Here is a 57,671-nt window from a genome sequence, read left to right as displayed (position 1 = left end):
TTCAGGACGCTGATGGATTAAATCAAGGTATGAAAGGCTGTCATTAAGTGTTGCATCAACCCTTTTTGAAGTAATAAGGTCAATGGACTGATTGAAGCCATCCACTACTGTGTTTGTTGCTCCGTGCTGTTCAGCAATTTTGCGGTAGTTGCTGTCTAGTGACTGTGCAACTTTCTTGCCTTTCAAATCATCAGGTTTTTTAATGTCTTTGTTGTTCTTATTTACAATAAGGACAGCTTTAGAAACGATGTAAGGATCTGACATGTCATATTTCTTTAAACGGTCATCACGCACAGCAACTTCATTGGCTACCATGTCATAGCGTTTAGAATCAAGTCCGGCAATCATGCCGTCCCATTTTGTTTCAATGAACTTTGGCTTGATATTCATGCGTTTGAAAACTTCCTGGGCAATTTCGATGTCAAATCCAGTTAACTTGCCTGATTTGTCATGAAAGGTAAAGGGTGCATAAGTTCCTTCTGTACCAATTGTTACTTCGCCTTTTTTCTTTACTTGATCGTAAAGACTGTTTGATGCTGAGTTGTTTTTATCCTTGCTTGTGCCGCAGGCTGATAAAGCCACGACAAGAATCAATGCAAGAAAAGACCATGCTGCTTTCTTCATATCTTAACCCCCACTATTTTTATCGGTATTATTTAAAACTTAATCAGAATACTTGAAAAAAATTTGCTTGTCAACGAATTAAGCACTCCTTATTATCTCTCTTTAACCCAAATATTATTTTTAAAATACAGATACCCTAACAAAAGAAAGTAAAAACGGATTTAATAAAGGTTTTATAAATCGGTCCGGTTGAAAAAATATCAATGGAGCTTTAACAGACCCCTCAATCAAGAGGATGGGAAAATGAGATTGACAAACCCTGATTTTTTACATATAGTAACAAAGAAAAAATACATATTCCGTGAAGCGGGAGAGGTTCATAGCGGCAACCCTCTATAAAAAACTATGGCTTGATCCTATACCAATCAACCATATCACTTTAGCGATATGGTTTTTCTTTTTTTAGGCGCACATTGGTGGTTTCTGCACATTGCGGATTGAAGCGGATTGCGGGAATGCTGGCGGATTAATATAAAAGCGAATCCTGGCAGACGCATGAATAACCGCCAATAAGTTCTGGCGTACTGAACAAAATTCCGCATTTGTTTAACAGTACCTTTTTTTATATGCTTCCGGTTAGAGTACACTCTTTAGTGAAACGGGATATTAGGAGGAAATAACATGTCTGGCAGAAAGACAGAAGAACTAACGGATATTACACTGCTTGGGAATCAGGGAACAAAATATTTATTTGATTATTCACCGGAGATTCTGGAAAGCTTTGATAATAAGCATCCAAACCGCGACTATTTTGTGAAGTTTAATTGTCCGGAATTTACCAGCCTTTGCCCGATAACGGGACAGCCGGATTTTGCCACTATCTATATCAGCTATATACCTGGAGAAAAAATGGTCGAAAGCAAATCCTTGAAGCTTTATCTGTTCAGCTTCCGTAATCACGGCGACTTTCATGAAGATTGCATGAATATTATCATGAATGATCTTATTGAATTAATGGATCCAAGGTATATAGAGGTATGGGGCAAATTTACGCCAAGAGGCGGTATTTCCATTGATCCATATACGAACTACGGAAAGCCTGGAACTAAATTTGAAGAAATGGCGAATTACAGGTTAATGAACCACGACTTGTATCCGGAAAAAGTCGACAACCGCTAATGAAATAATGACAGAAGCTTTTTGGGGGCACTGAAAAAGTCTTGTATGGCTGTCGTTACTTTGCCCGGTTGATTGGAACGTAGGGGTGATTCGCTTTCCGCGGGGCGTGCGGTGAGCTTCCTCGACGCTATGCGTCTGCGGGGTCTCACCTATCCCGCTGATCCCGCAGGAGTCTCGCACCTTCCGTTCCAATCAACCTAGTGCTCTTAAATATGTATTAACAACACCACGAGCCCAAGTCCTTGATTTTTTAAAGGATTGGGCTTTTTTGTTTTACAATAAAGGTCATCTATTCAAAAACAATGATTATATGGATGCAGATACAATAAACGGGTTGATGGAGCCGCATTTTCGTGGTCTAATTGGCATGTGAATGCAAGGGCAAGGCAATATAAATAAAACTTGAATAGGAAAAATAATATCAAAAAAACTCTACTTATTCTAATAGGGAATAAGTAGAGTTTTTGTATAGAGATTCAGAAAATTTTACATAGTCACAAAATTATTCCCTAAGATATTCCTGTCTGAATTAATTGTATATTGCGATAATTAATAAAACTATAAACATTTATCCGGAAATGGCCGTTATATAGTATGAATTCAAAATAATAAGCAGGGATGGATTTTGTTATGAAAAAAATTCTGATGTTGTCAATCATACTGGTCTTGCTGGCTAGTGCAGCAGGTTGTTCTAATCAAGATAAAACAGCAAGTGCCTCTAAGCATAGAGTTAAAATCGGCATCATGCTGTCGGATGCAGGCCTTGGAGATCAATCCTTTTCGGATGCAGGCTTTGAAGGTCTTGAAAAAGCGAGGGACACTCTTGGAGTGAAGTTTGATTACAGGGAAATCGGTGAAACGAAAACCTACGAAAAAGGGCTGGAGCAATTGGTGAAAGGAGGAAATGATTTAGTTATAGGACTTGGATTTTCCATGCAGGAAGCCATGGACAAAGTAGCTAAAAAATATCCTCATACGGATTTTCTGATTGTGGATTCTGAATCAAAGCTTCCTAATGTCTACTCCGTAACTTTTAAAGAAGAAGAAGGGTCTTATTTAATCGGTGCCATTGCTGGCATGAAGACGAAGACCAATACCTTAGGCTTTGTAGGAGGGGTGGATGTTCCCTTGATCCGAAAATTTGAAAAAGGATTCATTGAAGGGGCAAGATCCGTTAATCCAAAAGCAAAAGTTATTTCCCGGTTTGCGGGCAGCTTTGGTGATGACAAGGCAGGGGCTAAGATAGCTGAAGATTTGATAAAAAAGAAAGCGGATTATCTGTATCAGGCAGCAGGATTTACAGGAGTGGGCGTAATCCTAGAGGCACAAAAGGCCGGTGTTTATTCATTTGGAGTAGACAGCGATCAATATTTTGTAGCAGAAAAGTCAGTCGTGTCATCGATGCTTAAGCGAGTGGATGTAGCAGTCTATAACGCGGTGAAGGAATATGCGGAACACGGAAAAATCAAACAAAAAAACAGCAGTTTAGGAATCAAAGAAAACGGCGTTGGAATCGCGCCAATTACGGTTATTAAGCTTTCACCAGCGGAAGATGAAACATTGGATCGCCTGCGCAGCAATATTTCCGGCGGATCCATAAGTATACTACCTTAAGAATTGAATGGAGTAATCACATATGAAGCTTAAACAAAAAATATTAATAATGTCACTTTTACCTTTGTTTTTGTCTGCCATTATCATAGGATACAATATTTTGGGACTTAAAGCCCTAAAGTCCTCGACTGAAAGTACGGTAGCATTATTAATGAATGTCGAAGAGCTGAATAGCTCTGCAAAAAGCATGGGAAAATCATTGAGTGCTTATTCTCTTAATATTTCTGACAGCAATGCAAATGATATTTCAAAGGATATCATGGCATCAAAGGCGGCGTTTAAAACCTTAAAGGGAAAAATTAATGACAAGGAGGAGAAGGTTTCTGTCAACAGGATCTCCTTAAAGCTAGATGAAATCAGCGAAACCTCGCTTAAATCTCTCTCTGCAAAAAATCAGGCGGAAATTAAGCGGCAGTCATTAAGAACCAAGGGAATGATGAATGATATTTATGAACTGAAATACTCGATTAATCAGCAGTATGAGCAAATGCAGCAGAATCTGAAAAATCAAATTCAGGGGATTGTGACCTTTTCTTTAATTGCCTTAGGTATCCTTTTGGCAGGAAGTGTGGTTTCATCCATTATCTTTACCCGGAGGATTACCGGGCCAATTAATAAAATTGCCCAAAATGCAAGAGAAATTGCGGAAGGCAATCTGAATGTGCAGACGATAAAAGTTCGGACGAAGGATGAAGTAGCCCAACTAAATAAAGCATTTAGTCAAATGACAGAAAACCTGAGAAGGGTCATTGAAAGGGTCGGCAATAGTTCTGGCCAGCTGGCTGCATCAGCGGAAGAGCTGATGGCAAGTGCTGATGAAACAATGAAAGGAACAGAACAAATTACTTCATCCATTCAGCAGGTATCTGCGGGAGCAGAACAGCAGACGAAAATGAGTGTGGAGTCAGTACAATCTGTTGAACAAACAACAAATGCAGTAAAACAGATATCAGACAATGCTGCCGCTGTCCTGCAGCTTACCATTTCAGCCAATGATAAGACAAAGCAGGGATCCGGGTATGTTAACGAAACCGTTTCTCAAATGAAGTCTATCCATGAATCTGTAGAGCAGACAGATACTGCATTAAATGAGCTGCATACCCGTTCTGATGAAATAAGCACAATATTAAATCTGATTACGGCCATAGCAGATCAAACGAACCTTCTTGCGCTTAATGCAGCAATCGAAGCTGCACGGGCGGGTGAAGCAGGAAAAGGATTTGCTGTAGTGGCAGATGAAGTAAGGAAACTTGCAGAACAGACAAGCCAATCAGTTTCACAAATATCCGGCATCACTCAGGATATTCAAAAGGAAACAGTTAAAACGGTACAATCAGTTGGATTTGTAAAAGAAAAGGTTCAAACCGGGCTGGATATCGCCAATCGAACAGAAATGATTTTCAGCGATATCCTTGCTGCCATTCTGGAGATGGGCATACAAATTAAAGGAATTACTGAGGTTTCCCAGGGAATTAATCAGGAAGTCGGCCAGATATACGGCCATGTGCATGAAATGCTGAATGTTGCTTCCAATACATCAGGAAGTGCCGTTGATGTAGCTTCAGCATCAGAGGAACAGCTTGCTTCCATGGAGGAAGTAAATGCTGCAGCTGTATCTTTGTCCAGCTTGGCTGAAGAGCTTCAGAGCTCCATATCCTCTTTTAAATTATAAAGTTCTATTCGGATTTCAAATTGCTAGTCCATGCCAATTCTTCTGGTCCGCCAGAGAGTGCTGTCAGCTGCAGAGAAATCATCAGATACAAGTCCAATTTATAAGACAAAGCCCGCACATGCCATGCTGCGGGCTTTGTTATACTATTTGGCTCTTTTCTTAAAGATTGTTGTTTTTTAAAATTGTTATGTGAGGCGTGCCCATTGTCAAGTCAGGTTGATTGGAGTGTAAGGTGCAAGACTTCTGCTTAGATTAGCAGAACAAGAGAGACCTAAGCAGGCGCAGCCGAGGAATCTCATCGCCTGAAAGCGAGCATCCTGGAGCGGAAAGCAGCCACCTTGTTTCATAGCAACAAAGTTTATGAAGACAGCTTGCTATTTTAATTTTTCGTTCTCTCTGCATAAACATTTGTATGTATGAGGAAGAATTTTCTTGAATTTTTTTTGTATTAGAGTGATAATGAAAATTAAAATTCACAGACTATTACGAAAATAGGAGTTGTGTCAATGAAGGTTGTAAAGTTTGGAGGTTCATCCCTTTCTACATCTGAACAAATCAAGAAGGTTTATAACATTGTAGTTTCCGATCCCGAGAGAAAAGCAGTAGTGGTATCGGCACCGGGCAAGAGATTTGAAGAAGATGTGAAAGTCACAGATTTATTAATAGAGTGCGGGGAGCGTACGTTAAACAACAGGGAATATGATGAAATTGCTGCCGCAGTCATTTTAAGGTACCAACAAATAGCGGAAGAGCTTCAGCTTCCCAGCAGCGTTGGGGAAGAAATCAGCCAAAACATACTTGGCCTTTTAAAGGGAAAAAGAAACAATCCCCGCAAATACCTGGATCGCATTAAAGCAAGCGGAGAGGATAACCATGCCAGGCTTATTGCGGCCTATTTTCAGTCACAGGGGCAAAATGCCAGCTATATGAACCCAAGGACCGCTGGCCTGATTGTCAGCAATGAACCAGGAAACGCACAGGTTCTGCCGCAATCCTACGAACGTCTTTCAAAGCTCCGTGAGCATGAGGGCATTATTATTTTCCCTGGTTTTTTTGGCTATAACACAGAAGGAGAAGTAATGACGTTTTCAAGAAGCGGATCGGATATTACCGGTGCTATCCTTGCAAATGGCATGGGTGCCGATATATATGAAAATTTTACAGATGTTGATGCTGTTTATGCTGTGAATCCCAGTATAATCACTCATCCCAAGGAAATCAGGGAGCTGACATACAGGGAAATGAGGGAGCTGTCATATGCCGGATTTTCAGTATTCCACGATGAAGCATTAGTTCCGGCGTTCCGTGCAGCCATACCAGTCCATATCAGGAATACGAATAATCCTGAAGCTGAGGGAACACTTGTGGTAAGTTCGCGTGATAATAAAAATGGCCCAGTAACCGGGATTGCCAGCGACAATGGTTTTTGCAGGATTTATATCAGTAAATACCTAATGAACAGGGAAATCGGATTTGGCAGAAAGCTCCTGCAAATACTTGAGAAACATGGAGTTTCTTACGAACATATACCCTCAGGCATTGATGATGTGACGCTTATTCTGAGGCAGGAACAAATTGGCAGAAACGAAGAAGATATGATTATCAGTGAAATCAAAAAAGAACTAAGGGCAGATGAAGTGGTGATTGAACGTGATCTTGCTTTGGTCATGATTGTCGGGGAAGGAATGAGGCAGAATGTTGGTACAGCTGCAAGGGCATCTCAAGCTTTAGCTGATGCTTCCGTAAATATTGAGATGATAAACCAGGGCTCTTCTGAAGTGAGCATGATGTTCGGGGTGCATGAAAATGATGAAAAAAAGGCGGTTGGCGCCCTTTATCGGGCATTTTTTTGAATGGGAGGTTTTTATTATGCTGATATACCTTTGCAGAGGTTATTGGCATTTTTTTTAAACCTATATGTGCATTTGATCTAAACCTATGATGACAATCACAGCAACTAAATGAACCGCTGCGATTATGGCAAAATGATATCCTTCTATCCCGTCAATCATCTGAAAAACTATGGGAAACAAAATAGTTATCGAACCAAACAGCATGACAACTGCCCCTATGCGCCCAGCTAGTTTCTTTTCATTATTAGGAACGAAAACTTCATTGTTACCTGCAATAAATGATGTTTTTCCCCTCTTGCGCAGTGAATATCCTGTTATAAATATCAAAATACCTGCAGCCATTATAGCCAGGGAAGCTATGAGCATCAGTTCCCCCTCCTCACTTTATTAAAAGGCTGTTGTCGTAAATCTTGCTGATATGGAACGAGGAGGCTGATTTCGGCTTCAGGATATCAGCCTCCTCTGGGTCAATTCCGCAGGAGTCTCGCACCCCGCACTTCAATCAAACCCGTCTAACAATGCAATGGCCTCACGGAACTCATTAAAAACATCAATCTATAAAAAAGAGATTAATTTGTGATTTTCAGATAATCTTTTACATTAAGTTTTTATCCTCTTATATGAAAATGCAGAAAAATTTTCCTTTATTTTTCTTTTGCAATTCGTCATCATTAAGATAAAAGATTGGAGGACATAACTTTGTTGCTGCATCTTCGGGTAGTCATGTTTATTTTGTTTTGCTGGTTTTATTATGATAATACTCCCCCGGGCCATTTCTGGTCAAAGGTGTTTGTGGTGCTGGTGCTCTTTGGTCTGGTAATCAGCCATTTCTCTATGTTCTGGACTAACGGCAGGAAAACTCGGCTGGCCAATATATATTTGGACAGCGGGTTATGCTTTGCCCTTGGATTTGTTTACCTGAATTCATCAGCATACCTTATTCTTCTAGGCATAATTGCAATGACCCTGTTCATGTCTATTTCTGACGTCAGGATTTTAAAAACTTACAGCATCCTATTTCTTCTATTTCTGCTGGCTGAATTTCTGGCGCGTTTCATTGTTTATGGATCATTTGATTTTTTAGGCGGTTTATTAAATGTTTCGTTTGTTGCTTTCGGAGCAATCGGCGGTAACCTTGTCAGGAAATTGTATGATGCAAGCGACACGCTGAATGAGCAGTATAAAAAACTGGATGAATCACACCGTGCTCTATCAGAAGCCCACTTTCAGCTGAAACAATATTCTGATCAGGTGGAAGAGCTCAGTACGGCAAGGGAGAGGAATAGGGTTGCAAGGGAAATCCATGATACTGTCGGGCATAAAATGACAGCGCTGCTTGTTCAGCTGGAGCTTGCACGTGAGTTTCTTGCACGTGATGTGAAAAAGTCAGAAGATATTCTTGCTATTTGCGATCAGCTTGCCAGGACATCGCTTGAGGAGGTCCGCTATTCTGTCAAAACATTAAGAAGTGATGATAAAGGAGAACAGAACCTGATTATGGCAGTCCGCACCATGCTTGAAGATTTCCATCAAGCCGCGGGCGTGAAAAGCGAGCTTAAGCTGAAAGGAGATCCTTCGACAATCCCTGATTCAATGAGGCCTACAATCATCAGGGTCATACAGGAGTCACTGACGAATGCTAAACGCCACGGTGCTGCTTCAAAAAGCCATGTACTTATTGAGTGCAGGGAAAGTGAAGTGAAATTAATGATTTGTGACAACGGAATTGGTACTGCTAAGATAATGCCGGGGTTCGGTCTTGTAAATATGAAGGAGCGAATTGAAGAGCATGCTGGCACAATCTTTTTTGAAAGCCTGGCTGGCGGAGGCTTCCAGACGGAAGTGACATTTCCGCTTTTGCAAAAAAAATGGATGATAGGTGGAAGCGCATGATAAAAGTAATGGTTGTGGATGATCAGCCTCTGATCAGGGACGGTTTGGCCACTCTCTTGGATTTGCGGCCAGAGCTCCAAGTAGCGGGGACAGCGGGGAATGGGCAGGAAGCTTACGAAAAAGCATTGGAGCTCAAGCCGGATATCGTGCTGATGGATATAAGAATGCCTGTCAAAAATGGTGTTGAAGGAACAAAGATGATTACTTCGAATATTCCCTCTGTTAAAACACTGATGCTGACAACCTTCAGTGACAGCGAACTGATATTCGAGGCGCTTTCTGAAGGAGCTAGCGGCTATTTATTAAAGGATATGCCAACAGATACAATTGTGCAGGCTATCATTACTGTGCATTCAGGCGGCATTGTACTTCCTCCGGATGTAACCGGGCAGATGGTTCAGGAATTAAAGAAATCAAGAGGGACTGAAGATTCCGGCAGGACTTCAGAAGCTCCTGAAAGCTTGCATGACTTAACGGAACGTGAGCATGATGTTCTCCGGCAGCTGGGATATGGACACAGCAATAAAGAAATAGCCGGAATTCTTTTTATCACTGAAGGCACAGTGAAGAACCATGTATCTAATATTATCAGCAAGCTTTCACTAAGGGACCGCACACAGGCTGCAATCTTTGCAGTAAGATACGGCATAGCCACTTTCCCCGAATCCTGAGCATGGATTGTGCATATGACTTTTGGCATATAGAAAAGCATGGAGACCTGTAAAAGGGTCTTTTTTTTATGACTGTAAATCTATCCCTGGAGAGATGGTAAAAAGTCATTTACGCAATAAGATGTTAGTAAGAAGACTATAGAAAACCAAAAGGAGCGGATGAACCGATGCTGGTCGTTCAGGATATAAAAAAATCATTTTCTCATAAAGAGGTAGTCAAAGGCGTTTCATTTACAGTGGCAAAAGGAGAAGCTTTTGGTCTGTTAGGGCCAAATGGTGCAGGCAAGTCAACCACCATCAGCATGATTTGCGGCTTGCTTCCATATGACTCAGGCGAAGTGACGGTAGGAAATGCATCTGTTAAAAAAAAACCTATGCAGGTGAAAAAGACAATTGGCATCGTTCCGCAGGAAATTGCTCTGTATCCCACTATGTCGGCAAAAGAAAACCTGCTGTTCTGGGGGAGAATGTATGGATTAACAGGAAGAATGGCAAAAAAAAGGGCAGCTGAAGTATTGGAATATGTGGGTCTAAGCGATAGGGCTAAAGATAAAATTGAAACATTTTCCGGGGGAATGAAGCGGAGAATTAATATCGGGGCTGCGCTGATGCATGAACCCGAGCTGCTTATCATGGATGAACCTACTGTAGGGATAGACCCCCAATCAAGGAATCATATTTTGGAAACAGTGAAAATGCTGAATAAATCCGGAATGACAATTATATACACATCCCATTACATGGAGGAAGTAGAGTATTTATGCCAAAGAATCGGAATTGTTGATCAAGGAAAGATGATTGCGATAGGTGATAAAAACGATTTATGCAGCCGCCTTGCAGGCGGAACGGTCATTACCGTGTCTGTCAGTTCTTTTCAGAATGAATTGATTGAAAAAATAAATAGCCTTCCTGATACAGAAAAGGTCACTGCGGATCACGATACTTATTCACTGGATATTATTGTGAAGGATCACAAACGGGCAGCTGCTGGGATTTTGTCATGCTGTATGGAGTCAGGCGCAGAGGTATTATCATTCGAAAGAAAAGATCCTAATTTAGAAAGCTTGTTTCTTCAATTAACGGGCCGCTCATTGCGCGATTAAGGGAGGTTTTATTCATGAAAATTATTGCCATAGCATGGAAGGACTTCAAGATACGGATTACGGACCGCAGAGGGTTTCTGATGATGCTGATTATGCCGCTGGTTTTGACTGCCATTCTTGGCACAGCACTAAAGACCGTCATGGCAGGAGATGACGGAATCCAGGATACAACAATTGGCTTTTACGCAGCTGACGGTGATCCGCTTTCAAAGTCATTTAAAGATGAGGTGCTGAAGAAACTTGATTTTATAAACATTAAATCAGCAGATAGTGAAAGCAGTCTGGAAAGCCTGCTGAAATCAAAAAAAATCGATGCAGGCATAGCCATTCCTGCCAATTGGAGTTCAGGTTTAAATGAAGGAGAACTGAAAAAGGTGAAAATATTCAGCGATCCTGATAAAAAAATCCGGTCTCAAGTAGCAGAGTCCTTGCTTACATCATTCAGCGAGCGTGTTAAAACAACCTCTCTTGCGACTAAGGCTGTTATGGGGGACTTAGCGGCCGTGAAACAGGTTTCTTCCAATCAGCCCGATTTAAAGAGTGCTGCCAAAGATGTAAGAAGTGAAATAATGAAGGCCGGAGAACAGGAGCCGCAAATAGCCGAGATATCCATCGGCAAAAAAATGGTGGATTCAAAACAATATTATGCCGCTGCTATGTGTGCCATGTTTCTGCTTTATAATATTACAATAGGAGCTAAGTCTTTATTGAACGAAAAAACGACCGAAACTCTTTCAAGGCTGCTGATATCGCCAACTAGAGGGATGTCAGTCCTTATAGGTAAATTTCTTGGCACATGGCTATTTTCATTTATCCAGTTTACACTATTTTTCATGGTGACTTCCCTTTTCTTACATGTGAATTGGGGCGGCAATAATCTGCAGGTAATATCTATTGGACTATTTTACTCGTTTGCTGTATCTGGTTTATCTATGATTATAGCGGCCTTCATATCTGATATAAAGACAGCAGATTTAATCGGAAGTGTCGGACTTCAGATTATGGCGATATTGGGAGGCTCCATGCTGCCGATTTATGCCTTTCCTGATGCTCTTCAGGCTATATCAGCATTTACCCCTAATCATTGGGCAATTACAGGCTTTTTGGATGTGATGTCTGGAACAGACTGGAACGGCTTATATGCTGGATTTGGAGTATTGGCAGGAATTGGAGTATTATCGCTGTTTGCAGGAACCTGGAAGCTTGGAAGAAAGATTGGATAGGGGGATTGGGCATGAGAAAAGCCTGGAATATATGCAGTGCTGAAATCGGATTAATACTAAAAAAACGAAGAAGCTATTTGACGATGTTTGCCATGCCATTATTATTCACGCTTCTTTTTGGAAACATCCTTGGCGGGGACGGAGGAAGCCAAAAGCTGAAAATACTGCTGGTGGATCAGGACGGAACATTTCTTTCTAAGGAGTTAGGCAGGGAGATGAGGAAAGACAATCCATATTTCACACTGGAGAAGTCAACTTCAGCGCAAGCGGAGAAAATGCTTGAAAACAAAAAAGCGGAGGGCATGATTAAAATACCAAAGGATTTTGAAGAAAAGCTGAAGGCAGAACAAGACCCTGCCATCTCTTTCCAGAAAATCCCTGAATTCACATCCAGTGGAACGGTGACTGGAAGCTTATCCGCCTCTTTAACAAAAATGAAAATGAATCTTGCTGCGTCAAATGCCTGGAGCAGGTACAGCGGCGGGGATGTAAGGGAAATGTATGGGAAGCTGGCAAATGAAACAAAGGATCCCTCACAAAAAATAGAAAGGATTACGGTTTACGATCATCAAAATGACAATCAGGCTTCAAAAATATCTGCCAGTGCTTCAGGGATGTCCATCATGTTTGTCATGATTGTCATGATGAGTGTGACAGGAACTATTTTAGAAGCCCGTAATAATGGTGTCTGGCATCGCTTGCTCATTGCGCCTGCTAAAAGGGCTTCCATAGCCAGTGGGTATTTGCTTTCCTTCTTTATCTTAGGGTGGATTCAGTTCGGGACACTTATGGTGCTCACACATTATCTGTTTGATGTGAATTGGGGCAATCCTCTTGTTCTTTTCATTCACGTATCGGCAATGCTTTTGGCCATTGTCGGCCTGGGATTGATTATAGCGGGAACAGCAAGGACGGCTGAACAGCAATCAGCGTTTGGCAATCTTCTCGTCATTTCAACCTGCATGATCAGCGGAGTTTACTGGCCCCTTGAAATCGAACCTCCCTTTATGCAGAAAATTGCAGAATTCCTGCCGCAAACATGGGCGATGCGGGGCTTTAATGAAATTTCCCTGAATGCATCAATCTTGGATAACATGCATAACGTAGAGGTCCTGCTTTTATTTGCTGCAGTCTTTCTGGTGATTGGCATAAGGAAAATCAGAATATAATTTGAAGACAGCTGGCCTGACAGCTGTCTTCTCTATTTTTTTTGCCGATTGAATCATTTGGGAGCCTTCATCATTCAGGAGGCTTTTTCGTTCAGGGCAGTATAGTCAGTAGCTCTTCAAGCGGTTTTCTTTCACGGGGGGAAGGGATTTTTTCGGGATACCCGATATGCAGGGATCCAACAATTCGTTCGCCGGGAGCAACACCGGCTGCATTCCGGAATTCATGGCTGTGAATCATTCCATAAGTTTCCCAGATCATGCCAATGCCCTGTTCCCAGGCAAGCAAGCTGAAATTATGAATGAGGCAGCTTGTAGCCGCGTAATCTTCTTCTCTCATACTAATATTTGGATCTTCCTTCATCACTACGATTAAAAACATAGGAACATTTTTTAATTTATCGTATGCCCGCTGTCCCGCTTCGTTTTTCTTCTCAGGATCTCGTTCTTTAGCTGCATTGAAGGTTCTGCTTGCTTCTGCAAGCTTTTTTTTGCTTTCTCCCTGTACCAATATAAATCTCCATGGCTGGGTCATTTTATGATTAGGCACCCATACGGCAGTCCGGAGTAGTTCTTGGATCAAATCGGCTGAAACAGGCTGTTCTTTAAATACTTTAATACTCCGGCGATCTTTTATGATTTCTTTAAGCTCCATGTTCATTTCTCCTTTATAAATGCAGGCAAATGATATAAATATGAAGATTTGCAGCCTCGCATCTTTCGTTAATCAGCAAACTAATTGAAAATCATTATCATTTAATTATTCCCATGTTCATTTACCAATGTCAAGTCTATGTTTTAAAAACATGATCAGTGAAAAAATAAATTCTGATTATTTAAAATCCTGATCAAACATTGTATGATATGGAGAAGGAAACGCGGAGAATTCAAGATATTAGTTTGACTAAATAATAATAAAGTATTTTAAAAAGGCTTTTTTTCGCAGACTTTATTGATTTCCGCTCCAGATGCTCGCTTTCAGCGGGGCAGCAGGTGAGCATCCTCAGCTGCGGAGGCGGGGTCTCACTTGTTTCATCTAAGCAGGAGTCTTCCGCCTTACGCTCCAATCAACCTTAACAATGAAATTACCGTACAGAACACATTAAAAAACAACTATCTATAAGAAAAGAGCCTTTTAAAATAATGACATAAGATGAAAGGATCCCTATTGGCCTCTGGGGAGAATGGTGACAGACATGAAAAAGGTTTTTTCGTTTTTAAGGCCATATCGCATCCCGATGGGCTTTGCGGTCATATTAATGCTTGTTGAGCTGGGCGTTGAACTGCTTCAGCCTCTGTTAATGGCAAAGATTATTGATGAGGGGATTTTGAAGAAGGATTTATCGGTGGTCATGCTCTGGGGAATGGTGATAGTAGGGGTATCTTTGTTTGCATTTGCGGGTGGAATCATCAATTCCTTCACTGCCTCACATGTCTCACAAAGCTTTGGTTATGACATTAGAAAGCAATTATTCGAGAAGGTTCAATCATTTTCGTTTACCAACTTAACAAAATTTCCTACGTCATCCTTGATTACAAGGATGACGAATGATGTGACCGTCCTTCAGAACACGGTTTTTATGAGCTTGCGGATCATGATGCGGGCGCCCTTGATTGTCATAGGAGGAGCCATTATGGCACTGACTGTGAATATGAAATTAGCGTTCGTATTGGTAATTTCCATCCCTATCCTTGTTTTGTTTATTTCTCAAGTGATGAAACATGCTGGAAGGCTATTCCGAACTGTTCAGGGAAAGCTGGACAGCGTCAATAGTGTGATGCGTGAAAATCTGACTGGGATGAGATTGATTAAGGCTTTTCTCCGCAATGATTATGAAGAAGACCGTTTTGATAAGGCGAACGATACTTTAAGAGAAAAAACGTCCTCATCACTTCGTCTTATAGAAACCACAATGCCATTTTTGCTGATGGTGATGAATATTTCTGTTCTCGTCATTCTATGGATTGGATCTAAGCATATCCAAACTGGTGACATAAAAGTCGGGGAAGTAGTGGCGATTGTGAATTACGCTACCAGAATAACAGCATCATTTTCTGTTTTTTCCTGGCTGATCATGTCATTATCAAGAGCCAAGGCTTCTGTTGAGCGGGTGAATGAAGTATTTGACACAGAAGTTGATTTGCTGGACACAGCAGAAAGCAGGGCAGGCAATGATGTGAATACGGGAAAAGTCGAATTTAAATCTGTTTTCTTTTCGTATCCTGGGAGCGAAGAATCTGTTTTAAAGAATATTAGCTTCACGGCAGAAGCAGGGGAGACTGTGGCCATCCTAGGTGCCACTGGTTCTGGAAAAACCTCGCTGTTCCAGCTTATTCCCCGTCTTTTTGATGTGAATCAGGGAACCATTATGCTGGATAACCTTGATATAAAGTCATTTAAGCTTGATCATCTCCGTAAGCAGATCGGGTATGTGCCACAGGAATCCCTTCTTTTTTCGGGATCGATCAGGGAGAATATTGCATGGGGAAAGGAAGGGGCATCTTCTGAAGAAATATTGGAAGCAGCCAAAAATGCTCAAATTCACGAGTCAATCATGAAGCTACCTAACCAGTATGATACATTGCTGGGCCAAAAAGGCGTTAATCTATCTGGAGGGCAAAAACAGAGGCTTTCCATTGCAAGAGCACTAGTGCGGCGCCCGAAAATCCTGCTCTTGGATGACAGTACGAGCGCACTGGATTTGAAAACAGAAGCAAAGCTTTTAACAGCACTCAATCAATATACGTCAACCACATTGATCATTACCCAAAAAGTCAGCACAGCAATGGCAGCAGATTCCATACTTCTTATGCAGGACGGGGAAATGATTGCAAAAGGAACGCATGAAACCTTGTTAAGCGAGAATGAACTGTATCAGCAGATTGCCGCATCACAGTTTGGAAAGGAGGGCATGCACATTGAGAAGAATAGCTCATCCTTCTAATGGAGGGAAAAATAAAAATTCCAAACCAAAAAACTCCATGAGAACGATTCGATTGATCTGGAGATACCTGGCCGTAAAAAAAGGGATGTTAGCACTTGTCATGCTTATGGTCGTAGCAAGTTCAGCCTTCGGGTTGCTTGGTCCATACCTTGTCGGAAGGGCAATCGATCATAATATTGTGGGAAAAAACAGCAGCGGGCTTATTGGCCTGCTTTGTGGTTTGCTTCTCGTTTATATCCTGTATTCCCTTACTACCTGGCTGCAGAATTATTGGATGATCGGGATTGCCCAGGAAACGGTGTATACGATGCGGAATCAGCTGTTCAGGCATCTTCACATGCTTCCGATTCCGTTTTTTGATAAGCGGCAGCATGGTGAACTGATGAGCAGGGTTACCAATGATATTGAAAACGTAAGTTCTACGTTAAACAGCTCAGTCATTCAGCTATTCTCAAGCCTTCTTACTCTGTTGGGGACGATTAGTGTAATGCTATGGCTTAGCCCAATGCTCACCCTGCTCACTTTATTGATCGTGCCGCTGATGTTCTTCGGCATGAAGTGGATTACTGCAAGAACAAGCAGGCTGTTTCAGCAGCAGCAGCGCAACATCGGCGAGCTGAACGGATTCATTGAAGAAACAATGTCAGGGCAGAGGATTATTAAGGCTTTTTCACAAGAAGAAAAGGTGACTGCTGACTTTATTGCCAAAAGTGAAAAACTAAAAAAATCCGGTTATCTTGCCCAGGCTTATTCGGGTTTCATCCCCAAACTGATGAATACACTGAATAATCTCAGCTTTGCGATCATTGCGGGAGTAGGAGGGTTCCTTGCGGTAAAAGGGATGATCTCAATTGGGGTCATTGTTATTTTTACCGAGTATTCCAGGCAATTCACACGCCCTTTGAACGACTTGGCTAACCAGTTTAATACCCTGCTTTCGGCAATTGCAGGAGCAGAGCGTGTATTTGAAATATTAGATGAAGAAGTTGAGGAGAAGGACGAAAAGAAACCCCTCGTTTTTGAAAAAATAGAGGGCGAAGTAAATTTCGAACATGTATCATTTTCTTATGAAAAAGGAAGCAGCACTATTGAAGATGTTTCCTTCCATGTGTCACAGGGAGAAACCGTGGCGCTTGTGGGACCGACGGGAGCGGGTAAGACCACGATCATTAATTTGCTGTCAAGATTTTACGAGCCTGATTCAGGCAGCATTTTCGTCGACGGTTATGAAATTACCGAGGCCAAACGGGCCAGTCTGCGCCGTCATATGGGTTTTGTTCTGCAGGATTCGTTCCTTTTCCAGGGAACAATCATGGAAAATATCCGGTATGGAAGGTTGAATGCAACGGATGAAGAAGTCAGGGAAGCCGCAGAAATGGCAAATGCCCATTCTTTTATCGCCAAACTTCCCAATTCCTATAATACCGTTCTTAAACAGGATGGAGGAGGAATTTCACAGGGGCAAAGGCAGCTCCTATCCATCGCACGCGCACTATTGGCAGATCCATCAATTCTGATCCTGGATGAAGCAACAAGCAGCATTGACACAATAACAGAGTTGAAGATCCAGGAAGCACTAAAGCGCCTGATGAAAGGAAGAACAAGTTTTGTGATTGCCCACAGGCTGAACACCATTCAGCAGGCAGATCAAATCCTTGTCCTGCAGGAGGGGCGGATTATTGAAAGAGGCTCACACGAAGAGCTTTTAAATAAAAAAGGATTTTATTTTGGGCTTTACAGCAGTCAGCTGGATAAATCGATATCATAAATTTATTTAGCGGGCGGACACCGGAAAAAGGGAACATTTTGTTTCCTTTTTTCATTTTCCGGCTGTGTACGCCATTCGCTTTTTCTGATATGTCTTTTCTGGGAGAGGATTATAGTTCTATCATGATTGATTTGTGCTAATAAAAGGATTAATATATCGCTTGACGATATATAACAGTTCGAAGCAACGCTAGGGGGCTTAATGATGAGAAAGAAAGCTGAAAATTTCTTGCCGCTTACACATTCCACTTTTTATATTTTGCTTGTTTTGGGAGAGCCGCTGCATGGATATGGCATTATGCAGAGAGTAGAGGAAATGAGCAATGGAGAAGTAAAACTCGGTCCTGGTACGCTGTACGGCGCACTCAGCAAGCTTGAAAAAGAAGGACTTATTGTAAAAATAGATGGACAGGAGAACGAGCAGGAACGAAGAAAAAGCTATATCCTTACCGATCTTGGGAAAGTTGTCGTTACCCTGGAATATAAGAGGCTTCAATCCCTGGTTGAAAAATGTGAGGCTATTATTGATATCTTGGGAATGTAGTATGATCTTTCGGGGATTGAAGAGATATTTACATTTGATGAAAATGTTAAAGTTATTCATACTTTGATGGAGTCTGAGAAACTGTTTGCCGTTCTAAAAGTCTGTTCAACACATGCTCAGTGCCCGAAATGTAAGCGGTTATCACACCGCCGTCATAGTCGTTATGCCTGGAGCGTAGATGATCTTCCAGTTTCAGGGCATTCGGTTCACCTGACTGTTCTTCTGCAAAAATGGTATTGTGCTAACCCTGAATGTAAAACTAAAATTTTCACAGAACGCTTGAATTGGTTAAGTGCGTCAAGCAGAAAAACGAATAAACTGGAAAAAGCTGATTCGCCAAATTGGATATTCAAACAATTGTTTAACAAAGAAGGTCTGCATGGACATGCATATTCCGATAAAAATGATGTACGGACGTGCAGGGATAAAGGTATTATTAAATCGTTTGCGTTTCAGCTTGTAAAAGAATATGAACATAATTTTTTTCGCCAGAAGATGACACGATAGCTTAGGGTTAATGTTAATAATATCCACCAAAAATCCGTAAGAACCAACGTTAATGTTGATATTTCATCAAAATGAGTTCTTCTTGTAGGCTTATTCTTCAACTAACACCCGTTAGCTAAATAAGATTAGTTCCGTTTACAATAGGTTTGCTCTTTCAAAAGTTTTTTGTTCTTCAACATAAAGGTCTTCTGAAATCATCCAATTATTTTCCCGTATATCACGAGCCTCTTCTCTGTCTCTTTCAATACCTCGTGAAAGCCTTATTTCTCGTGGACATTCAACCCATATTGTATAGTCGTACTTATTTGATAATTCAATGCAAATGGAATAAACACCTTCTATTATGACAATTCCACCGATTGGAACAGTATGCCATTCTGCTAAATCATCCGTCTCCCAGTCATATCGCTGATAACAGCCCTCTTTGTTTTGACTAATAGGTTCTAGAACATGTTTTAGTACTCGTTTCAAGTCAAAATCCGCACCAATGATTTTTTTCTCTGGATAGGTTTTTATTTGTTGAGAGGATGGTAAATAAAAATCATCCATATGTACAACAGTGACATTAGAACATTCAACCTTCAATTTATTTGCGAATGTGCTTTTTCCTGAATCCCCACAACCATCTATTCCAATTAACAAAGTTGATTGTTTTCTTGAAATGGAATTAATTAAACTAACCAGCTGCCCAAAATTTTCAAATTCACCCTTTTTAGTTTTGAAACTCACTATATCACCACCTTAATGTTAGTAAATATTTAGTTCTTCAAACATTCCATCTAAACCTGCTAATTGAGGTAAACTAACCTTTAGTTGAAGAAGAAAATCAACAACATACATTAACAAAGCCAAAAAAATAAAGCCATATCAGAGGAGGGATTCTGAGGTCCTTCCAGGCCAGGATACATTGATATATAACGATTAATAGAGGCGGCCGGCCAGATGGCCGCTGTAACCATGGCTGAACTTTCGGCTGGCTGCAATGAGAGAGGCTTAAAACAGGTAATGGCACTCGATAATGTCAGCCGCTGGAAGGAATTGAAAAAATCATTCTATGGTCTTCATCAGGAAAAGCCTGTCAATCGGATGTAAACATCATTTAAATGGCAAAGATGCCAAGTAACCCTTCGTTCGGATTTGTACGGAGGGTTATTTTTTTTAAAACAAATGGAAAATATTTTGTTTTTCACCAAGTTTTCACCATTCCCTTTTAAACTACTAATTATTAAAGAGCGAAAGGAGGAAAAAGCATAAATAAGAAAAAGGTGGTTTTTTTGGGTATTATCCTCACTTCAGCCATTTTCGTGTTCCGTTTACTTTACATGCCAGGCGGCCACCGCGTCTTTGCTGGTGAACATGGCCATGGGCGAGGGGGACAAGCAGGCGGGTATGGGCCACAAGGAGGATTTGGAGGACATCGCCAGTTTATGGACTCTCCTCCCCATGAGGGAGGTTCCTTTTGGCTGGGGCTCCTAATGGGACTAGCTGTTCTTGTTCTTCTAGTTTTTCTAGTAAGATGTTTTAGAAAAAAAACAAAAGTTTCATCTATGAACGAGTTTATTGACACAGCTTTGCAAAGCTCTCATTCACCGGCTGTGTCACAGAATGCAAGAGTCTTAGATCAGTGGGAAAAAAATATTGATAGTAAAAAGGAGAATGAATAAGATGGGTATTTTTAAAAGATTAAAAACGATAACAATGGCTGAAATCAATGAAGGATTAGACAGGATTGAAGACCCGATTGCGATGCTCAATGAATACTCAAGGGAAATGGAGAATGAAATTGCAAAAGGGCAAAAGGCATTAGCCGCACAAGTTTTTACAGAAAAAAAGCAAGAGGCTCTTATTTCTGAAACAAAGGCATTAGTGGAAAAGCGGACACGCCAGACAAAGCTTGCTATTAAACAGGAAGAGGAGGCGATGGCTAAGCTTGCTATTCAAGAAAAACTCACCAGTGAAAAGCAGCTGAGTCTTTATCAGGAACAGTTGGAATCCATTAAAGAACAAACACAAATCCTTTTGGAAAAACTGGAGCAGTTAAAGGAAACCTATCAATATATGCAGCAAAAGAAAATACTTTTGGCTTCAAGGGCCAATGTGGCGAGGTCGATTAAACAAATACAAAAATCAACGGTTTCTTTTCAAACAGATTCAATTGCTAGGGGGATAGCCCGAGCAGAAGATCGAATCTTACTGATGGAGGCAGAAGTACAGACCGGCCAACAATTCTATGCTCCTTTAGCTCAGTATCATCCTCTGGATGAGCATTCTATCAGTGACGAAGCAGTGAATTCGGAATATGTAAAGCTTAAAAATGAAAAAGAGGGTATTTTGTCATAACTCCAGCAGCCACTAAAGGAAGCGCCCAAGGGGTTGGGTGCTTCCTTCTCTCTTTGATTATGAATATAGCAGGTTTAACCGGAACCCGTATTAGCCGTTTTTAAGGTTTAATATAATATAGACAAAATCAGCCGGGCACGCGGCTTTTTCATGCAGATATAGGCATTTATCCCATTCATCTTTCTGCTGCTATGAAAATACACTCCTTGGTATGGCAAACATGCAATCTTATTTTCGATTCGGAGGAATTCATTTGAAAAAGAATTATACAAAAATTGTATTGGATTTATTGATGGCAATTACTTTTGTGCTGCTTATGAATCCTAGAGTATTAAACGGTTTGCCGTTTCATGAAATTGCAGGACTGGTAATAGGAGCGGCCATTCTTATACACATTGGTTTGAACTACCGCTGGGTAATCAAAACAGTCCAAAAAATTGGTGACTCTAAACTCCCGAACAAAACACGATTTAGTTTTTTGTTAAATCTCCTGCTATTAACATCGATGGCAATGGTCATTATAACAGGAATATTGATTTCAAGGGTGGCAGTTCCAAGTCTCGCCATTCAAGGGAGCCCCTCGATTCGCGGCATCCACAGTTTCTCTGCTGATGCAACACTTGCATTGGTGGGTCTTCATATTGGGGTACATTGGCAATGGATGATGAGTATCTGTAAAAGGGCGTTTAAGTCGAAGGAAGGAAGTTTCAGGAAGGGTGTTATTGCAGGAGCTGTCCTATCAATCGCCATTTTGGCAGGAGGAATTCAATTTTTTTCAACTCAAGCTGCTTTAACCAATGGTGATTTCAATCCTCAACAAATGCAGCAGGGCAGGCAGACATTTAATTCAGGTGATACAGCGAATTCACGTCCTGGGCCGCCAAATGGAAAATTTCATGGAAAAGAACAACATGGCGGCGGCAGCAGCCCATTTCTTGTAGTTCTTAACTACTTTGCGATTTGGGCAGCAATCATCATTCCTACTTTTTATTTGGAAAAGCGGATATTAAGGAAAAAACTGCAGTCAAGAGATGTGAGTACCCTCAGTTAGTGTTTAATCCTTTCGCCAACTCCATTCCATCAGGGAGGGCGAGAAACAGCTTCATATGCCCAAAATCAGCTGTTTGCCGGACAATGAAACGATTTCTCATGGGCATTTAACCAGTATTTCGAATCATTGCCGATAGCTTTCTTTTTATAATAACTACCAAAAAGAAATTAGGAAGATGGTATCTAGATTGATTTGGCGCTGGCAATTTAATTGCGTAATTTAACACAGTAAGAAGTATGGCCGAAGCAATCAGTCGTCAATTTAAAGGAATCAATCAATAGTGGCTTCCTCTTGAAATGGAATTGAGAGGGGAATAGCGTGATAGGCTAGTACAGCAATTGGGAAATATCCGCTGCTGTTTTTTTTGATTGAAACACATATTTTACTAAAAGGACTGTTCCTTAAGATGGTTGATATAAGTTTTTGGATTTTTAAATGAAATGATATGTTGAAACTGCAGATAGATATTAGAGAGGGAAAAAGCCGTTTTAAAAAGCTTTTGGGGGTCAGTTTTTTTCACTTGATCCCAATATTTTATTGTAGTTGCCTGTTTTCACCTTATTTTCACCATTGCCGCTTATAGTACATATATACACAGCTTGTTGATCATCGCAGATATTCAGAATCAGGGAGGCGGTTGAAATACAAGAAAAATAAAATCTTCCAATTATGCCCTTTCACCAAACTTTCACCAAGTGATAGTAAAGTAATATTTGTGCCACAGCAAAACAGATTTTTTAGAGCTATACAGAGTCAACTCTTAAAAGAAAAATTAATTGAAATTTCAAAGGAGGAAAAATGGAAATGAAGAAAAATAAGATCGTTGGATTCGTAATGACTGGAGCTTTAACTTTAGGAATGATTGGTGGAGGAGTGGAAGCATTTGCTGCATCAAATACAGCTTCTACATCGACTGTATCTGTAGAAAAGGCAGCGAATGTACAGGCTTCTTCAGATAATGTGACCAAACAAAAGGTCCGGGCCATCATGAAAGATCTTACAGGGAAACTAACCAAACTAGGTGTACGGCTGCCAGTAAAAGGCGGACATCACGGGTTTGGGGACCAGCTGGCAAACCTTGATTCCGCTACAAAAGCTAAAGCCCAAAAGATCATGGACCAAGAAAGAAAAGGCAGCATCACGCATGACCAGGCCGAAACAAAGCTGAAGGCGCTTGGAGTGACCCTTCCTGAGGGGCGTCATGGAGATGTGCTGGCAAACCTTGATTCCGCTACAAAAGCTAAAGCCCAAAAGATCATGGACCAAGAAAGAAAAGGCAGCATCACGCATGACCAGGCCGAAACAAAGCTGAAGGCGCTTGGAGTGACCCTTCCTGAGGGGCGTCATGGAGATGTGCTGGCAAACCTTGATTCCGCTACAAAAGCTAAAGCCCAAAAGATCATGGACCAAGAAAGAAAAGGCAGCATCACGCATGACCAGGCCGAAACAAAGCTGAAGGCTCTTGGAGTGTCCCTTCCTGAGGGGCGTCATAGAGATGTGCTGGCGAACCTTGAGTCTGCGACAAAAGCTAAAGCCCAAAAGATCATGGGTCAAGAAAGAAAAGGCAGCATAACGCATGACCAGGCCGAAACAAAGCTGAAGGCGCTTGGAGTGACCCTTCCTGAAAAAGGAGGAAACCCGGGAAGTCATCGAGACCCGTTCGATAATTTAGATTCTGCTACAAAGGCGAAGGCCCAAGACCTTGTCAAGGATGCAAAAATTAAATTAGCGAAATTAGGGGTAGATCACCTTCCATTTGAAGAACTGCAGTGATTAATACAAATCCAAATATGTTTGCATGAGTAAGAAGGGATGGTTTCTTTCAGCCATCTCTCTTTATTTTGAAAAAGAAAGAAAAACTCTGCTAAAGACTCATATTGTTTATCTGATTTCGTTCGTTTACTTTATACTTATATTACATATATCAATAAAACATTTTGCGCGAGAAGGGGGATTGGCGTGAACATTCTTTTGGCTGAGGATGACTTGCAGCTTGGTGAATTAATTGGATTTATGCTAAAGAAAAAGGCAGGGTATAGGGTTGATTGGGTGATGGAAGGCGAAGATGCCTATGATTATGCTGTTTCATCTCATTATGATGTACTGATACTGGATTGGATGATGCCAAATGGAGACGGCGTTTCTGTGTGCAGGCGGCTTAGAAGCCAAGGATATTCCGGGGCCGTTTTAATGCTGACAGCAAAGGATGCAGTAGAAAACCGGATAGAAGGATTGGACGCAGGTGCAGATGATTATCTTATTAAGCCCTTTGAGATTGATGAGCTTCTGGCCCGCATACGTGCACTCTCACGGCGGAATTATGCTCCCATTCTTGAAGAGCAGCTTTCTGTTCATGATATGGTGTTAAACCGGACAAGCCAAACAGTTGACCAAGGAGGAAAAGAAGTTCAATTAAGTCCGCGTGAATTTCAATTGCTTGATCTATTGTTACAAAATAAAGGGCAAGTATTGACCAGAGAGGTTATATTAGACCGGATTTGGGGGTTTGATGCAGATGTGTCAACCAAAACAATCGATGCAACGGTAAAGCTTCTGCGGAAGAAGCTTTACATCATTGGAAAACCAGATTTACTTCATAGTATAAGAGGAGTGGGGTATAAATTTGAAAGCTGAAAACATCCACTTTCTGCATCCTTTTAAAAAACAAAAGAAAGATGACTTATTTAAAAGGACTCAATTACGCCTAACCCTGTTATACAGCGGTTTGCTGATGATTTTTCTGATATTGTTCATTATTGTCGTCTATGCCTTATTATATTCTACAATCTTTAAAGACCAGGAACGTGAACTGGAAACAAGGGTGAATCAAGAAGCGAAAGGCATTGAGATGTATTTAAGCAATCTGCATCAGTCTGATTTATCCGAAATACAGGCCCAACAATCTGTGGTACAGGACGTTGACCAATTTTTCTATTATATCGTCAATCGTTCTGGGCAATTGGTCTCGGGCAATGAAAGGATTCCTGATCTCCGGCCAGAGCTTCTGAGAACGGTTAAAGGGTGGCAGGCTTCACCGAATGAAATACGAAAAAAGACACTGAACGTCACCTTTTCTGGACATGGCCCAAAAGGAAAAGAAAGGAGAGAAGGAAAATCGGGAAAACCGGAGTTTGAGCCTATCAAAAGAAAAGGATCTGTTCGCCTGATGATATCTGGCCATCCGATTATCTCTAATGGAGAAAGAGTTGGAACTGTTTATATTGGAAAAGAGGTTTCATTTGCCTATCAGCTGTTTAATTGGCTTTTAATTATTTTGTCAGGTTTGGCGGTTCTTTTTTTAGGGGTGGCTCTGATTATCAGTTATTTTATGTCTAAAAAGGCAATGGTCCCGATTACTCATGCTTTTTCCAGACAAAGAGAATTTGTGGCAGATGCTTCTCATGAATTAAGGACACCATTAAGTGTCATGCTGTCATCCATTAATGCCATGGAGATGATATTGGAATCCGATGAAGAAGATTACTCCCATAAGCTGCTGTTTAATATGAAAAATGAAGTAAATAGGATGACAGGATTGGTTGGTGATTTATTGACTTTGGCTCGTTCCGATTCGGGGTCTGTCGAGCTTATAATAGAAAAATTTGATTTTCGGCTTGCAGCCCAAAAGGCGCTTGATGCGGTGGGGGCATTAGCTGAATCGAAACAAATCAAACTAACCATAACTGCCCCAGAGACCTTGTTGATTCATGGGGATTCACAAAAACTTACTCAGTTATTGTATATTTTGCTGGATAACGCTATTAAATACACCCCAAATGGAGGAGAAGCAAATCTCACCCTGTCTCTTCATGAAAAAGATCTGCTTATTACTATGAAGGATACCGGAATAGGGATTTTTCCTGAGGATCGAAGCCTGATATTTGAACGTTTTTACCGGTCAGATAAGTCAAGGTCAAGGCAAGCAGGAGGACATGGACTTGGCCTTGCCATTGCAAAGTGGATTGCGGAAAGCCACGGAGGCACCATTCAGGTTATGAGTGAAATAGGGAAGGGCAGTGAGTTTTCCGTCAGTCTTCCGTTTATAAATGGCTAATGGTTTCTAAAATCGGCTACCTGATCCGCACATTTAAGGCCGAAATATCAAGCATCATGAAGATTGTTAACCAATATTTATTTGAATTTCTTCTTCCGATTTTTGTTTGTTTTTTTAATGGCTCTGCCTAAAGGCATCCGGTTCCATGTATCCTTTTCCGTATTTCGGTACAACTATGAACGATTATAAAGTCTCATAGTTGAGAAATGACTTGTAAAACTGGGGCACTTACATAATATACGTAGTTGTCCCATTGGCCACCGGAAGCATTACTCAATGGAGTTCTGCATACAATGCATTAGGGCCTGTGAAGCTTTGTAATAAGCAGCCTGAGAGCTATCCCTCCTGGATGGCTTTTTTCTTTTGCGCAATTTTTCGTACAAGCTGGTAACGTCCGTTTCACTTAATAACAATATAACACGCCGTAGTTTGACCATTACGGCATTTCTTTTAAAAATGGGATTACTATGCCAGAGTTGATGCGACCACATGGGCCGCGAGGTTGTGGTGAGGGACTGTGATGGAAGAGAGCATCGTGGGATAATGGAAGCCTTTGACCCACCACGGGGAGTATTTATTCGTACCGGATTCAGGAGACGCTTTTTTTCTTTCATTTTTATTTTTATAGCTGCCGTTTTTTCATTCCGTAGAAGACGCATATTTTAGGAAAAAAGTTTCGTTTAAACAGTGGCATCGATTAAGTCGGATATATTTCAGCTTGTTTTTTTGTGAATTAAAAAAGCCTATTAAACGCAATTAATAGGCTTTTAATGATTCAGTTATCGATTAATAGCCGGATCCTCCAAACATGCAAGTGCATCCGATGATGATTAACAAGATAAACAATACTACGATTAGAGCAAATCCTCCACCATATCCATCTGCCATTTTATCCACCCCTTTGCGTAATTTCTTGGTGTCACTCAATTTATCCTATGTTCAAGTAATCACGGGCGGACAGGGCTTTTTAACAAGGTTTTTGTCCATTTTTGCAACTAAAAAAGCGCAGGTGTTATGCTGCGCTTTTCAAAGGAGTTAATGTCTGTATCGGAGTCGTTTTGGCTTAATACGGCTTACTTTAATTTATACTGTATTAACGAAACGGACAAGGTCATCTGCCTTATTTGCGCAAAATTAGTCGACTACCCTTTCGGAGAGTAGCCGCACATGCTTGCAAACACGAGGTAGTAAATGTTATCCCTAAATGATAAAAGGGCGCAAAGTCAAGACGGCTAACCGATCCTGGAAACCCACAGGAAAAGTCGGTTCGCTATAGTTACAAAGGGACTCTTTTGTATTGAGAGTGTTAGAACCCCTACATAAAAGAAAATCTTTAATGGGCGGACTAGTTACAAAGTTACTAATGGAAATTTTTTATTGGGGATGATTATTGGAAAACGAAAGTGTCTTATTTTTATCCGAGTTATGTAAACAGTTGGCATTTGCATGTAGTGAATGAATAAAAAAACATGTATCAAATTTTGACATTGATAATTTACAAGAATATGAATTAGAGCGGCTCTTTGGAAGGTTATATTCAGATTTGTGTAAACAAGCTAAGCACAAAAAAGGTCCTTTTTACATAGTATTTTTGGCTTAGATAGTTTATCATCAAAAATAGTGGAAGAAAGCATTTAAAATACATACCACAAGGATATATTGACGGAATATACATGCTTTTAAGTAGTGTAAAAGGGAGGGACTACGAATTTGATTATTTTCCAATGCAAATTCCTTTTTTTCTCTCGTCTAGAGACGGTAATTTTATTGAACGATTTCCTAACAAAAGAGGAAATTAATTATGGGTATAATGTTTGAGATGGAATGCCTGGCTATGTTTCCGAGATTTTAAGACAATTGAAGGACTTAAAAGCAAAGAATGAAGTAATAAATAATTTAACTCTTAATTTTAATAGATTATTAGAGAAAAATTGGTCTCAGTATAAAACCAATGATACAGATTTTATTAGACTTATTTCATTAATTACTTTTTCTCGTGAACCAATATTGATTAATGATGTAAATAAAATTATTGGACTATCAGAATGTGAATAATTCGAATATATTGAGGAAACTGGTTTTATCGAGATTAGGGAAGACAAGTTGTTTTTTTAGTGCTTATAAAAACTTCTTTCAAGAAAAATTGAAAGGATGGATAACATCAATATTGCAAGATGAGAAAAATTCAATTAAAGATTAATTCTTTGTTATATCTGCCAGAACTATATGAGGAACAAATTTTAACTGAAAACCATAGAAAAACTTATAGCATTCCATGAAGAAGGAATAGGTACCTTAAGCATGATATATGTATTTCTGGATCCTGAGGGGAAAGAATATATAACTGTAAGTGATATGGAACTTTGGACAATTTTAATATCATGTGGGGAGCATATCATTTGATAATCGTTATCATTCCGGTTATACTCTGTATATAATCTAAAAATGAGGTGATCATGTTGAGAGAAACCATACATCCTGATTATAAGAAAGTAGTGTTTATGGACACAAACAGCGGCTATTCATTCTTAGGAGGCTCTACAAAGACTTCTCAGGAAACTGTTGAATGGAAAGATGGAAATACCTATCCGCTATTGAAGGTAGAGGTCAGCTCAGACACGCATCCTTTTTATACAGGCAGGCAGAAGTTTGCCGACCAAGGCGGCAGAGCCCAAAAATTCATTGAAAAATATAATTTAAATAAAGAAAACTAATATATATGGAATAAGGGAATCGGTACAAGTGCCGATTCCCTTTTTTATGTTTAATTATACGAATATTTGGAATATTATAGAAGTGAAGTACTTCATAGAGAGGGATTAGTAATCAATGAAAAAAAGAATTTGGTTTAATCGCTGGTTTTCTGCTGCTTATCATTTTATTGAGGCAATTAAATATAATGACGATGGTGTGGCTTATCAAATCTATGGAACCCATCCGAATGAAGATACCGTTTATTTTAAGGTTTGTGATCACTCAGAAACGGAACCTGAACTTGAGGAGGAGAGGAATATGTTGATTTTTGCCTGGATTATTGCCTAAAACATAACATTAATATTTTTATTCCCTATCATCATGCTCTGGCGATTTCCGGGTCTATCAGCAGGTTCCATGCAGCGGGCATTTCTGTTTTGGTAAGTGATAATTATTCACTTATGGACATGATTTCACATAAAGGAAAACTCTATGAAAATTTCAGCCGCAATGCCTTGACAAGATTGGTGCCTGAGTATAGGGTAGTTAATACCGCAAAGGAATTTGCCGAGGCATGCCAAATGCTGAAAGCGAAGGGGAAGACAGTGTGCCTGAAGCCGGACAGCGGCAGGGGCGGTGAAGGCTTTCGCATCATTCGGGGCAGCAAGGATTCAATAAAGGATTTATTTGGCCATCTGAGCCATGAAATGGCTTACGAGGATGTGTATGAGATCCTTTTGACAGTCCCCCGATTTGATAGCCTGATAGTCATGGAGTATTTAGAAGGATATGAATACAGCATCGACTGCCTGGCATTCAATGGAAAGCTGCTGGCTGCCGTTCCAAGGAAAAAAGCGGGCGGAAGAATAAGAAGCCTGGAAAATGTGCCTGAGCTTATGCAGATTGCCCTTGAAATAAACCAAGAGCTGAATATCCCATATGTATTTAATATTCAGGTCAAGTACAGCAAAGGTGTTCCCAAATTGCTTGAGATTAATCCGCGGATGTCTGGCGGTCTGCATATTTCGTCTCTCTCGGGGATCAATTTCCCTTATCTTGCGGTAAAGCTGCTCACAACAGGTGGTGCAGATGTGCCAGTCCCTAATTTAAGGGTAACGGCCACATACATAGAGAAGTCGGTTGTATTATCCTGATTTCATTTAGTTTATGGATTTTTAGAGAAGAAAAAAATGAATCATGGGTAAAAAACTCTTCACAGCCGTCGATAATACTCTAGTAAGATGGAAGGAGAGAATGAGAATGTTAGTTGCTGGTTATTATTTTTTAAAAGAGAGAGAAAGGTTCCAAAAAGAGAGGGCCGTTTTGGACTCAATGACTGGAATGACAGAATCAGAAGTTGCTGTTATGGACGATAGAGAACTAATGGAGATCTATCAGAGCTGCAAAGAGCTCGTTACTGCTTAATTAAAATTGTTCGCTGTTACAATGCCAATTGACATACCGGGTGTGATTTTATCATCCTGGTTATATATAGTTCACCGAACAGGCCGGAAGCATTTCCGGTCTTTTTCTTTTAGATTTTATGAAAAACTGGATGAATAAATTTTTTTCGAACAAAGTAATTGATTAAAGAAAATTTTTTTCATATAATTTCAATAGCCGCTGAAAATGCTTTCAACTATTTAAGCGAGAAATAATAACGAATTTTTTACTGTACTGTAATATTATTCAATAAGTCAGTGGTAACTTTTTAAGTGAAAGGCGGAATTTGCGCATGGATACACATTTATACCATTTAATTGCTACACTGCTTTCTATCGCCATTGTTATTTTAGGTGTGTCATGGTGGAAATGGCATGCATTTATTAGTTTGACCGTTGCGAGCTTATTCCTGGCCATCGTGTCCGGACTATCATGGGATAAAATTGTAAGCGGCTTCGAGACAGGTGTGGGAGGGGTTCTCGGACATCTTGTCGGTATTTTGGCGCTTGGGACCATATTAGGAAAAATGATGTCAGAGTCCGGTGCCGGTATACAGGTTGCAGACTTTTTTGTCCGTAAATTCGGTGTCAAAAAACTGCCATGGGCCATGCTTTTGTCAGGATTTATCATTGGTATTCCTGTTTTCTTCGAGGTAGGCATTCTGATTGTGCTTCCACTGGTTATTTCCATACACAAAACAACTAAACAAAATATTTTACTGATTTCATTGCCGGTTATTGCCGGATTATCGGTTGTCCATGGGCTAGTGCCTCCGCATCCCGGAGCAATGGCTGCAATCGGAATTTACAATGCAAATGTCGGGAAAACGCTTCTTTATTCTTTAATCATTGCCATTCCTACTGCAATCATTGCAGGGCCTATATTTGCCAGCTGGATCCATAAACGGGTTGTTCCAGAAGGAGAGCCAGAATTGATCCGGGTAAATGCAACTGCCAAAAAGCTGCCTGGAACAGGTATTTCTTTCTTCATCATTCTTCTTCCAGTCATCTTAATGGTTCTTTCTGCAGTTGCTCCATATTTGCATCTCGCAGCGGGTTTTGTTAAATTTCTTGGATTTATCGGCAGTCCGCTTATCGCTCTTCTGATTGCGTGTTTTACAGCATTTTATTTCCTTGGCTTCCGCCAGGGAAGGGACAAAAACCTGCTTAAACGCTATACAGAGGAATGTTTGCTTCCTGTAGGTTCAATTTTGCTGATTATCGGAGCCGGCGGCGGATTTAAACAAATTTTGATTGATAGCGGTGTAGGTACGACGATAGCTCAAATGTCCGAAAACCTTTCGCTGTCTCCGCTTGTATTAGCGTTTCTTATTGCCGGATTGATCAGGATTGCTACAGGGTCAGCTACTGTTGCCTTAACAACTGCAGCAGGCATTGTTTCCCCTGTCATCGAGCATATGTCAGGTGTCAATCTTGAATTGCTTGTAATCGCTACCGGTGCTGGTTCACTGATGTTCTCGCATGTCAATGATGCAGGGTTCTGGATGGTCAAGGAATATCTTGGATTATCCGTGAAAGAAACATTTAAAACATGGACGGTATTAGAAACCATTCTTTCGTTTGTTGCATTTGCGGGAGTATTGATAATTAATATGTTCGTATAATAAAAAGCAGCCTTTCTGTTTTTCAGGGAAAGGCTGCTTTTTATTTTTACATATTATGTCTGAATAATTGTTTATGCAAAAGTTGCATGAATCATAAAAACAAGAATAAACACAATTGCAAGCTTAAAATGGAGTTTTCTATCGTTTCTTTTGAAACGCTTAAAGCCCATAATAGTAAGGAACCCCAATAAAATTACTCCCAGCATTCCTGTCATATAAGTAAAGTCAAGGGTAAAGCCCCTTAATATGGCCAATGTGCCATGCAGCAAAACCAGAGCCGCTGAAACCAGTGCAATGGGAGTATGCCACTTCCGCAGAACCTGCAGTACCTTGCCTGGTTTGAAACTTCCCCACTCAGCTTTTTTTAGCTTTTTCCATTTTAGCAGCAGAAAAACCGGGTAAACAGCTGCTGCTGCAAAGAAACCTATCCTCGCTATAGATCCAAGCTGTTTGAAAATACCCTTATACCAATGAGTATCACTATCCATTAAAGTGTGATAGTCAGCATAGGTAAACAATAGGCCAGCTGCCAGCAGGATACCTGCCCCTGCCAATGCCATACTTGTAAATACTCTTTCTTTTGGATTAGGAATATAAGATGAAATAAAGCCTTTAGATTTCGAAGAATTAGTTGCAGGTTTAATGGAAAATCAGCTCCTTGTGAATTCAATGCAGAATAGATAATTTTTTTCATTATAAACAATTGCTATTAAGATGGTATTAAAATTTAATTAAAATTTCTGAAAGGATAAATTGGCAAATAGGCCTTCAATAAACTTGGATGAACCACATGAAAAAGATGGGCATTTTTCTATCGGTATCACTGAAACCTAAAGGGATTATTTACTGAGCAAGGAAGTAAAATATACGCATTATTGGAATTAGGTATATATCTTTCTAATTATGCGGATATGAAAGTCATTCTGTTTATGCTAAAGTCTAAATGGAATACTAACTATAAGATACTTTATAAAGTGAGGATATAAGATGATTGCAAAGACTGAAGAGGATTTTAAAGGATTAAAAGATATTGGTAAAATTTGCGGAGAGATTCGAAATGAACTAGTTTCTCGCACCAAACCTGGAATTACTACTAAAGAACTTGATGAAATTGCAGGCGATATGTTTGAAAAAGCAGGAGCTCAGTCTGCACCAAAAGGTGAATACGATTTTCCTGGATATACGTGCATTAGCATAAACAAAGAAGTAGCGCATGGGATTCCGGGGGAACGTGCTATTCAGGAGGGGGACCTCGTGAATATTGATGTTTCAGGTTCAAAAAACGGGTATTTCGCAGATACAGGAATTTCCTTTGTGGTTGGGAAGGGAGAAATGGTTTTACAAAAAATATGCGATGTGGCAAAAGAAGCATTCGACGCTGGACTTCAGAAGGCAAAACCAGGTTCGAAAAAAAGCGCACTTGGAAAAGCTGCACACAAAGTTGCGAAACAGCATGGCTTGACAGTCATTAAAAACCTTACTGGACACGGTGTAGGGCGTTCAATTCATGAAGAACCAGAACATATTTTCAATTATTTTACACCATGGGATGACGAAATTTTAAAACAGGGTATGGTGATTGCCTTTGAACCCTTCATCTCTACATTTGAAGAAGAAGTTTTCCAATCTGAAGAAGATGGCTGGACATATCTAACCGATAATAGCTTTGTGGCACAATACGAACATACCATTATCCTTACAAAGGAAGGCCCCATTATTACTACATTGTAAGAGCACTAATCCATAATCATTTTAATTATAGGCTGTTGGTGCTATGGAACAAGGTGGTTGATTTTCACTCCAGGATGCTCGGTTTCCGCGGGGCGGGCGGTGAGTCTCCTCGGCTGTGCCTGCGGGGTCTCCCCTTCCCGCTAATCCCACAGGAGTCTCGCACCTTATGCTCCAATCAACCTGACTTGACAATGGGAACGCCTCACATAACAAATTAAAAAAACAACAATCTTTAAGAAAAGAGCCTAATTATAGAAGTGTTTTTTCAAAAAGCTGTAAATTCTTTTACTGCACCAAATATAGCGGCTCTTTTCTCAAATAAAACAATCAATTTATAGAGAGAAAAGGGCTTCTTTGGGGTGTATAATGTAATTATCATTTCATGGCAGAAATTGCTGTTTGAAGCAGAATGGTTATACATATTTTTAACAGCCAGAAATTTAGAATACATGCAAAGCAGGTGGAAATTATGAAAAAACTAGGTTGGATTTTATCCGGTTTAGGCGCCCTCGCGATACTAGGAAGCTTATTGTATCCTATGGATATTATTACTAAAAAAACGTTTTTTATTTTACTTCTTGGCGGAGCGGGAGTTATGTTCATCGGTTCAATGGTAAGAAGCTTCAGCTTGCTGAAAAAATAGAGAAGAGAATTAGTCTGATTCAGAATGTTATTGCAAATTCTGATTCTCCTGGATTCTTCGTTCAAGTCTTTAAACCTATAAACAGTTAGCGGATTTTAAAGGAGATGATACATCATTATGGAAACATATGCAGATGAAATAAAACACATTCTCCGGGAACAAAAGCTCTTTTTTGCCACAAATGAAACAAAAAGCCTGACTTTCCGGCTGGAGCAGTTAAAGAAGCTGAAAGAGGAAGTGAAGAGGCGGGAACAGGATATTATTCAGGCACTTGCGGAGGATTTGAATAAATCGGAGCTTGAATCATATTCAACAGAAATAGGGATTCTCTATGAAGAAATCAACTTTACTATGAAGCACTTAAAAAAGTGGGCAAAGCCAAAGCGGGTACGTACTGCATTAACACATACGGGCTCTAAGGGGAGTGTTATTAAGGAGCCGTACGGAACAGCTTTAATTATTGCGCCATGGAACTACCCTTTTCAGCTTGCACTGTCCCCGCTCGCGGGCGCAATTGCAGCGGGCAACACAGCTGTAGTGAAGCCGTCAGAATTGACGCCTTCAGTTTCTTTACTGATTAAAGAAATTATTCAGCACATATATCCTGCCTCTTATATTGCAGCTGTCGAGGGAGGTGTGCCGACAAGCCAGACCCTGCTGGAGCAGGAGGACTTTGACTATATTTTTTTCACTGGAAGCGTACCAGTTGGAAAAGTTGTAATGGAGGCAGCAGCGAAACATTTAACACCGGTTACACTCGAGCTTGGCGGGAAAAGTCCAGTGATTGTGCATGAAGATGCCAATATAGCTCTTGCAGCAAAAAGGATTGTCTTCGGCAAATTTACGAATGCAGGACAAACATGCATTGCACCTGACTATCTGCTGGCACACAAAAAAGTAAAACAGGATCTCCTAAGGGCTATAAAGGAAACGATTATCGAGTTTTATGGAGAAAGGCCTCTCGAAAGCCCCCGTTACTCCAAAATAGTAAATGATCGGCATTACAGCAGGATTTGTGAATATTTAAATGATGGAAAAGTTATTTTTGGGGGAGAAACATCAGATGAAACCCTTAAGATTGCACCTACTCTGTTAGAACAGCCGGATCCAGGCTCGACTGTCATGACGGAAGAAATTTTCGGACCCATTCTTCCAATAGTGGAGTACGAGAACCTGGACGAGGTGATTAATTTTGTTAACGGCCGTCCTAAGCCGCTTGCCCTGTATCTGTTTACAAAAAGCGGGAAAACAGAAAGGCAAATAATGATCCGCATTTCATTTGGAGGCGGATGCGTGAATGATACACTCATGCATATTGCGACCCCATATCTCCCGTTTGGGGGCGTAGGAGAAAGCGGCATGGGAAGCTACCATGGAAAATACAGCTTTGAAACCTTCTCACACTCAAAAAGTGTATTAAGGCAAACAACTGCTTTTGACTTTTCCTTCCGATATCCTTCTGCAAAAAATGGACTTAAGCTGATAAGGCGGTTAATGAAGTGAAAAAAACTGTAGCCAATAGGTTACAGTTTTTTTGACTTAAATGGGAGAGTAAAAAAATTTGAAATCTGTATTCCACCTTTTGCAAGACTTGAAGAATAAAAGGGAATAAGCTGCAGGGAAGCCGCGACTTTTGAATAGCTATCAAGAGAAGTCCTCTATCAAGAGGGATCACCAATTAATCAAACAAGCTTTTCTTTAAAGCGGTTTATCTGGCAAGTATTTTTTTCTCCCTTGCTTCTGCCATCCAGCGGGGAAATTCATGAAGCAGTTTCTCATATAGTTCTTCATCCGTCTCTTTTTCAATATCAGGAATATGAAAAAATCCTGCGTTGTCTGCATATCGTCCATCTAAATCATCTAGTTTTCTCAGAACGTCAAAGTTGCCGTCACCGATGCCGGCAAACTGCCAGAAAATAGGCTCCTTTGAAGAATCTATCAAAACATTTGCCACACTATCCTGATTCTTCTTCGCTTTCTTAATGCCTCCATCATTTATGAAGATTAAATAAACGGGGAGGCTGCTGTTTTCCTCCTTTATATATTTATTTAACACGTCACGCATGACAGGAGGTTCATTATTGGCAGTGAATTTAGAAACACCAGTATTTTTAAGGATTTCTCTTTCTACATAATTGGGAAAATCTCTTTCTGAAACAGAAGGCAGCCTTGAAAAGGAATTATCATAGATCCAGACATCCAGGATTCCGTCATCATCAAAACGGGTCGCAAGGGCAAGCAGCCGCCCCATTACATTTTGGACAATCCCTTCTTTATACAGCCTTCTCATCGAACCGGAGATATCTAAGACTACCCCGACTCGTGCCCGAATTTTCTGCAGCGCTTTTCTCTCAATAATAATATCTACTTTCTTCTTTAGTAAATCCAGCTTGCTGATCATTGGCCTTTCCGTTTCACATTCTTTTTCTTCTTTATACGGGGTTTCTGCGGCAGCTGCAGGATGATAAATATCCAAAAACTCCTGAAGCCCTCTGTTATAGCCCCGGCCAATGGGATTGAAACGCCATGAACCTTCTTTTCGGTAGACATTGCCCAGTTCAAACGCAGTTTCTTGTTCAAAACCGTCAATAGCAAAAGAAAGTAATTCTTCTTTACTCTCTTCATCCCAAATGGTCAGGGAAATGTTTTCAAAGTGGCTGAAATTCTGCTTCCTGATTTCTGCGTCATGAATGGTAAGAATAAAAGTGACTTTTTCAATTTCTGGAGAGACTCCTGCAAGATTTAAGAAAAGCTCCTGATTTTCAGCAGCGGGAACCACCTTTGACATAGCTAAGGAATGATCGGAAGATAATGGATTATTGTAAAAAATGAAATATCCTTCTTCAGGAATCACAGCGTCCTGATTAATCATGAAGGCTGATAAGTCTATTTCGTAAAAATTGGAGTGCTGCGGGGCTTTTAACTTCCATGAAATATCTATTTTCAGTTTGTCTATTTCCGGGTATTGCTTGCTTAGATTGATTCTTTGTCCTTTAATTAATGTAATCAATGTTCTCACTTCTTTTCCGCTTATTTTTCTCATTCTCTCTTTCTATATTCTAGCGTAACAAGGGTGCTTCGTAAAAATGAAACTGCCAATTAACGGGAATTGATATGCAACTTTTACTATGAAAATGCGGTATAATAGGACAAAGTAAGTGCTTTTAGAAAGGAGATTATTCGGTGGGGGCTTTTGGCCAATATTCGAAGATCAATCCGGTATTGATCTCTTTTAAAGAAGACGAATGGAAAAATATATTAGAAAAAAAGCGTGCCGAGAGACAGCCATTCCAGGCGGGTGATCAAGAAATTTCCATCGGTCAGCTCGCAGCCAGGTTATTAGGGATTCGCGGAGATGAGGATGAGTATTATAACGAGCTTTTTGAATTATCCCTTAAGCCCTTCATTTATGTTCTCGATGCTGCTTCCATGAATAAAGAAATTGCACCTGAACAGTTTCAGGCCATACAAAGCGTACTCTTGATCAATCAGAATGAATCTCTTTCCGTTAATAGGTTTGTCGCATTTCTGGAAGGAAAACAGCTGATACCTGTACATGAAAATTCTGCTGTCAACAGGCATATCCGCGAGTGTTTGATACATACTCTGCAGGAATTCGCAAAGCACCACCATGATGGCTTTAAGCATCCTGATTTCAGGAGGGTCATCGTGGACTTAATTAAATGGATGCGCAACCACATGGAGCCAGCATTAAGGGACATGCAGGATGACAGGATGCCGGCATTCCTCTGGTATGGTGACGGCAATAAAAGCGAAGGATATTTTTTGTACTATTTAACGCTTTTCGGCTTTGATGTTTTGATTTTCCATCCGGGAGGAAAAGACTTGTTAAAAGAGCTCGAGCTTGATCCGGAGCATAATCTTATGATTGTTCAGGAACATTCCATAAATAAGGAGCCAAGGGCATTCCCTAAAGGAAAATCGGTCAGGAAAGCTACGGTCGCCTATCAGGCATCAAGGGAAATAGAGAGAATTCTCCACACTGATGAGACGCCAATCTTTAAGCCTTGGCAATACCGTTCCTACCAGCCGCATTCCATAACCTTAAAAACGACATATGATGAATTGTTTTTGGTAAGCAGGGAAAAGGCATTTATCCGTCCTAACTTTTCAATAGAAGGAAACAAAGTCCATATTCCTTCCATATTTGCGAAAATTTCCGGGATCTCTGAAAACAAAAGGGAATACTGGGACAGGCTGGAAGAGATGAAGGAAGGCGAATTAACTTTGTTTATCCGGTATTTTCCCTTGACGGCAAATGTCGGGGCAAACCATCAGTATCATTATCACCATGCATTAAATGCTGATGGAATGCTTGATCCCGAGAAGATGATGAAGAGTGTATGGTGGAAGCTTGGTCAATTGCCGCTTGGGGTTCAGCAGGGTGTGGCATCAGCTATTTCCAGAGTATGCGGGCATCCAAAGCTGCTTGCTGAAGGGAGCGAGTCCCTCTCTGACATTCAGCTTTATTTGTTTACACAGCTGACGGTTTTGCCTGCATCTGTTGTTGCTTTGTTAATGAAGTTTGATTACCCTCAGAGGGTGCCGAGAATTGTGATGTATAATAGCGGTTCAGGCAGCGGGATTACCAGGCCGGATGCTGCATTGCTGCTGCTCCTGAATGAAATAGGCATTGATTTAGTCCTTTACAACCCTTCAGGCTTGAGAGATTTGGAGATGTACATAGATGAGCAATACTATGATGTACATCTCATGGAGCATGTTGAATTTGATTGTGAATATAAAGAGCCAAAGATTCCAATCTGGCGAAGATTTTTTAAATAATTTTCTGGCTGGCCGCATGGCTTGTCAGGGATAAATAAAGTGAGGGATAGACATGGCAGATATTAATGGAACAGAATTGATGGATGTTAAAAATGAAGAGATTACACCGGCTAAAGCGGATGAAATCAAATTGAAGCTGAAAAATGAACCGGAAGTTCAGCGACTTGTCCAGCAAATTGATGTAAAGAACCAAATGTCTTTATTGGAATTTGGAAAAGAGCCAGCAGTTGAAATTTCAAGGTTTTCAGACCGGATTTTAAGCACCATGAAGTCCAGTTCAATGGAGGATTCCAGCGAGCTTTTGAAACATCTTGGGCGGATTATGGACAAGTTTGATAAAAAAGATTTTGCACCTGAGAAAAAAGGCATGTTTGCCAAGGTTTTCAATCGAGGGGAAAAAATGATAGAAAAAATCTTTGGTAAATATCAGACCATGGGAAGTGAAATTGATAAGGTATATGTTGAGATTTCAAAATACCAGAATGAAATGGTCAATTCCACCCATAATCTTGAAAATTTGTATGAGCAAAACTTTAATTATTATTTGGCACTTGAGAAATATGCAGTTGCGGGAGAAATGAAGGCAGAAGAATTGAAAACCCAGCTATTGCCGCAATATGAGGCACGTGCACAATCCGGTGATCAAATTGCTGCCATGGAACTGGATTCCTTGCGCAATGGCATTGAAACGCTGGAGCAGCGTGTGTATGATCTGGAGATGGCAAAAATGGTCGCTCTTCAGACGGCTCCGCAAATCCGCCTGCTGCAAAGAGGCAATACCAAGCTGATTGGTAAAATCAATTCGGCATTTGTCATTACAATTCCAATTTTTAAGAACAGCCTGATTCAGGCCGTGTCAGCAAAACGGCAAAAGCTGGTTGCTGATTCAATGAGCGAACTTGACCGCCGTACGAACGAAATGCTGCTGCGCAATGCTCAGAATATCTCAACCCAGAGCACAGAAATTGCCCGGCTGGCAGGTGCCCCAAGCATAAAAATCGAGACTATAGAAGAATCCTGGAACATTATCATCAAAGGGCTTGAAGAAACAAAAAGCATTGAAGATGAAAACAAACGCACCCGTGAAGAAGGCAAAAAGCGCCTGCTTGAACTAAAGGATAACTTCCAGGCAAAGCAGCTTAATGGATAAGGAAAAGTGCTTCATAAAACCTGGAAGCAAATACGGGATATTAAATGTTTGTCATAAAATAACATGAATGATAGAATGATATTATCACGCTGGCGTGATTTTAATGTTTGAAATGAACTGATGTTTAGCCTGCCGTTTCTGAATATAAAGGATGGCTTGGCTTTTACTGGTGAAAGGGAGTGTTTCTGTTGGCAATAACACTGCAAAAAGGACAAAAGGTTGATTTAACAAAAGGCAGAGCAGGTTTATCATCAATTACTGTCGGCTTAGGCTGGGACCCGGTTGCACAGGGCAAAGGGAAGGGTATCCTCGGCGGGCTGTTTGGCGGCGGGAGCGCACCTGATATCGATTGTGATGCTTCCGTTTTGCTGCTTGATCAAAATGGCAAGCTGACAGACAAGAAAAATTTGATTTACTTCGGCAATAAAGTCAGTGCAGACAGAAGCGTCAAACACTCCGGTGATAACCTGACAGGAGATGGAGACGGTGACGACGAGCAGATTGTAGTTGATCTAAATATGGTTTCACCTTCGATTTCCAAAATGGTATTCGTCGTAAATATTTATTCCTGTGTCTCCAGAAAACAGGACTTTGGCATGATTCAAAATGCCTTCATCCGTGTTGTGAATAACTCTAATAACGAGGAATTGATTCACTTTAACCTGACAGACAATTACTCAGGATTAACCTCTCTGTTCGTCGGCGAAATCTACCGCCATAATGGTGAATGGAAATTCAACGCAATCGGCGATGGCACCAAGGATACATCCATCTCAGAAATAGCAAACAAATACGCGTAATATATAAAGCGGAAGCGCATGTCCAGAGGGATCAAAGACTAAGAACACCGCATCCTGCGGCAACGCCTTTGTGCCCCCCCATCCTGGGGGCCTCAGCATAAGGCACTTGAGAATAGAAGGTGCTCTTTGCCTTCAATTCTTGGGTGACTTATGACCTTGAGAGGCTAGGCGCTGCAGCTGGATTAATAAATCAAACACATCCATTAATTAGCAAATAAAAAATAAAAAATAAGCGAGGTAAAAAATTATGGCTATTTCATTAAGCAAAGGTCAAAAGGTAGACTTAACTAAATCAAATCCTGGACTGAAAAATATTATTGTCGGATTGGGCTGGGACACAAATAAGTATGATGGCGGCCATGATTTTGACTTGGATTCCTCTGTATTTTTATTAAATGCATCAGGAAAAGTAAATTCCGATAAAGATTTTATATTTTTCAATAATCTTCAAGGCGGAAATGGCTCTGTTGTACATACTGGCGATAATTTGACCGGCCAAGGTGATGGAGACGACGAGCAAATTAAAATTGACCTGACTGCGGTTCCTGCTGAGGTAGAAAAAATCGCATTTACTATAACAATTCATGAAGCGGAATCACGCGGCCAAAACTTTGGCCAGGTCTCCAATGCTTTCGTTCGTGTTGTAAACGAACAAGGAACTGAGGAATTAATCCGATATGATCTTGGAGAAGACTTTTCCATTGAAACAGCTGTAGTTGTAGCTGAATTGTACCGCCACAATGGAGAATGGAAGTTCAACGCCATCGGAAGCGGCTACCAGGGCGGATTAGCTGCGCTGGTTACAGACTACGGCCTGCAAGTAGGATGACCCAAAAGCGGAATCGCCTGTCCAGCCCGTAAAGCAAATAGGGTTTTGCCGGAAGAAGGCGGCTTTGTGGCCTTCGAGGGAAAAACATCTTTTGCAAAGCGTGCTAGGCGAAGAAGCTGGATGACCCAGAAGCGGAATCGCGTGATTCCGCTCATTTTTTAAAGAACAGGCAGAGCGGATTCATTCGCCTGTAATTCTTGAGATTTCACGATTTCTTATGCTTTACAGAAAGGGTGATCACATTAGATGACTATTTCACTTGCTAAAGGACAGCGGATCGATTTGACTAAAACAAATCCGGGTTTAACCAGAGCCATTATCGGGTTAGGCTGGGACACGAACCGCTATTCTGGCGGATATGATTTTGACCTTGATGCATCGGCATTTCTGGTAGATCAAAATGATAAATGCACCAATGATCTGGATTTTATTTTCTATAATAATTTGAAGGATCCGAACGGTGCGGTCGAGCATACCGGCGATAACCGAACGGGCGAAGGTGATGGAGATGATGAGCAAATCAAAATTGACTTCAGTAAAATCCCTTCTCACATTCATAAAGTGGCTATAACCGTAACCATACATGATGCTCCTGCACGCAATCAGAACTTTGGCCAGGTATCAAACGCCTTCGTACGCGTAGTAAACGAGGATAATAATGAAGAAGTGCTTCGCTATGACTTAGGTGAAGATTTCTCTATTGAAACAGCAGTGGTGATTTGTGAACTTTACCGCCATGGCTCTGAATGGAAATTCAATGCCATCGGCAGCGGCTTTTCAGGCGGACTTGCTGCGCTTTGCAGAAATTATGGCCTGACAGTCTAATTCTATAGGCTTCCTTCTAGTATTTATGGGGGATTCCTTTATCTGGTTATGCTTAAAAACAAAAAATGAATTAAGTTGAGAACAAAAAAGGAGACCACTACATGGATTTTTTTCAAAATCTTTTCCATACATATGGGGAATTTTTTTCAATTGATAACATACAGCAGGTACTGACAGACCCGGCTGCATGGGGAGTAATCGGCACGCTGATTATTCTGGAGGGTTTATTATCAGCAGATAATGCACTTGTGTTAGCTGTCATGGTTAAGCACCTTCCGCCCAAATTGCAAAAAAAGGCGCTCTTTTATGGAATCATAGGGGCCTATATTTTCAGGTTTATAGCAATTGGGCTTGGTGTTTTCCTCATCAAAATCTGGTGGATCAAGATTGTTGGTGGAGCGTACCTTCTGTGGCTGTCTCTTAGCTACTTCCTTAAAAAGAATAATGAAGAAGAGGAATCAGAGGGAATCAATAAAAAAGGAATCCTCATCAAAATGTTCGGTGTGTTCTGGGGTACGGTTGCTGCTGTTGAAATAATGGACATTGCCTTCAGTATTGATTCAGTCATTGCAGCCTTTGGGGTAAGCGATCAAATTTGGGTGCTGTTCCTTGGAGGAATATTGGGTGTGTTAATGATGAGAGGTGTTGCCCAGATATTCCTTGTTCTTATTGAAAGAATCCCGGAACTGGAAACAACGGCCTTTGTTTTAATCGCAATTATCGGGATCAAAATGATTGCAGGGGCATTCGGATTCCATATTGAAGAGTTATTATTCTTCGGTATTCTGGTAGGCGTGTTCTTAATCACATTCATCGTTCATGCTTTGAAAAAACGAAGCAAAGACGAAGAATTATCCAATTCTAAATAATGCATTCATGGAGGGTAAACACATCAGTGTTTCCCCTTTCGTTTTTATCCAGATAGTTTAGCAGACGTGAAGCGGGCGCTTTGATATGCACCCCCGATATAGCAGGATACTGCAGCAAGGAGAAAGGAGGAGAATAGTTGCGCCACTTTGACTATTTAAATGCAAAAAATGAGGACAGTATCTTTTTTCAAAAGCCTGTCCGGTTTTCAAAAGACAGCGAGAAGGAATTGCTTGCACAAGGATTGGGAGCTACTTTATATATGCCTGGAACCAGGCCGAATATAAGCGGGGAAATCACGGCGAAAAAGTATGATGGTCTTGTATCCATGGCACTCTGCCTGGAGGACGCGATTGGAGATCATGAGGTGGAGGTTGCTGAAATGAATATTATCACGCACCTTCAGCAGCTATATATGAATATCGAAAAAGGACTTTTTAAATATGAAGACCTTCCGCTGATCTTCATCCGTGTAAGAAATGAGGAACAAATGAGAAATGTTGCCGGGCATCTTGGCAGTTCCATTAAGGTACTCAGCGGCTTTATTTTTCCGAAATTCAATCCTGAAAATGGCCAGGGCTATATCCAGGGCCTGCTTGATATAAATGAGGCATATGGTCTGCAGCTCTACGGGATGCCGATTCTTGAGTCGGAAGATATAATCTATAAAGAGACAAGAATTTCTTCTTTGATGAAAATCAAGGAATTGCTGGATCAAAATTATGGCCGGATCCTGAATGTGAGAATGGGTGCAACTGACTTCTGCGGTTTATATGGAATCAGAAGGGGCAGCGATACGACCATTTATGATATATCTGTTGTCCGTGACTGCATTGCCGATATCGTGAATGTATTTGCCAGAAGCGAAAAAGAATATGTGGTCTCTGGCCCTGTCTGGGAGTATTTCCTTACAACTGAGAGGGTCATGAAGCCTCAGCTCAGGCAAACTCCCTTTAGAAACAGCAGGGGTACAGAAGGCTTGATGATCCGTGAAAATATTCTGAATCATTATTTGGACGGGCTGATTAAGGAAGTGCTTCTGGATAAAACGAATGGGCTGACCGGCAAGACAATAATTCATCCAACACATATTTTGCCTGTCCACAGCTTCAGCGTCGTTTCTTTTGAAGAGTATTTAGATGCTATGAGCATTATGGAAAGTGCAGCTGGAAATTCTGGTGTAAAAAAAAGCCAATTCTCCAACAAAATGAATGAAATGAAGCCGCATTTTAATTGGGCTAATAAAATTTTGACAAAAGCCAGAGCATACGGGGTGTACCATGAACAAAGTTCCTACATCGACTTACTTGCAAAACAAGAATCCATACACATTTAATATTCTTGATTCACTAAGTATCAAACTTACTGTTACGGAAAATCCGTACCACCTTCCGCTGGAAGTTCTATTTGACATGGCGGCCAGAAAAAATAAAAAAAGAGGGTTTTTATTTGTCAGCAAGGTCCTCGGCAAACATATTCCGGTTAAACCAGCTGCTTCTTTACTAAGCGGAGGCATGCTGGCCATGAGGTATATGGAGGAGGTTCATGGCGTGTCATGCAGTAAGCGCGAAAATATCATTGACCGCCTGATTTCCGGACAGGGAGAGAGAGAGGCCTATCTTTCCATGCTGAAGGAGCCCTTTCAGCTGTCTGATGAAACTCTATTTATCGGATTTGCTGAAACGGCTACGGCACTTGGACACAATATGTTCGAATTTTTTGATAATGCCGCGTTCGTTCATACTACAAGAGAAAATATCCGGGAATTAGAGTCGATTATAAACTTTGAGGAAGAACACTCCCATGCTACCTCACAGGCATGCTACTGCAGGGAAGAGCTACTGCAAAGGGGCGGCCCTATTGTACTTGTTGATGATGAAATCACAACAGGCAATACTGCCCTCAACATTATCAAAGCGATCCAGCAAAGCTTTCCGAGAAAAGAGTATACAGTAGCTTCACTGCTCGACTGGAGATCAGAAGATAATAAAAAAAGGTACGAAGAGCTTGAGAAAGAGCTTGGAATCACAATCAAGACAGTTACTTTGCTGGCCGGGGAAATTGAAGTGCAAGGAAATCCTGTTGAAGATGAAGGGGCTTATCTATACGTAAAGGATGAACGGGCGGCTGATCCGCAGGTTAATAGGATCAGTTTATCTTCAATCAGCAAAAAGATACAAGATCTCCCTCTTACATTTATCAGCAGCAAGGGGGAAGCGGCACATGTGCTTTACTCTGGGATGACTGGCCGATTCAGCGGTCTTTTGTCTGAAAATAATGCAGATATCGATTCATTTTGCAGGATGGCTGGCGAAAGGCTTCTTCAAACCCGGACAGAAGGAAAAGCGTTATGCCTTGGAACAGGGGAATTTATGTATCTGCCAATGAAAATTGCAGATTATATGGGCGATAATCTTTTCTATCAATCTACAACAAGAAGCCCCATTCACCGTGTTAACAAGACTGGATACGCTGTAAAAAGCGGTTTTGCTTTCCCGTGCCCGGAAGATGACTGTATCATGAATTATTTCTATAATATTGAGTACAAGCAGTATGCAGATATTTTTTTGTTTCTTGAGAGAGCAATTGACGAAGAAAAACTGGCTCCATTACTGGAGTGCCTTAAGCAGATCGGCCCGGAAACCATTACCTTAGTAACTGTTAATTGAGTGCAAGTGCAAAAGAGAGGAGCGCAGCCATGCAAGTAAAAAGCCTTAATAAATTAACGCCCATGGGCAGTTATCCAAAAGATGATGTTACGTTTTTATTGAAGGATTTAAGCAATGTTATGGAGGAACAGGAAACCGAAGACCGTGAAAAAGCCATTCAGTCTGGCATCCATTATTCAGAAATGCTTCCGGTTGAGTATCAGCCTACGTCTCAGTATATGGAGCTGTTTTGGAAGTCTCTTAATGATTATTCCCGAAAACTCGCAGTTTCTGTTGGGGTTGTGGCGGAAGAAATTTTTGAAAAAAAAGGAGACCGGATCGTCCTTGTATCTCTCGCAAGGGCAGGAACGCCTATAGGAATTTTAATTAAGCGCTATTTGGCATATGTGCATGGTCTTGATTTGCCGCACTACAGTGTGTCCATTATCCGCGGAAAGGGTATTGATGAGAATGCAATAGCTTATATTGCCAGACATCATGGCACAGAAGGCATTCAATTTGTAGACGGCTGGACAGGCAAGGGTGCCATCACGACTGAGCTAAAAGGTGCATGCCGCAAGCTTCAGAATGATTTTGGTTTTTCCATAGATGACAGCCTGGCTGTATTGGCTGACCCTGGGTATTGTGCGGAAATATTCGGGACAAGAGAGGATTTCCTGATTCCAAGCGCTTGCCTGAATTCTACGGTTTCCGGACTGGTCAGCCGGACTGTTCATAATGCAGCCTACATTAAAGATCATGATTTTCACGGAGCAAAGTATTATCATCACCTTGAAAAAGGGGATGTTTCAAATGAATTCATTCGGGTGATTACAGATGAATTTCAGTATGTGAAAGACGAAGTGAAAAGCCAGCTGGAAGAGCTGAGAAAAAGCGATTCAGAATTATCCTGGAGCGGACTGGAAGCAATCAAGGAAATTCAGGAAAGGTTTCAAATCCGGGATATCAATCATATTAAACCTGGCGTTGGAGAGACAACACGCGTATTGCTGCGGAGAGTGCCCTGGAAAATTCTTGTAAGGGACCGCAATGATGAACGCCTCAAGCATATCCTGCTGCTTGCGGAGGATAGGGATGTGCCTGTTGAGGAATATAAAAATATGGCATATGCATGCTGCGGATTAATTAAGATGGTGGGAGATCAAATATGATTTTTGCAAGTGACCTGGACCAGACTTTAATTTATTCTAAACGTTCAGCAAGAGTAGGACTTAATGAAAAATGGCCAGATATCATATTGGCGGAAACGCTTGAAGAACGGGAAATTTCCTATATGACCAATGAAGCAGCAGCACTATTAAAGAAAGTAAATGGCATGATGACATTCCTGCCCGTCACTACTAGAACCATTGAACAATATAAGAGAATATTTTTCATATCAGAGGTTATTCAGCCAAAAGCAGCAGTCACCAGCAATGGAGGAAACATTCTGATTGATGGAAAAGCGGATGAAGAGTGGAAACGCAGAATTGCTGGAAGATTGATTGGAGAATCTTCGCCAAAGGAAGATATACAAAAAGAGTTCAGCAGGATTTCGCATAGCAATTGGATTATTGAAGAACGGACGGCGGATGATTTGTTTCATTATTATCTTATTCAGCAAGATCTTGCGCCGAGAGATGAAATTGAGCAATTTAAAAAAGCGGCAGCTGTAATGGGATGGAATTTATCCCTTCAAGGCCGGAAGCTTTACTTTGTTCCTCAATGTGTAAACAAATGGGAAGCAGTGGCATATTTAAAAGATCTTTTTAGAGAAGATGTCATTGCCGCTTCGGGCGACTCTATGCTTGACTTATGCATGCTTGAAGCTGCAGATTATGCTATTGCTCCTTGTCATGGAGAGCTTAACATCATGACGGATTCCCCGGCAGAACCCCTGCTAAGAACTGAACAAAAAGGGATAAAAGCGGCCGAGGAAATCTTGACACATGTATTGAAGGTTTACGAAGAGCATAAAATGAATAAACATGGAGCATCCATTTCCTGAGGGAAATGAAATTTTTACAGCACAAGAAGGTGTCCTCTTTGATTAATTTATTGAAAAAACAGCCGAATTTAGATGACCGCAATATACTGAGTTCAAGTGATGCCTGCAAAGAATGGGGCATTGAAGCTTCAACCTTGAGAAGAAGAATCAATGACTTTCCGTATGGGACAGTCAGGAAGTTCGGAACCTCCTGGGTTGTTACCCGGGAAGGGATGTACGCGGTGTTTGGCGAAAAAAGAACCAATAGAAACTTTTATTCTTGGAACCAAAAACGGGATCAGCTATGAGCTGATCCCATTTTTTTTAAGTCTTTTCCACACTTTATCCACATGTTCCCCATCTGCGCCTTCCGATGCAAGGAGCTTCCGCATTTTGATCAGGATAGGAATTCGGATGGGTTTAACCCTAGTTCCCTGCAGATTTCAGCTACGACTCTTTGTTCATTCGGATCAAAATGGCCGTCTGCATAGCCGATAGCTATGCAGTAACGTGCGACCAGTCTGGCGATTTCCGGTTTCGACCGCACACGCCCAAGAGCTTTAAAGGCTTCTGCCCTTCCGACAATTTGATCACGTTCCATGCGCTGCACGAAAAGATTGAATGCCTGGATTACCTTATTGGTATCAAATACACGCAATTCATCACTTTGATTAACGAACTCTGTCATCTTCTGGCGTTCTGAAGGGTCAAGCCGGCCATCTGCCATGGCTACCAGAGCGCATGCTGCTACAACTGCATCCATGACATCCTGGCTTTTAAAGCGTTTGAATACTTCCTGGGCTTTTCGTTTCTGCTGATTAGCCCACTCCATATAATCCGTTTGATTAGGTGACCAAGAGTTTCCGCAGCTGCTGCAGGTGAACTTCAGCTGCTTTTTTCCGATAAATCCGCCAAGCAAGCCGACTGGTCCTAGAATCAGTCCTCCGATTGCAGCTTTTCCAAGTCCAAATCCTTTTTCACCAGTTCGGACATTCGACGAATGGCAGCGCGGGCAGTGAATCTCCTCTCCGCTATAAGTCTGCTGGGCTGCATAGGACTGCTGCATAGGCGGATTATAGGCAGGGCTGTGAGATGACATAGCCGGTGTCTGCTGCTGGAATTGTCCGTTGTTATATGGCGGCGGCTGCTGCTGGAAGTAAGGCTGTGCGGCTGGAGCTGGCTCATCATCCACGGTAATTCCAAAATTTCTGCACAATGCCGCAAGCCCGCCTTGAAAACCGCTGGCAATTGCGTTGAATTTCCATTCTCCATTATGTCTGTACAATTCAGCTGCAACAATGGCTGTTTCAACAGTGAATTCCCTGCCAAGGTTGAAACGCAATAATTCCTCGTTGGATTGTTCATTGAAGATACGCACATATGCATTGGATACCTGGCCGAAATTCTGCTGTTTCATTTGCGCATCATGTATGGTAATAGTAAATGAGATTCGATGAACAGATTGCGGGACCCTTGTTAAATCAATCCTGATTTGTTCATCATCTTGAACTCCAGCCCCGCTTCTATTATCACCGCTGTAAAGGACTGATCCATTTCCTCCGGATGGGTTATTGTAAAATACAAAATCTGAATCCGAACTCACTTTTCCAGAGGGGCCGGTAAGAAATGCAGAAGCGTCCAAATCAAAGTGTCCGCCGTGCTGGCTTACATCCCACCCTAAACCTGCAACTACATGTTGAAGACCTGGATTGGTTTTTGTTAAATCAACTTTTTGACCTTTGCTCAGGGTTACTCCCATAAACGAAATCCACTCCTTATCTACTGTAATTTTAATTGTTGATTTTTCAGCATAAATACTTTATGCGTGAAAAACTATTTATCTGCGAATATATTGATTTATGTATAGTCAAAGCCGTTGTTGTATCTTAACTTTAACATAAGAAAAGTAAAAAAAAGAAATATAAGTATTGTTATTTCTGATGATTTTTAATAAAGGCTGTTTTCTTAAACTTTGCAGCTAACAAGGCGGCTGATTTCCGCTTACGGATGCTCACTTGCCGCTGGGCGGGCGGTGAGCATCTTCAGCTGTTCCTGTGGGATTCCTGCACCTCTACAGGCAAAAATGACCGTGCCTGTCATTCAGAATTACATTAAGATAGGCGATACGGTCAAATTTCTTTTTTTGCAGAAGTTATTGTTCTATAAGACAAGGTGATTTATAATTCAAAATATAATGAAAATTATAAAAAGGAGGGAGAGATTTAGTAAGAAGAGCCAGGAAACTATATTTCACGAAAGGCAGGCATTTAAATGAAAGCGCTTAAATCAATTGTGCTATGGGGAATTATTTCGGCAATAGGAGCCATCAGTTTTGGATATATGGCTCTTAAAAGAGGAGAAAGCATTAATGCAATTTGGATTTTGACTGCTGCAGTTTGTGTATATGCGATTGCTTACCGCTTTTATAGTAAATTTATTTCACAAAAGGTATTTCAGCTGGATGACAGCCGCATTACTCCTTCAGAAGCCAATAATGACGGCAAAGACTATGTACCTACTAATAAGTGGGTTTTATTTGGGCATCACTTTGCTGCAATTGCCGGAGCGGGACCTCTCGTTGGACCGATTCTTGCGGCCCAGATGGGTTATCTGCCCGGAACGCTGTGGATTATCGTAGGTGTTGTGCTGGCAGGAGCTGTCCAGGACTTTGTTATCCTTTTTGCCTCGATGCGCCGAAACGGAAAGTCACTTGGTGAAATTATTAAAGAAGAGGTAGGCACTGTAACTGGCGTTATTGCAAGTATCGGGATTTTAGGCATCATGGTCATTTTATTGGCAGTCCTTGCGCTGGTAGTCGTAAAGGCGCTGGCTGGAAGTCCATGGGGGATGTTCACGATTGCAGCGACCATTCCGATTGCCCTCTTCATGGGCATTTATATGCGCTATATCCGGCCGGGAAGGGTAGGCGAAGGTTCGGTAATCGGCATTATTTTACTGATGCTTGCCCTCTATTTCGGACAATATGTCTCCCAGCACCCCGCATGGGCAGAAGCATTTACATTTAAAGGGGAAACAATTGCAATCATGATGATTGCATATGGATTTATAGCGTCTGTCCTGCCAGTATGGCTGCTGCTGGCGCCAAGGGATTACTTGAGCACATTTTTAAAGGTAGGGACAATACTTGCACTCGCCTTAGGGATCATTATTGTTGCACCAAATCTGGAAATGCCGGCAGTCACAGATTTTGTTAATGGTACCGGTCCTGTATTTTCAGGCAATCTCTTTCCCTTTTTATTCATAACCATTGCCTGCGGATCTGTTTCAGGGTTTCATTCGCTGGTAGCATCCGGCACCACGCCTAAAATGATAGAACGCGAATCCCATGCTCGTGCTATCGGATATGGTGCGATGCTGACAGAGTCTTTCGTTGCAGTCATGGCAATGATCGCTGCATGCGTGCTTACTCCAGGGGTCTACTTTGCAATAAACAGCCCGGCAGCCGTAATAGGAACAGACGCCGCACAAGCAGCTGCAGCTATTGCAAAATGGGGGTATACTATTACCCCTGATATGCTGACAGGACTTGCTGATAAAGTTGGCGAACAATCCATTTTATCCCGTACCGGAGGAGCGCCAACGCTGGCCATCGGCATGGCGTTAATCTTCTCAAAGGTCATTGGCGGAAATGCACTTATGGCCTTTTGGTATCACTTTGCCATTCTGTTTGAGGCTTTATTCATCTTAACGACGATTGATGCCGGCACCAGGGTGGGACGGTTCATGATCCAGGATTTAATGGGAACAGTTTATAAGCCATTCGCTAAGACGGATGCCTGGGTGCCTAATATTATTGCTACGGCATTGTGTGTATTACTTTGGGGATATTTCCTTTACCAGGGGGTCATTGATCCGCTCGGGGGAATTAACACATTATGGCCGCTGTTTGGAATCGCCAATCAAATGCTTGCAGGCATTGCCCTCATTCTGGGAACGAGCATTCTATTTAAAATGGGTAAAAAAACCTATACGTGGATTACCCTTGTTCCGACAACATGGCTGCTTGTGGTAACGATGACGGCTGGCTGGCAAAAACTTTTTCACAGCAATCCGAAAATTGGATTTTTATCACATGCCAAAATATTTAAAAACGCATTGGATGGGGGAGGAGTGCTTGCACCTGCTGCAACGAAAACTCAAATGCGGCAGATTCTTGTGAATGATTATGTGGATGCAGCTCTTTGCGGCATTTTTATGATTGTGGTGCTGGCTGTTTTATTATCTGCCATCCGGCTATGGATTAAAATTATTTCTAATCAAAAAGTCACTCTGCAGGAAACGGTTTTTACCCGCCGGGCTTGACAGGAGGAGAGGATCCATGATTAAGAAACTAGCGGTAATTTGGAGTTATCGTAAACAGTTTATTAGTTTGCTTGCAGGTGTTCCTTGCTACGAACAATATGTGGAGCATATGAAACACCATCATCCTGATGAAAAGCCGGCCAGCAGAAAAGAATTTTTTTGCGAAGCACAGGAAGCGCGGTTTAATGCAAAAGGCGGAAAAATATCAAGATGCTGCTGATCTGCAAAAAATGCTTTAAGAGCCTGTCTAAAGGGCTTTTAAAGCATTTTTTTAATTTATTAAAAAAATCTGAATAGTTCGAACTGATCAGATTGGTTGAAAGGTGTGTGATTTAAATGTTAAGGTTTTAGAGTATCTTACCCAGCCCTCATAAAAATAATCCTGTAATTCTCTATGATTTACTCCTCTGCTTTTATCCATTTGCTCAATGAATCACAAATTGGATGCCTTTTTACATTCATCGGCTTTTAACAAAGTTACGGAGAATAAAAATTGGCAAAAGGCACATTCTTTTTAATAAGACTGTCCTTTTTTATTTCATTTTCATGAACCTGCCGAGGTTTTTAGCTATAGGAGCTGTTGTTGAAAAAATTAATGAACGAGGTGAGCTAGTGAACCCTAATGTAATTGTAAAGGACGTATCAAAAATATTTGGGAAAAATCCAAAAGCGGCTGTTGAGCTTTTGAAAAAAGGATACTCCAAAAAGGATATCCTGAAAGAAACGGGCCAGACAGTCGGAGTCAATAAAGCTAATTTTGAAATCTATCCGGGTGAAATATTCGTCATCATGGGCTTGTCTGGAAGCGGGAAATCAACACTGATCCGGATGTTTAACAGGCTTATAGCGCCGACGTATGGAGAAATTCACATTGATGGGGAAGATATCGTCAAAATGAGCCCGGCACGGCTTAGGGAAGTAAGGCAGAAGAAAATCAGTATGGTTTTTCAGAATTTTGCCCTATTTCCTCATAAAACAATTCTAGAGAATACAGAGTATGGCCTGGAAATACAAAAAGTTCCTCCTGCTGATCGTGAAAAGAAAGCGATGCAGGCACTGGAAGTTGTGGGTCTAAAAGGTTATGAACATCAGCTTCCTTCACAGCTGAGCGGAGGCATGCAGCAAAGGGTAGGACTTGCACGGGCCCTGGCGAGTGATACAGATATTTTATTAATGGACGAAGCATTCAGTGCCCTGGATCCGCTTATTCGCAAGGACATGCAGGATGAACTTCTCGAGATCCAGGAAAATCTGAAGAAGACCATTATTTTTATTACACATGATTTAGATGAGGCTCTAAGGATTGGTGACAGAATCGCCCTTATGAGGGATGGAAGTGTTATTCAGCTTGGGACTCCTGAAGAAATCATGATGAATCCTGCCAACGAATACGTTGAACGTTTTGTAGAAGATGTGGATATCTCTAAGGTCCTTACCGCTTCGCATATTATGAAAAGACCTGAAAAAATTTCTGCGGACAGGGGCCCTCGTGTTGCTCTTCAAATTATGAGAGACCAGGGATTTTCAAGCATTTTTGTGGTAGACCGCAAAAAACGTCTTCTCGGTGCGTTGAGTGCTGAACAGGCAAAGCAGGCAATCGACCAGAACCTTCCCATCAGCGAGGTTATGACCACGGATGTTCCGGTTGTGGGAGAGCAAGTGGTGATTGCAGATTTATTAGATGATATGGCTACGGCTAATCTTCCTTTATCTGTGGTAGATGAAGAAAACCGACTTAAAGGAATCATTATCCGCGGTGCCGTAATCGGTGCATTATCAGGTAACAAAGACTCCTTGAATGATTTGGGGGCGGAGTAAATGAATATTCCTAAAATTCCTTTAGGTTCTTGGATTGATACATTGGTTGATTGGATTACGATTACATTTGATCCTATTTTCAGTGCCATATCGAATTTTATACAAGGTGTACTGGATGTATTTATACAGGTGCTTGGAGCAGGTCCTTCCTTTGTTCTGATTCTGCTTCTCACGATATTGGTGACCTATACATGCAGATGGCCGCTGGGACTGTTTACATTAGTCAGTTTATGGCTGATTGACAATTTGGGTTATTGGGATGCTACGGTTCAGACACTGGCTCTCGTGCTTTCTGCGGGGATTATCACCATACTGATAGGTATACCAATCGGAATTTGGGCTGCCCAAAATGATACAGTGAAGAAAATTGTTACACCTGTACTTGATTTCATGCAGACTATGCCTGCATTTGTTTATTTAATTCCTTCCATTTTGTTTTTTGGAATCGGAGTGGTTCCTGGAATTATTGCTTCTGTGATTTTTGCAGTAGCCCCTACCATCCGTTTGACCAATCTGGGTATCCGCGAGGTTCCGAAAGACTTGATTGAGGCTTCTGAGGCATTTGGTTCTACTGCAGGACAAAAGCTTTATAAAGTACAGCTGCCTTTGGCCATGCCGACTATCCTTGCTGGCGTAAACCAAAGCATCATGCTTTCTCTATCAATGGTTGTTATTGCATCATTGGTTGGGGCACCTGGGCTTGGAGCAGAAGTATATCGTGCAGTATCCCAAATAAAAGTGGGAACAGGATTTGAAGCAGGATTATCCATTGTTATTATTGCTGTCATTTTAGACAGGGTTTCACAGAATTTGAGAAATCCGGCTTATGAGAAGATTGTAAAGAAAAAAGTGGTTTACAGCGTGTATGCCGCCCTAGTCATCATTACGGCAATTTACTTTGTCGCTGCAAATGCTGCTGCTCCTGATAAGACGTCAAGCGGAGATGCGGGAGATCAGGTAAATCATCAGATTATTGGGATTGATCCTGGCGCAGGCATCATGAAATCTACTAAAAAGGCTATGAAAGATTACGGGCTGAATGACTGGAACCTTGTTGAAGGATCTTCAGCAGCAATGACGGCTCAGCTGAAAAAGGCTTATGAAAAGAAAGAGCCGATTATTGTAACCGGATGGACACCGCATTGGATGTTCCAAAAGTACAAGCTGAAATATCTGTCCGATCCTAAAGGTTCGTATGGCAAAGGAGAATCCATCCATACCATAATCAGAAAAGGATTAAAAGAGGATGCTCCAGGTGCTGTTTCAACGCTTGATAAATTCTACTGGAAACCGTCAGATATGGAAGAAGTGATGGCGGATGTCCAAAAAGGAACGGAACCGGAAAAAGCTGCTGCCAAATGGATTTCTTCACATGGTGATCAGGTGAAAAAGTGGACAGCAGGTGCACAAAAAGGCAATGGGCAAAAAATCAGTCTTGTTTACGTTGCTTGGGAGTCTGAAGTTGCCAGCACCAATGTAATCGGTAAAGTGCTTAAGGATCAAGGATACGATGTGTCGCTTAAGCAGGTTGAAATAGGGCCGATGTTTGCTGGAATTGCCAATAAAAGTGCTGATGCAATGGTTGCAGCATGGCTGCCGACCACAACAGCAGATTATTATAAAGAGTACAAGTCCGACATTGTTGACTTGGGTCCTAACTTAAAAGGGACAAAGCTTGGCTTAACTGTTCCGCAGTATATGAAAATTAATTCAATTGAAGATTTAAAAAAGAAATAATCAACAAAAGGCATTCTCTTCGGAGGATGCCTTTTGTTAATTCTGCTGTTTCTAAACTTGGTTGAACAAGTGTCTTCAGGATGCCATCCCGCTAATCACCTTTCTCTCCAATCGACCTCAATGTGATCCCCTCACAGAATTGATGAAAAAACAACAAACTATAAGAAAAGAGTCTTTAAATTAGATGTAAGGTTATATAACATATTTTTTAAAAAAATCTAAAAATTCATTGTATTTTTCCTGTTTACGTAATAAGATAATAAACATATTAGAATACATGTTATAAAATCTAACATCAATCAACAAAACGGGGGAATGAAAATATGCAAATGGGCGATACAGTTTTTATGTTTTTAGCTACTTTACTGGTTTGGGTTATGACACCAGGCATTGCATTGTTTTATGGAGGAATGGTTAAAAGCAAGAATGTACTGAGCACAGCAATGCATAGCTACATGCCCATTGCGGTGGTATCGATTCTATGGGTGCTTGCGGGGTACTCTATATCGTTTTCTGCGGGAGGCAATGCATTCTTTGGCAATTTGGATTGGGCTGGGCTAAAAGGGGTAACATTTAAACCAAATCCGGATTATAGTGCAACCATACCGCATAATTTATTTATGATGTTCCAGATGACTTTTGCTGTCCTTACGGTTTCCATTATATCAGGGGGAATAGCTGAGCGTATGAAATTTTCAGCATTTCTTATTTTCTCCATATTCTGGTCTCTATTGGTGTATGCTCCAGTTGCTCACTGGGTATGGGGAGCAGGGGGCTGGCTTCGTGAACTGGGCACGCTTGATTTTGCAGGGGGGAACGTCGTTCATATTTCATCTGGGGTGACAGGGCTGGTTCTAGCCATCCTTCTTGGGAAAAGGAAGGGTTCTAATGTTAGTTCCCCGCACAATCTTCCTTTGACATTTTTAGGGGCAACGTTAATATGGTTTGGATGGTATGGATTTAATGTAGGAAGTGCTTTAACTATTAATGATGTAGCGATGACTGTTTTCGTGAATACCGCCATTGCAGCTTCAGCTGGGATCCTGGGCTGGCTTTTGGTGGAATATATCATAAACAAAAAACCGACCATGCTTGGAGCACTTTCGGGAGCTATTGCCGGGCTTGTTGCCATTACACCTGCCTGCGGTTTTGTTACACCTGGCGCTTCAATTATCATTGGATTGATTGGCGGGGCCATTTGTTTCTGGGGAGTCTTTTTCCTTAAGAGAAAGCTTGGATACGATGATTCTCTTGATGCCTTCGGATTACACGGAGTGGGCGGCACTTGGGGAGGCATCGCAACGGGGCTGTTTGCGACAACTAAGGTAAATACAGCCGGGGCTGACGGACTTTTTTATGGTGATGCAGGACTTCTTTGGAAACAGCTGGCGGCTATTGCTGCTACTTATATATTTGTAGCTGTGCTTACATTCATTATCGCAAAAGCCATACATGTATTTATGCCGATTAGGGTTAATGAGGAAGAAGAATCACTGGGGCTAGATATAACTCTGCATGGTGAAAAAGCTTATCACGAATCAATATAAGGAGGCGGAAGCATGGGGGATATCCTGACTAAAATAGATATTATTACTCGTCC

At 41.2% G+C, this 57,671-nt stretch carries 54 protein-coding genes (2 of these 54 running past the window's edge); 46 read left to right on the top strand and 8 right to left on the bottom strand.

The features are described 5' to 3' along the window. Positions 1–624, bottom strand: partial view of an amino acid ABC transporter substrate-binding protein gene (locus BM126_RS18120; RefSeq protein WP_090990823.1) — the 5' portion only. The gene continues 174 nt to the left of window position 1, outside the view; 624 of the gene's 798 nt are visible here — the first part of the coding sequence; the start codon lies at positions 622–624; its stop codon lies beyond the left edge, outside the window. A 621-nt stretch (positions 625–1,245) separates the two neighbouring features. Between BM126_RS18120 and queF the strand changes: the two genes are divergently transcribed. From queF to BM126_RS18100, 4 genes are all read left to right on the top strand, one after another. Continuing rightward, positions 1,246–1,743 carry a preQ(1) synthase gene (gene queF, locus BM126_RS18115; RefSeq protein ID WP_071353521.1) on the top strand — a complete coding sequence of 166 codons (498 nt, stop codon included), beginning with the start codon at positions 1,246–1,248 and terminating at the stop codon, positions 1,741–1,743. A 630-nt stretch (positions 1,744–2,373) separates the two neighbouring features. Then, a complete protein-coding gene (locus tag BM126_RS18110; RefSeq protein ID WP_090990822.1) occupies positions 2,374–3,357 on the top strand; it encodes a BMP family lipoprotein in 984 nt (327 codons plus the stop codon). Positions 3,358–3,379: 22 nt separating this feature from the next. Then, a complete protein-coding gene (locus BM126_RS18105) occupies positions 3,380–5,029 on the top strand; it encodes a methyl-accepting chemotaxis protein (RefSeq protein WP_090990821.1) in 1,650 nt (549 codons plus the stop codon). A 506-nt stretch (positions 5,030–5,535) separates the two neighbouring features. Beyond that, positions 5,536–6,882 carry an aspartate kinase gene (locus tag BM126_RS18100; RefSeq protein WP_090990820.1) on the top strand — a complete coding sequence of 449 codons (1,347 nt, stop codon included), beginning with the start codon at positions 5,536–5,538 and terminating at the stop codon, positions 6,880–6,882. 60 nt (positions 6,883–6,942) lie between these two features. Here the strand turns inward: BM126_RS18100 and BM126_RS18095 are convergent, their stop codons facing one another. Further along, the gene (locus BM126_RS18095) at positions 6,943–7,224 is read right to left on the bottom strand and encodes a hypothetical protein (protein WP_141770100.1); all 282 of its coding nucleotides are present in this window, start codon (positions 7,222–7,224) and stop codon (positions 6,943–6,945) included. A gap of 357 nt (positions 7,225–7,581) precedes the next feature. On the opposite strand from BM126_RS18095, the gene BM126_RS18090 reads away from it, so the two are divergent. From BM126_RS18090 to BM126_RS18070, 5 genes are all read left to right on the top strand, one after another. Further along, a complete protein-coding gene (locus tag BM126_RS18090; protein ID WP_090990818.1) occupies positions 7,582–8,775 on the top strand; it encodes a sensor histidine kinase in 1,194 nt (397 codons plus the stop codon). Next, positions 8,772–9,446 (top strand): response regulator, encoded by a 675-nt coding sequence (locus BM126_RS18085; protein WP_090990817.1) that lies wholly within the window; start codon positions 8,772–8,774, stop codon positions 9,444–9,446. Before BM126_RS18090 ends, BM126_RS18085 begins: the two co-directional genes overlap by 4 nt. Before the next feature lie 167 nt (positions 9,447–9,613). Next, positions 9,614–10,549: an ABC transporter ATP-binding protein gene (locus BM126_RS18080; protein ID WP_090990816.1), complete on the top strand. Its 936-nt coding sequence runs from the start codon at positions 9,614–9,616 to the stop codon at positions 10,547–10,549. Positions 10,550–10,563: 14 nt separating this feature from the next. Further along, positions 10,564–11,772 carry an ABC transporter permease gene (locus BM126_RS18075; protein WP_090990815.1) on the top strand — a complete coding sequence of 403 codons (1,209 nt, stop codon included), beginning with the start codon at positions 10,564–10,566 and terminating at the stop codon, positions 11,770–11,772. Positions 11,773–11,783: 11 nt separating this feature from the next. Next, entirely contained in the window at positions 11,784–12,941 is a 1,158-nt protein-coding gene (locus BM126_RS18070; protein WP_090990814.1) for an ABC transporter permease, read from the top strand. Between the two features lie 91 nt (positions 12,942–13,032). Here the strand turns inward: BM126_RS18070 and BM126_RS18065 are convergent, their stop codons facing one another. Continuing rightward, positions 13,033–13,593, bottom strand: coding sequence for a nitroreductase family protein (locus BM126_RS18065; protein WP_090990813.1), 561 nt, complete (start codon positions 13,591–13,593; stop codon positions 13,033–13,035). A 541-nt stretch (positions 13,594–14,134) separates the two neighbouring features. Between BM126_RS18065 and BM126_RS18060 the strand changes: the two genes are divergently transcribed. The 4 genes from BM126_RS18060 (at position 14,135) to BM126_RS22015 (ending at position 18,701) form a co-directional block, all read left to right on the top strand. Beyond that, positions 14,135–15,883 (top strand): ABC transporter ATP-binding protein, encoded by a 1,749-nt coding sequence (locus tag BM126_RS18060; protein WP_090990812.1) that lies wholly within the window; start codon positions 14,135–14,137, stop codon positions 15,881–15,883. 37 nt (positions 15,884–15,920) lie between these two features. Continuing rightward, on the top strand, positions 15,921–17,651 hold the full coding sequence (locus BM126_RS18055) for an ABC transporter ATP-binding protein (RefSeq protein WP_090990896.1): 1,731 nt from the start codon (positions 15,921–15,923) through the stop codon (positions 17,649–17,651). Positions 17,652–17,855: 204 nt separating this feature from the next. Next, a complete protein-coding gene (locus BM126_RS18050) occupies positions 17,856–18,194 on the top strand; it encodes a PadR family transcriptional regulator (RefSeq protein WP_090990811.1) in 339 nt (112 codons plus the stop codon). 66 nt (positions 18,195–18,260) lie between these two features. Beyond that, the gene (locus tag BM126_RS22015) at positions 18,261–18,701 is read left to right on the top strand and encodes a transposase family protein (RefSeq protein ID WP_141770099.1); all 441 of its coding nucleotides are present in this window, start codon (positions 18,261–18,263) and stop codon (positions 18,699–18,701) included. Positions 18,702–18,836: 135 nt separating this feature from the next. Here BM126_RS22015 and BM126_RS18045 read toward each other — a convergent pair whose 3' ends face one another. Further along, positions 18,837–19,385, bottom strand: a complete 549-nt coding sequence (locus BM126_RS18045; RefSeq protein WP_090990895.1) for a uridine kinase family protein — start codon at positions 19,383–19,385, stop codon at positions 18,837–18,839. 258 nt (positions 19,386–19,643) lie between these two features. Between BM126_RS18045 and BM126_RS22550 the strand changes: the two genes are divergently transcribed. From BM126_RS22550 to BM126_RS18015, 7 genes are all read left to right on the top strand, one after another. After that, positions 19,644–19,793 carry a hypothetical protein gene (locus tag BM126_RS22550; protein ID WP_177201487.1) on the top strand — a complete coding sequence of 50 codons (150 nt, stop codon included), beginning with the start codon at positions 19,644–19,646 and terminating at the stop codon, positions 19,791–19,793. Positions 19,794–20,005: 212 nt separating this feature from the next. Beyond that, complete coding sequence (locus tag BM126_RS18040; protein ID WP_177201486.1) at positions 20,006–20,365, top strand: hypothetical protein; 360 nt, start codon at positions 20,006–20,008, stop codon at positions 20,363–20,365. A 1-nt stretch (position 20,366) separates the two neighbouring features. Next, positions 20,367–21,041, top strand: a complete 675-nt coding sequence (locus BM126_RS18035; RefSeq protein ID WP_177201485.1) for a PspA/IM30 family protein — start codon at positions 20,367–20,369, stop codon at positions 21,039–21,041. Positions 21,042–21,294: 253 nt separating this feature from the next. After that, entirely contained in the window at positions 21,295–22,092 is a 798-nt protein-coding gene (locus BM126_RS18030) for a DUF4405 domain-containing protein (RefSeq protein ID WP_177201484.1), read from the top strand. A gap of 804 nt (positions 22,093–22,896) precedes the next feature. Continuing rightward, on the top strand, positions 22,897–23,865 hold the full coding sequence (locus tag BM126_RS18025; RefSeq protein WP_090990894.1) for a hypothetical protein: 969 nt from the start codon (positions 22,897–22,899) through the stop codon (positions 23,863–23,865). A 186-nt stretch (positions 23,866–24,051) separates the two neighbouring features. Then, positions 24,052–24,726 (top strand): response regulator transcription factor, encoded by a 675-nt coding sequence (locus tag BM126_RS18020; protein ID WP_090990807.1) that lies wholly within the window; start codon positions 24,052–24,054, stop codon positions 24,724–24,726. Continuing rightward, a complete protein-coding gene (locus BM126_RS18015) occupies positions 24,716–26,146 on the top strand; it encodes an ATP-binding protein (protein ID WP_256213171.1) in 1,431 nt (476 codons plus the stop codon). Before BM126_RS18020 ends, BM126_RS18015 begins: the two co-directional genes overlap by 11 nt. A gap of 786 nt (positions 26,147–26,932) precedes the next feature. On the opposite strand, the gene BM126_RS18010 is transcribed toward BM126_RS18015, so the two are convergent. Then, positions 26,933–27,034, bottom strand: a complete 102-nt coding sequence (locus BM126_RS18010) for a YjcZ family sporulation protein (RefSeq protein WP_090990806.1) — start codon at positions 27,032–27,034, stop codon at positions 26,933–26,935. A gap of 936 nt (positions 27,035–27,970) precedes the next feature. Between BM126_RS18010 and BM126_RS18005 the strand changes: the two genes are divergently transcribed. From BM126_RS18005 to BM126_RS17985, 6 genes are all read left to right on the top strand, one after another. After that, positions 27,971–28,201 carry a hypothetical protein gene (locus tag BM126_RS18005; protein ID WP_090990805.1) on the top strand — a complete coding sequence of 77 codons (231 nt, stop codon included), beginning with the start codon at positions 27,971–27,973 and terminating at the stop codon, positions 28,199–28,201. 404 nt (positions 28,202–28,605) lie between these two features. Next, positions 28,606–28,860, top strand: a complete 255-nt coding sequence (locus BM126_RS18000; RefSeq protein ID WP_090990892.1) for a type B 50S ribosomal protein L31 — start codon at positions 28,606–28,608, stop codon at positions 28,858–28,860. A 115-nt stretch (positions 28,861–28,975) separates the two neighbouring features. Next, complete coding sequence (locus tag BM126_RS17995; protein ID WP_090990804.1) at positions 28,976–29,188, top strand: hypothetical protein; 213 nt, start codon at positions 28,976–28,978, stop codon at positions 29,186–29,188. Between the two features lie 113 nt (positions 29,189–29,301). Beyond that, the gene (locus BM126_RS17990) at positions 29,302–29,994 is read left to right on the top strand and encodes an ATP-grasp domain-containing protein (RefSeq protein WP_177201483.1); all 693 of its coding nucleotides are present in this window, start codon (positions 29,302–29,304) and stop codon (positions 29,992–29,994) included. 43 nt (positions 29,995–30,037) lie between these two features. Further along, on the top strand, positions 30,038–30,265 hold the full coding sequence (locus BM126_RS22010) for a hypothetical protein (protein WP_141770097.1): 228 nt from the start codon (positions 30,038–30,040) through the stop codon (positions 30,263–30,265). A gap of 310 nt (positions 30,266–30,575) precedes the next feature. Further along, a complete protein-coding gene (locus BM126_RS17985; RefSeq protein ID WP_090990802.1) occupies positions 30,576–31,907 on the top strand; it encodes a GntP family permease in 1,332 nt (443 codons plus the stop codon). A 71-nt stretch (positions 31,908–31,978) separates the two neighbouring features. Here BM126_RS17985 and BM126_RS17980 read toward each other — a convergent pair whose 3' ends face one another. Then, positions 31,979–32,467 carry a hypothetical protein gene (locus tag BM126_RS17980; protein WP_090990801.1) on the bottom strand — a complete coding sequence of 163 codons (489 nt, stop codon included), beginning with the start codon at positions 32,465–32,467 and terminating at the stop codon, positions 31,979–31,981. A gap of 427 nt (positions 32,468–32,894) precedes the next feature. On the opposite strand from BM126_RS17980, the gene map reads away from it, so the two are divergent. The 3 genes from map (at position 32,895) to BM126_RS17970 (ending at position 35,784) form a co-directional block, all read left to right on the top strand. Further along, positions 32,895–33,638 (top strand): type I methionyl aminopeptidase, encoded by a 744-nt coding sequence (gene map, locus BM126_RS17975; RefSeq protein ID WP_090990800.1) that lies wholly within the window; start codon positions 32,895–32,897, stop codon positions 33,636–33,638. Between the two features lie 469 nt (positions 33,639–34,107). After that, the gene (locus BM126_RS22545) at positions 34,108–34,281 is read left to right on the top strand and encodes a hypothetical protein (RefSeq protein WP_177201482.1); all 174 of its coding nucleotides are present in this window, start codon (positions 34,108–34,110) and stop codon (positions 34,279–34,281) included. Between the two features lie 117 nt (positions 34,282–34,398). After that, a complete protein-coding gene (locus BM126_RS17970; protein WP_090990799.1) occupies positions 34,399–35,784 on the top strand; it encodes an aldehyde dehydrogenase in 1,386 nt (461 codons plus the stop codon). A gap of 205 nt (positions 35,785–35,989) precedes the next feature. Here BM126_RS17970 and BM126_RS17965 read toward each other — a convergent pair whose 3' ends face one another. After that, entirely contained in the window at positions 35,990–37,324 is a 1,335-nt protein-coding gene (locus tag BM126_RS17965) for a VWA domain-containing protein (RefSeq protein ID WP_090990798.1), read from the bottom strand. A gap of 140 nt (positions 37,325–37,464) precedes the next feature. Between BM126_RS17965 and BM126_RS17960 the strand changes: the two genes are divergently transcribed. From BM126_RS17960 to BM126_RS17910, 11 genes are all read left to right on the top strand, one after another. Further along, positions 37,465–39,087 carry a YceG family protein gene (locus BM126_RS17960; protein WP_090990797.1) on the top strand — a complete coding sequence of 541 codons (1,623 nt, stop codon included), beginning with the start codon at positions 37,465–37,467 and terminating at the stop codon, positions 39,085–39,087. Between the two features lie 52 nt (positions 39,088–39,139). Beyond that, positions 39,140–40,237, top strand: a complete 1,098-nt coding sequence (locus BM126_RS17955; RefSeq protein ID WP_090990796.1) for a toxic anion resistance protein — start codon at positions 39,140–39,142, stop codon at positions 40,235–40,237. A gap of 188 nt (positions 40,238–40,425) precedes the next feature. Further along, on the top strand, positions 40,426–41,037 hold the full coding sequence (locus tag BM126_RS17950) for a TerD family protein (protein WP_090990795.1): 612 nt from the start codon (positions 40,426–40,428) through the stop codon (positions 41,035–41,037). A gap of 247 nt (positions 41,038–41,284) precedes the next feature. Beyond that, on the top strand, positions 41,285–41,866 hold the full coding sequence (locus BM126_RS17945; protein ID WP_090990794.1) for a TerD family protein: 582 nt from the start codon (positions 41,285–41,287) through the stop codon (positions 41,864–41,866). A 246-nt stretch (positions 41,867–42,112) separates the two neighbouring features. Further along, complete coding sequence (locus tag BM126_RS17940) at positions 42,113–42,691, top strand: TerD family protein (protein ID WP_071353272.1); 579 nt, start codon at positions 42,113–42,115, stop codon at positions 42,689–42,691. Positions 42,692–42,792: 101 nt separating this feature from the next. Further along, on the top strand, positions 42,793–43,560 hold the full coding sequence (locus BM126_RS17935) for a TerC family protein (RefSeq protein WP_090990793.1): 768 nt from the start codon (positions 42,793–42,795) through the stop codon (positions 43,558–43,560). Between the two features lie 137 nt (positions 43,561–43,697). Continuing rightward, positions 43,698–44,894, top strand: coding sequence for an HpcH/HpaI aldolase/citrate lyase family protein (locus tag BM126_RS17930; protein WP_090990792.1), 1,197 nt, complete (start codon positions 43,698–43,700; stop codon positions 44,892–44,894). 76 nt (positions 44,895–44,970) lie between these two features. Then, positions 44,971–46,227, top strand: a complete 1,257-nt coding sequence (locus tag BM126_RS17925) for a phosphoribosyltransferase family protein (protein WP_256213170.1) — start codon at positions 44,971–44,973, stop codon at positions 46,225–46,227. 29 nt (positions 46,228–46,256) lie between these two features. Further along, entirely contained in the window at positions 46,257–47,378 is a 1,122-nt protein-coding gene (locus BM126_RS17920) for a cysteine protease StiP family protein (protein ID WP_090990790.1), read from the top strand. Beyond that, positions 47,375–48,214, top strand: coding sequence for an HAD family hydrolase (locus tag BM126_RS17915; protein WP_090990789.1), 840 nt, complete (start codon positions 47,375–47,377; stop codon positions 48,212–48,214). The genes BM126_RS17920 and BM126_RS17915 overlap by 4 nt, the downstream gene beginning before the upstream one ends. 38 nt (positions 48,215–48,252) lie before the next feature. Then, on the top strand, positions 48,253–48,501 hold the full coding sequence (locus tag BM126_RS17910; RefSeq protein ID WP_170846210.1) for a helix-turn-helix domain-containing protein: 249 nt from the start codon (positions 48,253–48,255) through the stop codon (positions 48,499–48,501). Between the two features lie 89 nt (positions 48,502–48,590). On the opposite strand, the gene BM126_RS23165 is transcribed toward BM126_RS17910, so the two are convergent. Further along, positions 48,591–49,952 (bottom strand): TerD family protein, encoded by a 1,362-nt coding sequence (locus BM126_RS23165; RefSeq protein ID WP_090990788.1) that lies wholly within the window; start codon positions 49,950–49,952, stop codon positions 48,591–48,593. Between the two features lie 512 nt (positions 49,953–50,464). Between BM126_RS23165 and BM126_RS17900 the strand changes: the two genes are divergently transcribed. The 6 genes from BM126_RS17900 to BM126_RS17875 all read left to right on the top strand — a co-directional run. Continuing rightward, positions 50,465–52,516, top strand: a complete 2,052-nt coding sequence (locus BM126_RS17900) for a carbon starvation CstA family protein (protein WP_090990787.1) — start codon at positions 50,465–50,467, stop codon at positions 52,514–52,516. Positions 52,517–52,532: 16 nt separating this feature from the next. Continuing rightward, positions 52,533–52,736 carry a YbdD/YjiX family protein gene (locus tag BM126_RS17895; protein ID WP_090990786.1) on the top strand — a complete coding sequence of 68 codons (204 nt, stop codon included), beginning with the start codon at positions 52,533–52,535 and terminating at the stop codon, positions 52,734–52,736. Between the two features lie 392 nt (positions 52,737–53,128). Further along, on the top strand, positions 53,129–54,334 hold the full coding sequence (locus BM126_RS17890; protein ID WP_090990891.1) for a quaternary amine ABC transporter ATP-binding protein: 1,206 nt from the start codon (positions 53,129–53,131) through the stop codon (positions 54,332–54,334). After that, positions 54,335–56,071: a glycine betaine ABC transporter substrate-binding protein gene (locus tag BM126_RS23160; protein WP_090990785.1), complete on the top strand. Its 1,737-nt coding sequence runs from the start codon at positions 54,335–54,337 to the stop codon at positions 56,069–56,071. It abuts the gene before it with no gap. A 323-nt stretch (positions 56,072–56,394) separates the two neighbouring features. After that, complete coding sequence (locus BM126_RS17880) at positions 56,395–57,618, top strand: ammonium transporter (protein ID WP_090990784.1); 1,224 nt, start codon at positions 56,395–56,397, stop codon at positions 57,616–57,618. Positions 57,619–57,630: 12 nt separating this feature from the next. Beyond that, a protein-coding gene (locus BM126_RS17875; protein WP_071353261.1) for a P-II family nitrogen regulator crosses the window boundary here: on the top strand, positions 57,631–57,671 show its start. It continues 322 nt past the right edge of the window; only the first 41 of its 363 coding nucleotides appear in the window; its start codon is at positions 57,631–57,633; its stop codon lies beyond the right edge, outside the window.

This window comes from Bacillus sp. OV322 (genome assembly GCF_900112495.1).
In the GTDB taxonomy this organism is placed as follows: domain Bacteria; phylum Bacillota; class Bacilli; order Bacillales; family DSM-1321; genus Peribacillus.
Note: the sequence above shows the minus strand (reverse complement) of the source record. Positions and strands in the feature narration are given on the sequence as shown.

Coding starts and splice junctions, on each gene's coding strand:
- BM126_RS22550 (WP_177201487.1), top strand. CDS start 19,644: ATGGCCGCTGTAACCATGGCTGAACTTTCGGCTGGCTGCAATGAGAGA.
- BM126_RS17940 (WP_071353272.1), top strand. CDS start 42,113: ATGACTATTTCACTTGCTAAAGGACAGCGGATCGATTTGACTAAAACA.
- BM126_RS18010 (WP_090990806.1), bottom strand. CDS start 27,034: ATGGCAGATGGATATGGTGGAGGATTTGCTCTAATCGTAGTATTGTTT.
- BM126_RS18035 (WP_177201485.1), top strand. CDS start 20,367: ATGGGTATTTTTAAAAGATTAAAAACGATAACAATGGCTGAAATCAAT.
- BM126_RS18005 (WP_090990805.1), top strand. CDS start 27,971: ATGCCTGGCTATGTTTCCGAGATTTTAAGACAATTGAAGGACTTAAAA.
- BM126_RS17955 (WP_090990796.1), top strand. CDS start 39,140: ATGGCAGATATTAATGGAACAGAATTGATGGATGTTAAAAATGAAGAG.
- BM126_RS18075 (WP_090990815.1), top strand. CDS start 10,564: ATGAAAATTATTGCCATAGCATGGAAGGACTTCAAGATACGGATTACG.
- BM126_RS18050 (WP_090990811.1), top strand. CDS start 17,856: ATGAGAAAGAAAGCTGAAAATTTCTTGCCGCTTACACATTCCACTTTT.
- BM126_RS18055 (WP_090990896.1), top strand. CDS start 15,921: ATGAGAACGATTCGATTGATCTGGAGATACCTGGCCGTAAAAAAAGGG.
- queF (WP_071353521.1), top strand. CDS start 1,246: ATGTCTGGCAGAAAGACAGAAGAACTAACGGATATTACACTGCTTGGG.
- BM126_RS17900 (WP_090990787.1), top strand. CDS start 50,465: ATGAAAGCGCTTAAATCAATTGTGCTATGGGGAATTATTTCGGCAATA.
- BM126_RS17925 (WP_256213170.1), top strand. CDS start 44,971: ATGGCGGCCAGAAAAAATAAAAAAAGAGGGTTTTTATTTGTCAGCAAG.
- BM126_RS23160 (WP_090990785.1), top strand. CDS start 54,335: ATGAATATTCCTAAAATTCCTTTAGGTTCTTGGATTGATACATTGGTT.
- BM126_RS18110 (WP_090990822.1), top strand. CDS start 2,374: ATGAAAAAAATTCTGATGTTGTCAATCATACTGGTCTTGCTGGCTAGT.
- BM126_RS22010 (WP_141770097.1), top strand. CDS start 30,038: ATGGGTAAAAAACTCTTCACAGCCGTCGATAATACTCTAGTAAGATGG.
- BM126_RS17945 (WP_090990794.1), top strand. CDS start 41,285: ATGGCTATTTCATTAAGCAAAGGTCAAAAGGTAGACTTAACTAAATCA.
- BM126_RS18095 (WP_141770100.1), bottom strand. CDS start 7,224: ATGGCTGCAGGTATTTTGATATTTATAACAGGATATTCACTGCGCAAG.
- BM126_RS17915 (WP_090990789.1), top strand. CDS start 47,375: ATGATTTTTGCAAGTGACCTGGACCAGACTTTAATTTATTCTAAACGT.
- BM126_RS17995 (WP_090990804.1), top strand. CDS start 28,976: ATGAAAAAAAGAATTTGGTTTAATCGCTGGTTTTCTGCTGCTTATCAT.
- BM126_RS18100 (WP_090990820.1), top strand. CDS start 5,536: ATGAAGGTTGTAAAGTTTGGAGGTTCATCCCTTTCTACATCTGAACAA.
- BM126_RS18070 (WP_090990814.1), top strand. CDS start 11,784: ATGAGAAAAGCCTGGAATATATGCAGTGCTGAAATCGGATTAATACTA.
- BM126_RS22545 (WP_177201482.1), top strand. CDS start 34,108: ATGAAAAAACTAGGTTGGATTTTATCCGGTTTAGGCGCCCTCGCGATA.
- BM126_RS18085 (WP_090990817.1), top strand. CDS start 8,772: ATGATAAAAGTAATGGTTGTGGATGATCAGCCTCTGATCAGGGACGGT.
- BM126_RS23165 (WP_090990788.1), bottom strand. CDS start 49,952: ATGGGAGTAACCCTGAGCAAAGGTCAAAAAGTTGATTTAACAAAAACC.
- BM126_RS17920 (WP_090990790.1), top strand. CDS start 46,257: ATGCAAGTAAAAAGCCTTAATAAATTAACGCCCATGGGCAGTTATCCA.
- BM126_RS22015 (WP_141770099.1), top strand. CDS start 18,261: ATGGAGTCTGAGAAACTGTTTGCCGTTCTAAAAGTCTGTTCAACACAT.
- map (WP_090990800.1), top strand. CDS start 32,895: ATGATTGCAAAGACTGAAGAGGATTTTAAAGGATTAAAAGATATTGGT.
- BM126_RS18065 (WP_090990813.1), bottom strand. CDS start 13,593: ATGGAGCTTAAAGAAATCATAAAAGATCGCCGGAGTATTAAAGTATTT.
- BM126_RS17990 (WP_177201483.1), top strand. CDS start 29,302: ATGGACATGATTTCACATAAAGGAAAACTCTATGAAAATTTCAGCCGC.
- BM126_RS18025 (WP_090990894.1), top strand. CDS start 22,897: ATGAAGAAAAATAAGATCGTTGGATTCGTAATGACTGGAGCTTTAACT.
- BM126_RS17980 (WP_090990801.1), bottom strand. CDS start 32,467: ATGGCATTGGCAGGGGCAGGTATCCTGCTGGCAGCTGGCCTATTGTTT.
- BM126_RS18105 (WP_090990821.1), top strand. CDS start 3,380: ATGAAGCTTAAACAAAAAATATTAATAATGTCACTTTTACCTTTGTTT.
- BM126_RS17970 (WP_090990799.1), top strand. CDS start 34,399: ATGGAAACATATGCAGATGAAATAAAACACATTCTCCGGGAACAAAAG.
- BM126_RS17965 (WP_090990798.1), bottom strand. CDS start 37,324: ATGAGAAAAATAAGCGGAAAAGAAGTGAGAACATTGATTACATTAATT.
- BM126_RS17985 (WP_090990802.1), top strand. CDS start 30,576: ATGGATACACATTTATACCATTTAATTGCTACACTGCTTTCTATCGCC.
- BM126_RS18060 (WP_090990812.1), top strand. CDS start 14,135: ATGAAAAAGGTTTTTTCGTTTTTAAGGCCATATCGCATCCCGATGGGC.
- BM126_RS18080 (WP_090990816.1), top strand. CDS start 9,614: ATGCTGGTCGTTCAGGATATAAAAAAATCATTTTCTCATAAAGAGGTA.
- BM126_RS17895 (WP_090990786.1), top strand. CDS start 52,533: ATGATTAAGAAACTAGCGGTAATTTGGAGTTATCGTAAACAGTTTATT.
- BM126_RS17880 (WP_090990784.1), top strand. CDS start 56,395: ATGCAAATGGGCGATACAGTTTTTATGTTTTTAGCTACTTTACTGGTT.
- BM126_RS17935 (WP_090990793.1), top strand. CDS start 42,793: ATGGATTTTTTTCAAAATCTTTTCCATACATATGGGGAATTTTTTTCA.